44 protein-coding genes and 1 tRNA gene (1 of these 45 running past the window's edge) are annotated in these 57671 nt (G+C 60.0%); 26 read left to right on the top strand and 19 right to left on the bottom strand.

All coding sequences use genetic code 11. The features are described from left to right. Nucleotides 1–95 carry the final stretch of a TetR/AcrR family transcriptional regulator gene (locus C1949_RS12915; protein ID WP_104738946.1) on the top strand. 493 nt of this gene lie to the left of the window's left edge, so only the last 95 of its 588 coding nucleotides appear in the window; the start codon falls outside the window, past its left edge; it ends in the stop codon at nt 93–95. An 83-nt stretch (nt 96–178) separates the two neighbouring features. After that, nucleotides 179–1288, top strand: coding sequence for an NADH:flavin oxidoreductase (locus C1949_RS12910; RefSeq protein WP_104738886.1), 1110 nt, complete (start codon nt 179–181; stop codon nt 1286–1288). A 54-nt stretch (nt 1289–1342) separates the two neighbouring features. Here the strand turns inward: C1949_RS12910 and C1949_RS12905 are convergent, their stop codons facing one another. Further along, nucleotides 1343–2539: a glycosyltransferase family 4 protein gene (locus C1949_RS12905; RefSeq protein ID WP_104738885.1), complete on the bottom strand. Its 1197-nt coding sequence runs from the start codon at nt 2537–2539 to the stop codon at nt 1343–1345. A gap of 56 nt (nt 2540–2595) precedes the next feature. Beyond that, a complete protein-coding gene (gene cysZ, locus C1949_RS12900) occupies nt 2596–3336 on the bottom strand; it encodes a sulfate transporter CysZ (RefSeq protein ID WP_104738884.1) in 741 nt (246 codons plus the stop codon). A 152-nt stretch (nt 3337–3488) separates the two neighbouring features. Here cysZ and C1949_RS12895 point away from each other — a divergent pair, with 152 nt between their 5' ends. The 3 genes from C1949_RS12895 (at nt 3489) to C1949_RS12885 (ending at nt 5933) form a co-directional block, all read left to right on the top strand. Then, a complete protein-coding gene (locus C1949_RS12895) occupies nt 3489–4088 on the top strand; it encodes a peroxiredoxin (protein ID WP_104738883.1) in 600 nt (199 codons plus the stop codon). A 105-nt stretch (nt 4089–4193) separates the two neighbouring features. Beyond that, nucleotides 4194–5141 carry a thioredoxin-disulfide reductase gene (gene trxB / locus C1949_RS12890; RefSeq protein ID WP_104738882.1) on the top strand — a complete coding sequence of 316 codons (948 nt, stop codon included), beginning with the start codon at nt 4194–4196 and terminating at the stop codon, nt 5139–5141. A 75-nt stretch (nt 5142–5216) separates the two neighbouring features. After that, nucleotides 5217–5933, top strand: coding sequence for a ZIP family metal transporter (locus C1949_RS12885; RefSeq protein ID WP_211287146.1), 717 nt, complete (start codon nt 5217–5219; stop codon nt 5931–5933). 6 nt (nt 5934–5939) lie between these two features. Here the strand turns inward: C1949_RS12885 and C1949_RS12880 are convergent, their stop codons facing one another. The 3 genes from C1949_RS12880 to C1949_RS12870 form a co-directional block, all read right to left on the bottom strand. Continuing rightward, nucleotides 5940–7766: an Lnb N-terminal periplasmic domain-containing protein gene (locus tag C1949_RS12880; protein WP_170063070.1), complete on the bottom strand. Its 1827-nt coding sequence runs from the start codon at nt 7764–7766 to the stop codon at nt 5940–5942. A gap of 134 nt (nt 7767–7900) precedes the next feature. Then, nucleotides 7901–8401, bottom strand: coding sequence for a DUF3015 family protein (locus tag C1949_RS12875; RefSeq protein ID WP_104738880.1), 501 nt, complete (start codon nt 8399–8401; stop codon nt 7901–7903). A gap of 170 nt (nt 8402–8571) precedes the next feature. Further along, nucleotides 8572–8658: transfer RNA gene (locus C1949_RS12870), tRNA-Leu, on the bottom strand. Nucleotides 8659–8814: 156 nt separating this feature from the next. Between C1949_RS12870 and queA the strand changes: the two genes are divergently transcribed. From queA to secF, 5 genes are all read left to right on the top strand, one after another. Further along, nucleotides 8815–9864 carry a tRNA preQ1(34) S-adenosylmethionine ribosyltransferase-isomerase QueA gene (gene queA, locus C1949_RS12865; protein ID WP_104738879.1) on the top strand — a complete coding sequence of 350 codons (1050 nt, stop codon included), beginning with the start codon at nt 8815–8817 and terminating at the stop codon, nt 9862–9864. Between the two features lie 5 nt (nt 9865–9869). Beyond that, nucleotides 9870–10991 (top strand): tRNA guanosine(34) transglycosylase Tgt, encoded by a 1122-nt coding sequence (gene tgt, locus C1949_RS12860; RefSeq protein ID WP_170063074.1) that lies wholly within the window; start codon nt 9870–9872, stop codon nt 10989–10991. Between the two features lie 135 nt (nt 10992–11126). After that, a complete protein-coding gene (yajC, locus tag C1949_RS12855; protein WP_104738877.1) occupies nt 11127–11459 on the top strand; it encodes a preprotein translocase subunit YajC in 333 nt (110 codons plus the stop codon). A 61-nt stretch (nt 11460–11520) separates the two neighbouring features. Further along, nucleotides 11521–13389 (top strand): protein translocase subunit SecD, encoded by a 1869-nt coding sequence (secD, locus tag C1949_RS12850; protein ID WP_104738876.1) that lies wholly within the window; start codon nt 11521–11523, stop codon nt 13387–13389. Nucleotides 13390–13399: 10 nt separating this feature from the next. Beyond that, the gene (secF, locus tag C1949_RS12845) at nt 13400–14314 is read left to right on the top strand and encodes a protein translocase subunit SecF (RefSeq protein ID WP_170063069.1); all 915 of its coding nucleotides are present in this window, start codon (nt 13400–13402) and stop codon (nt 14312–14314) included. A gap of 249 nt (nt 14315–14563) precedes the next feature. Here the strand turns inward: secF and suhB are convergent, their stop codons facing one another. Then, the gene (suhB, locus tag C1949_RS12840; RefSeq protein WP_104738875.1) at nt 14564–15379 is read right to left on the bottom strand and encodes a type III secretion system regulator SuhB; all 816 of its coding nucleotides are present in this window, start codon (nt 15377–15379) and stop codon (nt 14564–14566) included. 135 nt (nt 15380–15514) lie between these two features. Between suhB and trmJ the strand changes: the two genes are divergently transcribed. From trmJ to der, 12 genes are all read left to right on the top strand, one after another. Next, the gene (trmJ, locus tag C1949_RS12835) at nt 15515–16294 is read left to right on the top strand and encodes a tRNA (cytosine(32)/uridine(32)-2'-O)-methyltransferase TrmJ (RefSeq protein WP_104738874.1); all 780 of its coding nucleotides are present in this window, start codon (nt 15515–15517) and stop codon (nt 16292–16294) included. 2 nt (nt 16295–16296) lie between these two features. Next, nucleotides 16297–17112 (top strand): serine O-acetyltransferase, encoded by an 816-nt coding sequence (gene cysE / locus C1949_RS12830; protein WP_104738873.1) that lies wholly within the window; start codon nt 16297–16299, stop codon nt 17110–17112. An 11-nt stretch (nt 17113–17123) separates the two neighbouring features. After that, complete coding sequence (locus C1949_RS12825) at nt 17124–18275, top strand: IscS subfamily cysteine desulfurase (protein WP_104738872.1); 1152 nt, start codon at nt 17124–17126, stop codon at nt 18273–18275. A 112-nt stretch (nt 18276–18387) separates the two neighbouring features. Continuing rightward, a complete protein-coding gene (ndk, locus tag C1949_RS12820; RefSeq protein ID WP_104738871.1) occupies nt 18388–18813 on the top strand; it encodes a nucleoside-diphosphate kinase in 426 nt (141 codons plus the stop codon). A 39-nt stretch (nt 18814–18852) separates the two neighbouring features. Beyond that, nucleotides 18853–20010, top strand: a complete 1158-nt coding sequence (gene rlmN / locus C1949_RS12815; RefSeq protein ID WP_104738870.1) for a dual-specificity RNA methyltransferase RlmN — start codon at nt 18853–18855, stop codon at nt 20008–20010. A 26-nt stretch (nt 20011–20036) separates the two neighbouring features. Then, nucleotides 20037–20792, top strand: a complete 756-nt coding sequence (pilW, locus tag C1949_RS12810; protein WP_104738869.1) for a type IV pilus biogenesis/stability protein PilW — start codon at nt 20037–20039, stop codon at nt 20790–20792. Then, on the top strand, nt 20789–21718 hold the full coding sequence (locus tag C1949_RS12805; RefSeq protein WP_104738868.1) for a RodZ domain-containing protein: 930 nt from the start codon (nt 20789–20791) through the stop codon (nt 21716–21718). The genes pilW and C1949_RS12805 overlap by 4 nt, the downstream gene beginning before the upstream one ends. Before the next feature lie 14 nt (nt 21719–21732). Next, nucleotides 21733–22845: a flavodoxin-dependent (E)-4-hydroxy-3-methylbut-2-enyl-diphosphate synthase gene (gene ispG / locus C1949_RS12800; protein ID WP_104738867.1), complete on the top strand. Its 1113-nt coding sequence runs from the start codon at nt 21733–21735 to the stop codon at nt 22843–22845. A 25-nt stretch (nt 22846–22870) separates the two neighbouring features. Further along, the gene (gene hisS, locus C1949_RS12795) at nt 22871–24148 is read left to right on the top strand and encodes a histidine--tRNA ligase (protein ID WP_268236203.1); all 1278 of its coding nucleotides are present in this window, start codon (nt 22871–22873) and stop codon (nt 24146–24148) included. Between the two features lie 39 nt (nt 24149–24187). Continuing rightward, nucleotides 24188–24832, top strand: a complete 645-nt coding sequence (locus tag C1949_RS12790) for a YfgM family protein (RefSeq protein WP_104738865.1) — start codon at nt 24188–24190, stop codon at nt 24830–24832. A gap of 8 nt (nt 24833–24840) precedes the next feature. Further along, complete coding sequence (bamB, locus tag C1949_RS12785; RefSeq protein ID WP_104738943.1) at nt 24841–25977, top strand: outer membrane protein assembly factor BamB; 1137 nt, start codon at nt 24841–24843, stop codon at nt 25975–25977. Nucleotides 25978–26068: 91 nt separating this feature from the next. Then, nucleotides 26069–27490, top strand: a complete 1422-nt coding sequence (der, locus tag C1949_RS12780; protein ID WP_104738864.1) for a ribosome biogenesis GTPase Der — start codon at nt 26069–26071, stop codon at nt 27488–27490. Nucleotides 27491–27542: 52 nt separating this feature from the next. Here der and C1949_RS12775 read toward each other — a convergent pair whose 3' ends face one another. Beyond that, on the bottom strand, nt 27543–28649 hold the full coding sequence (locus tag C1949_RS12775; protein WP_104738863.1) for an alkene reductase: 1107 nt from the start codon (nt 28647–28649) through the stop codon (nt 27543–27545). Between the two features lie 116 nt (nt 28650–28765). On the opposite strand from C1949_RS12775, the gene C1949_RS12770 reads away from it, so the two are divergent. Beyond that, nucleotides 28766–29146, top strand: coding sequence for a winged helix-turn-helix transcriptional regulator (locus C1949_RS12770; protein WP_104738942.1), 381 nt, complete (start codon nt 28766–28768; stop codon nt 29144–29146). Between the two features lie 27 nt (nt 29147–29173). On the opposite strand, the gene leuA is transcribed toward C1949_RS12770, so the two are convergent. The 3 genes from leuA to xseA form a co-directional block, all read right to left on the bottom strand. Continuing rightward, nucleotides 29174–30844 (bottom strand): 2-isopropylmalate synthase, encoded by a 1671-nt coding sequence (gene leuA, locus C1949_RS12765; RefSeq protein WP_104738862.1) that lies wholly within the window; start codon nt 30842–30844, stop codon nt 29174–29176. A 214-nt stretch (nt 30845–31058) separates the two neighbouring features. Beyond that, nucleotides 31059–31901, bottom strand: coding sequence for a peptidoglycan DD-metalloendopeptidase family protein (locus C1949_RS12760; protein ID WP_104738861.1), 843 nt, complete (start codon nt 31899–31901; stop codon nt 31059–31061). 3 nt (nt 31902–31904) lie between these two features. Then, nucleotides 31905–33281 carry an exodeoxyribonuclease VII large subunit gene (gene xseA, locus C1949_RS12755; protein WP_104738860.1) on the bottom strand — a complete coding sequence of 459 codons (1377 nt, stop codon included), beginning with the start codon at nt 33279–33281 and terminating at the stop codon, nt 31905–31907. A 281-nt stretch (nt 33282–33562) separates the two neighbouring features. Here xseA and guaB point away from each other — a divergent pair, with 281 nt between their 5' ends. Both guaB and guaA read left to right on the top strand, forming a co-directional pair. Then, a complete protein-coding gene (gene guaB, locus C1949_RS12750; protein ID WP_104738859.1) occupies nt 33563–35035 on the top strand; it encodes an IMP dehydrogenase in 1473 nt (490 codons plus the stop codon). A 112-nt stretch (nt 35036–35147) separates the two neighbouring features. After that, nucleotides 35148–36728 (top strand): glutamine-hydrolyzing GMP synthase, encoded by a 1581-nt coding sequence (gene guaA / locus C1949_RS12745; protein WP_104738858.1) that lies wholly within the window; start codon nt 35148–35150, stop codon nt 36726–36728. Nucleotides 36729–36781: 53 nt separating this feature from the next. On the opposite strand, the gene C1949_RS12740 is transcribed toward guaA, so the two are convergent. Further along, nucleotides 36782–37642, bottom strand: a complete 861-nt coding sequence (locus C1949_RS12740) for an AraC family transcriptional regulator (RefSeq protein WP_104738857.1) — start codon at nt 37640–37642, stop codon at nt 36782–36784. A 131-nt stretch (nt 37643–37773) separates the two neighbouring features. Between C1949_RS12740 and C1949_RS12735 the strand changes: the two genes are divergently transcribed. Further along, the gene (locus tag C1949_RS12735) at nt 37774–38205 is read left to right on the top strand and encodes a putative quinol monooxygenase (protein ID WP_211287144.1); all 432 of its coding nucleotides are present in this window, start codon (nt 37774–37776) and stop codon (nt 38203–38205) included. Nucleotides 38206–38363: 158 nt separating this feature from the next. Here the strand turns inward: C1949_RS12735 and C1949_RS12730 are convergent, their stop codons facing one another. From C1949_RS12730 to C1949_RS12695, 8 genes are all read right to left on the bottom strand, one after another. Continuing rightward, the gene (locus C1949_RS12730; RefSeq protein WP_104738856.1) at nt 38364–38765 is read right to left on the bottom strand and encodes a hypothetical protein; all 402 of its coding nucleotides are present in this window, start codon (nt 38763–38765) and stop codon (nt 38364–38366) included. Further along, nucleotides 38746–39198: a hypothetical protein gene (locus C1949_RS12725; RefSeq protein ID WP_104738855.1), complete on the bottom strand. Its 453-nt coding sequence runs from the start codon at nt 39196–39198 to the stop codon at nt 38746–38748. The genes C1949_RS12730 and C1949_RS12725 overlap by 20 nt, the downstream gene beginning before the upstream one ends. 73 nt (nt 39199–39271) lie before the next feature. Then, nucleotides 39272–41500, bottom strand: a complete 2229-nt coding sequence (locus tag C1949_RS12720; RefSeq protein WP_104738854.1) for a TonB-dependent siderophore receptor — start codon at nt 41498–41500, stop codon at nt 39272–39274. Between the two features lie 389 nt (nt 41501–41889). Then, on the bottom strand, nt 41890–42741 hold the full coding sequence (locus C1949_RS12715) for an AraC family transcriptional regulator (RefSeq protein WP_104738853.1): 852 nt from the start codon (nt 42739–42741) through the stop codon (nt 41890–41892). Nucleotides 42742–42963: 222 nt separating this feature from the next. Continuing rightward, nucleotides 42964–44244: an MgtC/SapB family protein gene (locus tag C1949_RS12710; RefSeq protein WP_211287142.1), complete on the bottom strand. Its 1281-nt coding sequence runs from the start codon at nt 44242–44244 to the stop codon at nt 42964–42966. A 239-nt stretch (nt 44245–44483) separates the two neighbouring features. Then, complete coding sequence (locus C1949_RS12705; RefSeq protein ID WP_104738851.1) at nt 44484–48584, bottom strand: beta strand repeat-containing protein; 4101 nt, start codon at nt 48582–48584, stop codon at nt 44484–44486. Nucleotides 48585–48647: 63 nt separating this feature from the next. Further along, nucleotides 48648–53474: an MBG domain-containing protein gene (locus C1949_RS12700; protein WP_104738850.1), complete on the bottom strand. Its 4827-nt coding sequence runs from the start codon at nt 53472–53474 to the stop codon at nt 48648–48650. Nucleotides 53475–53537: 63 nt separating this feature from the next. Continuing rightward, nucleotides 53538–57671 (bottom strand): beta strand repeat-containing protein (locus C1949_RS12695; protein ID WP_244908258.1); only part of this gene is annotated, 4134 nt, incomplete at its 5' end.

The following is a 57671-nucleotide window of genomic DNA, read 5'->3' as shown; positions in this document are numbered from 1 at the left end:
CCTGGGAAGGTGCTCTGTTGCGCATGAAGGCGGATCGTCAGATCGGTCCCTTGCGCGTGTTCATTCAGCAGCTGGAGCGTTTGCTGCAGCCTTGAAAACCATTCAATAACGACAAGACGACTGGTCAGCTTGCAGGTTGGCAGTCGTTCTGGTCAGTCCCCCGTTCAGGAGATTATGTATGTCCACAGCCGTAACCCCGCTGTTCAAGCCCTTCACGCTGGGCAACTTGGCACTGTCCAACCGCATCGTGATGGCGCCGATGACCCGTAACTTCTCGCCCAAGGGCGTGCCGAATCAGGCAGTGGTCGATTACTACCGTCGCCGCGCCGAATCCGGTGTGGGCCTGATCATTACCGAAGGCACCGTGGTTGATCACGTGGCGGCCAACGGCTATCCGAACGTGCCCCACTTCTATGGTGAAGACGCGCTGGCGGGCTGGAAGCAGGTTGTTGATGCAGTACACGCCGCCGGTGGCAAGATTGCACCGCAGCTGTGGCACGTCGGCAACGTCCGTCGCCTCGGCACCGAGCCGAACGGTGATGTGCCCGGCTACGGCCCGATGGAAAAGCAGAAAGATGGCAAGGTGCTGGTCAAGGGTATGACTCAGCAGGATATCGATGACGTGGTTGCGGCCTTTGCGAAGGCAGCCAAGGATGCCAAGGGCGTTGGCTTTGACGCCATTGAACTGCACGGTGCCCACGGTTATCTGATCGATCAGTTCTTCTGGGAAGGCACCAACCAGCGCGAAGATCAGTACGGCGGCAGCATGGAGAACCGTGGTCGCTTCGCTGTTGAGATCATCAAGGCCGTGCGTGCCGCTGTTGGTGCCGACTACCCGATCATCTTCCGCTTCTCCCAGTGGAAGCAGCAGGACTACACCGCACGTCTGGCGCCGACCCCTGAATTGCTGGAGCAGTTCCTGACACCGCTGTCTGACGCTGGCGTGGACATCTTCCATTGTTCGCAACGCCGCTTCTGGGAGCCGGAGTTCGAAAGCTCCGAGCTGAATCTGGCTGGCTGGACCCGCAAGATTACTGGCAAGCCCTGCATTACCGTTGGCAGCGTGGGTCTGGACGGCGAGTTCCTGCAATTCATGGTCAACACCGACAAGGTTGCTCAGACCGCCAACATCGACGGCCTGCTGGAGCGTCTGGATGCGGATGAGTTTGACTTGGTTGCTGTTGGTCGTGCGCTGCTGGTAGACCCGCAGTGGGCTGACAAGGTGCGCGAAGGTCGCTTTGAAGACATTGCCCCGTTCAGCCGCGACGCGCTCAAGACGCTGGTCTGAGTCGCATAGGGTCAGGTGTCGCACTCGAAGCGGCACCTGATCCCGGGCGCCCGGCTACTTGCTCGGGACCGCTTGTGCCAGCGCAGGCTGCCGTCCGGCGGCCTGCACTAGGTAACGCTCGAAACGCGCTACCACACTACTCCAGTCCAGCTGGCAGGCCCGATGACGGGCATGCAGACGAATGCTGCGGCGACCTTCCTGATCCGCCGTCAACCAGCGCAGGTTCTCGATAAACACCCGGTCGTGCGCGGGCGGCGCAAGGCTGCCGCTGTATCGGTCCTGAATATGCTGATGCGCCGCGGCAGTATCGAAGGCACATACCGCCAACCCCGATGCCATTGCCTCGGTGACGACATTGCCGAAGGTCTCGGTCAGGCTGGGGAAGACAAAAATATCGGCGCTGGCATAGGCGCGCGCCAGTGGGGCGCCAGTAAGTGGCCCGGTGAAAATGGCGTCGGGTAGCCGCTTGCGCAGGTCATCCTGGGCTGGGCCGTCACCGACAATGACCAGATGCAGCTGTGGTGAACCGCTGCTGGCCTTGAGCTGTTCCCAGGCCGCTACCAGCAGGTCCGGGTTCTTCTCAGGTGACAGTCGGCCAACGTGCAGCAGCACCAGATCATCCTTGCCCGCTCCCCATTCAGCGCGTAGCTCGCAGTCGCGGTGGGTTGGGTGAAAGCGCTCACAGTCCACCCCTCGACCGAGCAGGCCGAGGTTGTGCAAGCCAAGTCGGCTTAGCTCTCGCTGCTGGGTATTGCTGGCTACCAGCGTTGTCAGCGTCTGATTGTGAAACCAGCGCAGGTAGCGCATGGCGGGCTCGTGCAACAGGCCGAGATGAAAGTGGTCGCTGTACTGCTGAAAGTTGGTGTGGAAGCCGCTGATAACGGGAATGCCCATGCGCCGGGCAGTGCGCAGAGCAGACCAGCCGAGCGGGCCCTCCGTCGCCAGATAGACCGCGTCCGGGCGCTCCTTGCGCCACAGACGAGCCAGCGCCCGGCCTGCGGGGAGCCCCCACTGCAGATTGCTATAACCTGGAATCGGCAAGCCGCGAACCCGGCGTTCGTGCAGGTTGTCCTGGCGGTTGCTGCCGGGTTGCTCGTCCCCCATCGCCGGGCGGATCAGCTGCAGCTGGTGCTGGCGTGCCAACAGGCCTCGGCACAGTTGGCCCAGGGTGTTGGCGACGCCGTTGATCTGTGGCGGGTAGGTTTCGGTGACCAGCGCGAAGCGGCGGCCAGGGGAAGGAAGAGTGATCATGTTCCGAGTATGGGGCTCGGGCATGATCGGCGTGTTACATCGTTGTGACGCTTTTGTTAACTGCGCTGCTGGCGTTCGCGCACCCACAGCAGGGTTGAGCCGGCAACCGCCGCCGGCATCACCAGCAGATTCAGCAGCGGTATCAGCATGCCGACGTAGACCGGCAGGCCGAAGCCGAGCGACAGGCTGCGGCGGGTCTGCATCCAGCGCAGCATGTCGCGGAAGCCAACCTTGTCATTGTCGGCCTGGTAGTCGACATACTGGACGGCCATCATCCAGACGCCAAAGGCGAGCAGCAGCGGCGATGCAACCAGGTTGACCACCGGGATCAGTGACAGTAGCAGCAATGCGGCCATGCGCGGCAGGTAATAGGCGAGTTTGCGCAGCTCGCGGCCGACACTGTGCGGAACGACAGCGATGATGTCCTTCCAGCCGGTCGATGGACTGACTTCACCGCGCTCCTGCTCAGCGACTTTCTCTGCCAGAAAGCCGTAGAACGGGGAGGCGATGATATTGGCCAGAACGCTGAAGCCGAAAAACAGGATCAGCAGCACCACCAGAGCGAACATCGGCCACAGCAACCACTCGACGAAGGCAGCCCAGTCGGGCAGCTGCGGCATGAGTCTTGCCATCAACAGGCTGAACTGCTGGATACCCCAGCCAATCAGCGCGGCGAACAGCAGCAGGTTGGCGATCAGCGGAATGACCACAAAGCGCCGCAGCCCTGGCCGCTTGATTGCCTGCCAGCCCTCCTTGAGGTAGTCGGGGCCGCGCAGTACATCCGTTACTTGCTTCATTGTTGCTGGTCCTGATGGAGGAGTTTCTTGCAGAAATGTGCAGTGCTTCGGCGGGTACTATAGAGGTAAACTATTTGGCTGATACAGTCTTTGCAATTTCCACTTGTTTCAGGTCGCTATAAGCTGCGGCCTGTATTGCTCTGGAGGGTTGGATGAGCGTTCTGGTCAATCGTTCCGCGCCGGATTTCGTTGCCCCGGCGGTATTGGCTGATGGCAGCATTGTTGATCACTTTGATTTCTCAACGCTGCGCGGCAAATACGTAGTGGTGTTTTTCTGGCCGCTGGATTTCACCTTCGTCTGCCCCTCGGAGATCATTGCCCATAATAATCGCATGGACAAGTTCCGGGCGCTGGGCGTCGAGGTTGTCGGCGTTTCGGTGGATTCGCAGTATACCCACTACGCTTGGCGCAACACGCCGGTTGAGAAGGGCGGGATTGGTCCCGTCGAGTTCACCATGGTGGCAGACGTCAAACACGAGATTACCCGGGCCTACGGCGTCGAGCACGATGAGGGTGTCGCACTGCGCTCCTCCTTCCTGATTGATCGCGATGGCGTTGTCCAGCATCAGGTGGTGAACAACCTGGCGCTAGGCCGCGAAGTTGATGAAATGATTCGTTTGATCGAAGCGCTGCAGTTCACCGAAGAGCACGGTGAAGTCTGCCCGGCGGGTTGGCGCAAGGGCCAGAAAGGCATGCAGGAAAGCGCCGAAGGTGTTGCCCGTTACCTGGCCGAGCACGCCGCCGAGCTTTGATCCGCTGACTGGTTTTGGGGCAGTCGCCGTTTTTCAGGGTTCCCCTTACCCTCGGCTGCCCGTTTTATTCTTGCCGCCAGCTTGCTGGCGAAACTGGAGGTTTACATGTCTGAAGTGCGTCACATTCGCCTGATCATCCTGGGCTCCGGCCCTGCGGGCTACAGCGCTGCCGTTTACGCTGCGCGCGCCAACCTCAACCCGGTGCTGATTACCGGTATGCAGATGGGCGGGCAACTGACCACCACGACAGAAGTGGACAACTGGCCGGGCGACGTTGCCGGGGTTCAGGGGCCGGAGCTGATGGAGCGTATGCGTCAGCATGCCGAGCGCTTTGAAACTGAGGTCGTGTTCGACCACATCAACAAGGTCGATCTAAGCCAGCGCCCGTTCACCCTCTGGGGCGACAGCGGCGAGTACAAGTGTGACGCGCTGATCATCGCCACTGGTGCCTCTGCCCGCTACATTGGTCTGCCTTCGGAAGAGGCCTTCATGGGCAAGGGCGTCTCCGCCTGTGCAACTTGTGACGGTTTCTTTTATCGTAATCAGGAAGTCGCCGTCATCGGTGGTGGCAATACCGCCGTTGAAGAAGCGCTGTATCTGGCTAACATCGCCAGCAAGGTGACCCTGGTACATCGCCGCGATACCTTCCGCGCCGAGAAAATCCTGATCGACAAGCTGATGGCCCGCGTTGCCGAGGGCAAGATCGAACTGAAGCTCAATGCCACGCTGGATGAGGTGTTGGGTGACGACAGCGGTGTGACCGGCATGCGCATCGCGCTGAACGCGGGCGGCACTGAAGATATCGCTCTGGCTGGTGTGTTTGTTGCTATCGGCCATACCCCGAACACCGGGCTGTTCGAAGGGCAGCTGGACATGAAAGATGGCTATCTGAAGATCAAGAGCGGCACCGAGGGTAATGCCACTCAAACCAACATTCCGGGCGTCTTTGCGGCGGGTGATGTGGCTGACCACATTTATCGTCAGGCCATCACCTCAGCCGGCGCAGGCTGTATGGCGGCGCTGGACGCAGAGCGCTTCCTCGACGAAATGTAACGACTCCGGCACTATGGAAACCCCGCTTCGGCGGGGTTTTTTATTGAGTGTCAGGTATTCGGCAGGGAGGCACGTTTGACAGATTGGCTGATGGTAATCGGGTTGACCTTGCTGGCTGGTATGGCAATGCCTGCAGGGGCGTTGCTGGCGGGGTTGGAGCGGGTGCGGCCCAACTGGCTGGATCGGGAGCTGCGTCACGGCATTATTGCCTTTGGTGGTGGCGCGCTGCTATCGGCAGTAGCGCTGGTGCTGGTGCCGGAGGGGATCGCGAAGGTGAATACCCTGGTCTCGGCCAGCTGTTTTGTCGCCGGCGGGCTCGCCTTTATGTGGTTGGATATCACCCTTTATCGCAACAAGACGCCAGCCAGCCAGATGGCAGCGATGCTCTCCGACTTTGTGCCTGAGTCCATTGCCTTGGGCGCGGCCTTTGCCGCTGGCGGTAATGGTGGGGTGCTGCTGGCCTGCCTGATGGCGCTGCAGAATCTGCCCGAAGGCTTCAATGCCAGCCGGGAGCTGCAGGCTAGTACTGACTACCGTACCCTGCGCATTGCCAAGGGCTTCGCTCTGGTGGCGTTGCTGGGGCCGTTATGTGGCCTGCTCGGTTTTGGCTGGCTGTCGGCTTATCCTGAAGCCGTGGCAGTGGTGATGCTGTTTGCCGCTGGAGGGATATGCTATTCGGTGTTTCAGGATATCGCCCCGCAGGCGAAGCTGGAACGCCGTTGGGGGCCGCCGATGGGCGCGGTGCTTGGGTTTGTATTGGGCATGATCGGGCACCAACTGACGATGGGTTAAGACCGACTACCAGTACCAGCCAAGGCCAATGCTCAGTTCCTCGCCGCGATTACGTGCGTAGCTTACGCGCACATCCTGGGTTGCTGACAGTCGATTCCTCAGCTCCAGCCGTCCGGTGGTGTAATCTCCACTGCCGTTCACGAGGTATCGCTGTTCCAGTCGCAGCAGCGCCGAAAAGCTGGCGCGGTGGTAGGTCAGTCTGCCAGCCAACCTGGCGAACGCGGGGCCTTCCCCTTGCACGCTTTCCTGCAGTGCGCCCCCTGCGTAAAAGGTGGCGGCGGTGTTATTGCCAAGCGGGAAGTTCAGGCCACGGTCGGCCTGCAGCCGTGTCGTCAGGCAGCTATTGCAGTCCAGTCGATTCTGTTCCCAGCCGAATTTCAGGTTCCACGCGACCCCCTTGTCTCCGGGTAAACCGGTGAGTCCGGGGCTGATGCTCTCAATGCTGATGGCGTCCAATTGTTGCAGCCGCACCTGTCCATTGCTTGCTGTGAGCTGCAAGTCGAACATGCTCAGTCCGCCACCGCGCACGTGGCCCGCTTCGTTATCCAGTGGGTCGTAGTAAGCGGGACGAACGCGGATGCCTGCTTGGGCGTCCTGCCGGGTGCTGTGCTGCAGGCTCAACTGGAACCAGCCCGGTGGACGGCCTAGGTGGGGTGGGGTGTGGTCGGAGGGTTTGAACTCTGCGTTCCCGGGCGGCAATTGGTAGCGCATCGCCAGAGCCCGGCGATGCGCCGCGTTCGCCGGGTCTTCGGCGCCAGCTTCCGCATCACGAATGTACTGATAGTAGTCAAGGAGTGTGTCGAGGACGCGATGCTGGACATCAATCGGTTGGCCGGTAAACCGCGGGTCCTCAAGTGACACAGTCTCGACGGCGATGCCCTCGAACAGCTGCTGCTCGCTCGGGCTGAGCTGCTGATAGCGATCATACAAACGAGACTGCCGGGACGGCAGGTATCTGACGTCGGTGAGTACCGGCTGGCCATCGATTTCAGCCGTTGACAATGATTGCACCAGACTTTGCGGGATTGTCCAGGGACGCCACTGCTGCAGCAGCGGCGTGTCGCTGGATATGTCGACCAGCTCCGCCATCCTGAATGCGCAGTTTCGTCTGAAGAAGTAGTAGGTATAACGTTTTCCAAGCACTTCCCAGGCGTGCTCAACCACCATTTGGGTGGCATCCTCGGACAACGTCAGTTGGTACTCCCAGAGATCGCGAAGTTCGTTTTCGCCATAATTGTGGTTGTGGAAGTAGAAGTTGATGTGGCTGAAGCCACCATCGTAGCCGCCAAAGATGCCTTTGAATATGTAACTGACGGGATCGTCCCCGTCGCCGACGATGGCGCCGTAGTTGACGCTTTCATCCATCAGATCGCTGTGGGCTTCACTGTCCTTGAAGTTGAACTTGAGTAGCGTGTGGCCGTAGTAGGAGGCCGGGTTGGCCAGGTAACCGGTGGCGTAGATGATACTTACCGACTCGACGGTATTATCGCGCGTCCATTGTTCCAGTGCCGGGCACTGTACCCCGGACGGTACGGTCAAGGCCGACCCAAGGCGCTGTTGTAGCCACCGAGTACGGGCTGGAAATCGACAGCTGGCATGTGTGTCAGGGCCCTTCGGCTGCATCTGCAGGGCGGTAACGGTGGCAGTCAGTTCGGCCAGTGGCGAGTCGTGGCCACTGGGCGACAGAAAAAACTCAGGGCTTTTTATTGCGCTGCGTGCGCTTGCTCCCGGCAGGTTGCCCGTTTCATAGTGAAGCAGCTTCAACCATTGGGGGTCGTTGGCCAGGCTCTGTAGCGAGGCGTTCCGGTCTTCGGTGCCGGCAAGAAGTTGCACACACCATCCAAGGCTCATGGCGATGAGCGCTAGCCGCACTGATATCACGCGGACCTCGTTGAGGAAGCAGATTTCGGGGAGGGGGAAACAGGGTGCTGCCGTTCCTTTGGGGTTACGGCAGCAGGTGACTCGTGTTAGGCCGAGCAGCTCATGCTGACCGCGGAGTCCATTGCTTCGTAGAAGCCGGCGGCCTTCTCGGTGTGGCTGAGGGACTCGAAGCCCTCGGTGGCGACCTGGCCTGCCATGTTTGCACGGGTGCGTTGGATGGCGGCGGCCTGACGGCTGGAGTCGCACTCCATGATGCCCATCAGGGCTGTCAGGTGCTCACCTGAGCCCTTGGCGGTTTCTTCTGCCAGGGTTTCATAGGTGTCATTGATGAACAGCGCAGCTTTCATGTTCTTGCCTGAACAGGTTTCCGGGCTCATCGTTGCTGAGGTTACTGCTGTGGTACCAATATCCCAGATCACGTTGGAGGTGACGGCGGCCCAATGGGTTTCGGGGAATAGTGCAGCGCCAATGCCGCAGTCGACGAAGGGATTAGGGCCAGAACCCGGGGCTTTGTTTTGGGCCATGGACGGAGTGGTGGCGCCGCAGAGAGCGAGCAGGGCGATTGCAGCCAGAGCTTTTCTTTTCATTATCAAATCATCCTGATTTCAATTTTTATAGCGCGTGCGTATAAGCAGGCTGAATGAATATATTGAAATCACCTTGGCGGCGTAAAGCACTTTGATATCAGATCGCTAATATTTTGCTTTTGTCTAACAGGAGGGGAGGGGTCAGCCTGGCAGTGGGCTGAAGAAAAAGATGGTGCCCCGAGGGAGAATCGAACTCCCACTCTGTCACCAGAAACGGATTTTGAATCCGCCGCGTCTACCAATTCCGCCATCGGGGCAATGCAGGTGCGTACGAGCGTACGCTGGCTGGCGCGGAGTATACGGAGCACAGGTGGTCGAGGTCAATCCTGCAGACGGTTGTTGTGGATCGCGGCAGCGGCGGATTTCGGCTACTATAGCGGCCTTTCCCCTGCAACTCCGGACTTCCTTCCTGCATGCGTCTCAGTGATTTTCATTTTGAGCTGCCTGACGAGCTGATTGCGCGCCATCCGCTGGCGGAGCGTCGTGGCAGTCGTCTGCTTTGTCTTGATGGGCCGACCGGCCAACTGGCTCATCGCCAGTTCGTCGATCTGCTCGAGTACTTGCGCCCCGGCGATCTGATGGTATTCAACAATACCCGGGTTATTCCGGCGCGCCTGTTTGGCCGCAAGCAAACCGGCGGGGTGCTGGAGGTGCTGGTTGAGCGGGTGCTGGACGAGTATCGCGTGCTGGCACATATCCGCGCCAGCAAGTCGCCCAAGGCCGGCAGCCGGATTTTGATTGATGGCGGTGCCGAAGCCGAAATGGTCGCTCGCCATGATGCACTGTTCGAATTGCGCTTTGCCGAGCCTGTTTTGCCACTGTTGCAGCGGGTCGGCCATATGCCGCTGCCGCCTTATATTGACCGGCCGGACGATGAGGCCGACCGCGAGCGCTATCAGACCGTTTATGCCAAGCGCGAGGGGGCCGTTGCCGCACCGACCGCAGGGTTGCATTTTGATCGCGCGCTGCTGGATGCCATCGCTAAACTGGGTGTCGACACGGCGGAAGTTACCCTGCACGTTGGTGCCGGCACCTTCCAGCCAGTGCGGGTCGAGAAGATCGAAGAGCATGTCATGCATCAGGAGTGGCTGGAGGTCACACCCGAGGTGGTGGCTGCCGTAGAGGCGTGCAAGGCGCGTGGTGGGCGGGTAATTGCGGTGGGCACTACCAGCGTGCGCTCGCTCGAATCGGCCGCTCGTGATGGTGTGCTCAAGCCGTTCAGCGGTGATACCGATATCTTTCTCTACCCGGGCAAGCCTTTCCACGTAGTCGACGCGTTGATCACCAACTTCCACCTGCCCGAATCAACCCTGCTGATGCTGGTATCGGCCTTTGCCGGCTACCCGGAAACCATGGCGGCCTATCACACCGCCGTGGCCGAAAAGTACCGTTTTTTCAGTTACGGTGATGCCATGTTCATCACCCGCAATCCGGCCCCAACCGGCCCTGAGGTATCGTCATGAGTCATATGTTCTTTGAACTGCTTGCCACCGACGGCAAGGCGCGTCGCGGGCGCCTGACTTTCCCGCGTGGGGTGGTCGAGACGCCTGCCTTTATGCCGGTCGGAACCTACGGCACGGTGAAGGGCATGTTGCCGCGTGATATCGAAGCCATCGGTGCCCAGATTATTCTCGGTAACACCTTCCACCTGTGGCTGCGTCCCGGGACCGAGGTCATTAGCAAGCACGGTGATCTGCACGACTTCATGCAATGGCAGGGGCCAATCCTGACCGACTCCGGCGGCTTCCAGGTGTTCAGTCTGGGCGCCATGCGCAAGATCAAGGAGGAGGGGGTCTACTTCTCTTCACCGGTCGATGGCGCCAAGGTGTTCATGGGGCCGGAAGAGTCCATGCAGGTGCAGCGCGCGCTGGGGTCGGATATCGTCATGATCTTTGACGAGTGCACGCCCTATCCGGCGGATCTGGATACCGCTCGCCGCTCGATGGAATTGTCGCTGCGTTGGGCCAAGCGCTCAAAACAGGCGCATGGCGACAACCCGGCGGCGCTGTTCGGGATTATTCAGGGCGGCATGCACGAGGAGCTGCGCCTACGCTCATTGGAAGGGCTCAGTGAAATCGGCTTCGATGGTCTGGCCATCGGCGGCCTGTCGGTCGGTGAGCCGAAAGAGGAGATGATCCGTGTGCTGGACTTTCTGCCGGGTCACATGCCGCCGGAAAAACCCCGTTACCTGATGGGTGTAGGCAAGCCGGAAGATCTGGTGGAAGGTGTTCGCCGCGGCGTGGACATGTTCGATTGTGTGATGCCCAGCCGCAATGCGCGCAACGGCCATCTGTTTACCGAGACGGGCGTTATCAAGATCCGCAACGCGGTGCATCGTCACGACGAGTCACCGCTGGATCCGGCCTGTGACTGTTACACCTGTCAGCACTTTTCCCGCGCCTACCTGCATCATCTGGACAAGTGCGGCGAAATGCTTGGCAGTATGCTCAATACCATCCATAACCTGCGGCATTATCAGCGGCTTATGGCAGGTTTGCGCGGTGCCATCCAACAGGGTACATTGACCGCCTTTGTGGAAAACTTCTACGCCAAACTGGACCGGCCGGTACCGCCGCTAGAGGCCAGCTGACCGGTTTATTGATCGCTCTCGCTGGCTGTACAAGCAGAGGGCATGAAGTACTGATCGGCATGCCCCTTCAGTCTTGAACGATGGCCGAAGCGCCCCCATAACCGATTTTTCGCAGTTCAATAACAGGAGCGTCACATGAGCTTTTTCATTCCCGCCGCCATGGCACAGTCTGCAGGCGGAGCCGCACCGGCGGGTACCGGTTTTGAGTGGATCTTTCTGGTCGGGTTCGTGGTCATCTTCTATCTGATGATCTGGCGTCCACAGGCCAAACGTGCCAAAGAGCACAAGAATCTGCTGGCGGGTCTGTCTACCGGTGATGAAGTGGTTACCGGCGGCGGCATTCTGGGCAAGGTCAAGAAAGTGACTGACGAGTTCGTTGTTCTGGAAGTTGGCGATAGCCAGGAGCTGAAATTCCAGAAAGGCTCTATCGTCGCAGTGCTGCCCAAGGGCACACTGAAAGCCATCTAAACTCCTCGCAGACCCCGTTCCGGGCGCCCATCAGGCGCCCGGACTGCTATCAGGCCCTGATATGCTCAATCGTTACCCCCTCTGGAAATACCTGCTGATCGTGACCGTGCTTGCACTGGGCCTGATCTATGCAATGCCTAACCTATACCCGGATGATCCTGCTATTCAGATCTCCGGCGCCAGTTCCACCCTGGTTATCGAACAGTCTGACCTTGATCGCATTGAACAGGCGCTGGCTGCGGCCAATCTGCCGACCAAGGGCACTGAGTTGGGCGCCAATGGTCGCTCTGGTCTGGTGCGTCTGGTTAATCGCAGCGATCAACTGAAGGCGCAGGATGTCGTCCGTGATGCGCTAGGTACGCGCTACGTTGTCGCGCAGAACCTGGCGCAGACCACGCCGGACTGGTTGTCGGCTATCGGTGCTGGCCCCATGACGTTGGGTCTGGATCTGTCGGGCGGCGTGCACTTTCTGCTGCAGGTCGACATGGACAAGGCGATCGAGTCGCGCGTCAATGTCTACCAGAGTGAGCTTCGTGGCCTGATGCGCAGTGAGGGGATTCGTTATCGCAGTTTGCCGACGCAGGGCAATATGCTGCAGTTCGGCTTTGCTGACGAGGAGCAGCGCAGCGAAGCCCGTCGCCTGATCGTCGGCAAGTATAACCAGTTTGTGACTACCAACGCTGAGCTCAAGGATCAGGCCGTACTGCAACTGACACTGTCTGATGCCGAGATTGCGGCGATCCGTGACTATGCGGTACAGCAGAACCTGACTACGGTGCGTAACCGGGTCAATGAGCTGGGTGTTGCCGAGCCGCTGGTCCAGCGCCAGGGTGCCAATCGCATTGTGGTTGAGCTGCCGGGTGTGCAGGATACCGCAGAGGCCAAGCGGGTTTTGGGCAAGACTGCCAACCTTGAGTTTCGTCTGGCGGCAGAACCGGACGCCCCGCGTGCGACCACTGAGACGTTCGCCTTCCGCAGTGCCGAAGGGCGCACCGCCGACGTCGAGCGCAGCATCATCATTACCGGTGACCAAGTCACCGACGCCCGTTCCAACTATGACGAGAACGGCCGCCCGCAGGTCAATATCAATCTCGACAGCCATGGCGGCGAGCTGATGAACCGTGCGACCCGCAGCAACATCGGTCGCGGTATGGCAGTGCTCTTTATCGAGCAGCGGCAGGTCAACCGCAAGGTTATGCAGGAAGTCGACGGGGTGATGCAGGAAGTCGAGATTCCGGCCTTTGTCGAAGAAAAGTCGATCATCAGCCTGGCTACCATCCAGAGTGCACTGGGCAACCAGTTCCGCATCACCGGTCTGGACTCGCCGGCTGAGGCTTCCGAGCTGGCGCTGCTGCTGCGCGCCGGTGGTCTGGCCGCGCCGATGCACTTCGTTGAAGAGCGCACCATCGGTCCGAGCCTGGGGGCAGAAAATATCGCCAAGGGTGTGACCGCGACTCAGGTCGGCTTTGCCCTGGTGCTGGTGTTTATGGTGCTGGTCTACCGTGCCTTTGGTGTCTTTGCCGGTATTGCTCTCAGCTTCAACCTGGTGCTGTTGCTGGCGCTGATGTCATTGCTGGGTGCGACGCTGACCCTGCCCGGCATCGCCGGTATTGTACTGACGCTCGGTATGGCGGTGGACGCCAACGTGCTGATTTTCTCCCGCATCAAGGAAGAGGTCGCCAATGGCATATCGCCCCAGCGCGCGGTGCACGAAGGTTTTGATAAGGCCTTCTCGGCGATCGTTGACGGTAACCTGACAACCTTGCTGGTGGGTGTGATTCTGTTTGCCATGGGTTCAGGCCCGATCAAGGGCTTCGCTGTCACGCTGTCGCTGGGGATTCTGACCTCCATGTTCAGTGCGATCATGGTGACTCGCGCAATGGTCAATTTGGCCGTTGGCGGTCGCGACATCAAAAAGCTGTGGCTGTGAGGAATCACCGATGAATATTCGTAAAACCATTAATTTCCTCCGCCTGCGCAAAATGTTCTTTGTTGTTGCTGTTGCGCTGATGCTGGCGTCGATCGGCAGTCTCGCGGTCAAGCAGTTGAACCTTGGTCTCGATTTCACCGGTGGTGCACTGGTGGAGCTGAACTACAGCGAGGCAGCTGATCTGGAGGCCATTCGCGCCACGCTGCGCGAGAACGGCTGGGGTGATGCGGTGGTGCAGAACTTCGGCGCCTCGACCGACGTGCTGATTCGCTTGCCCAGCGATGATCCGAACCTGGGTAACCAGGTTGCGCAGATGATCAAGACGGCCGATGGCAGCGATGTCTCGGTCAAGCGGGTTGAGTTTATCGGCCCGCAGGTCGGCGAAGAACTGCGCGATCAGGGCGGCCTGGGCATGCTGGTCGCCATTGGCGGCATCCTGCTCTACGTTTCGCTGCGGTTCCAGATGAAGTTTGCGGTGGCGGCGATCCTGGCGCTGGTGCACGACGTTATCTTTACGCTCGGGGTCTTCTCGTTCTTCAAGATTTCCTTCGATCTGACGGTGCTGGCGGCCGTGTTGGCGGTCATTGGCTACTCGTTGAACGACACAATCGTCGTGTTCGACCGGATTCGGGAGAACATGCGGCTGATGCGGCAGACTGAGCTGACCGACATCATCAACATTTCTACCACTCAGACGCTGGGCCGGACCCTCGCTACTTCGTTCTCGACCATTCTGGTGCTGCTGGCGCTGTTCTGGTTTGGGGGGGAGAACATTCACGGCTTTGCCACGGCGCTGCTGATCGGCGTCGGCGTGGGCACCTACTCTTCGATCTATATCGCGGGTGGTCTGCTGGTGACCATGAAGCTCACTCGGGATGACCTGATCCCGCCGCAGGTGGAAGAAGCGGTCGACGATCGGCCCTAGGCGTCGGCTTCGCCGGCGCAGCGGCAAGCCTCAAGAGGTAAGCTTCAAGCCGCAAGCTACAAGCTGCAAGAAAACCCGCGTCGGAACTGAATCCGGCGCGGGTTTTTTGGTTTTGGGTTGGCTTGAAGCTTATGGCTTGGAGCTTGAAACGTAAAAAAAGAGGCCCACACCGGTCAGGATGTGGGCCTCTTTGGTTTGCCCTACACGGCCAGCTTGCCGCTTGAGGCTTACAGCCTTGTCGCTTGCTGCTTACATCTTCATTGCGGGTGTCAAATGCGGCTGAATGGCAGTCAGTACAGCCTTGAAGCATTTCGGGTTGCCCGCGACGATATGGCCCTTATCGAGGAAGTGGTGGCCGCCGCTGAAGTCGCTGACCAGGCCGCCGGCTTCCTGAATCAGTAGGGCACCTGCCGCCATGTCCCATTCGGCCAGGCCGAACTCCCAGAAGGCATCGAAGCGGCCTGCGGCAACATAAGCCAGATCCAGGCTGGCTGCGCCGGCGCGGCGGATGCCTGCGGTCTGGCCGACCAGGCTGCGGAACATGCCCAGATAGTTGTCCAGTGAGTCGATCTGATTTGCCCGGAATGGGAAGCCGGTACCGAGCAGGGCGCCATCCAGCGACTTGCGGGTGCTGACGCGCAGGCGGCGGCCGTTCAGGGCTGCGCCACGGCCGCGGCTGGCGGTGAATTCTTCCTGGCGAATCGGGTCGAGGACGACGGCGTGCTCGATGCGTCCCTTGACGCGGCAGGCGATGCTGACTGCAAAGTGCGGCACACCACGAACGAAGTTGGTGGTGCCGTCCAGCGGGTCAATGATCCAGACAGTGTCGGCTCCGTCGCCGTGGCCCGGCTGGAAGCCGCTTTCTTCGGCCTGGATGCTGTGATCGGGATAGGCCTTGCGCAGTTGGCTGATGATCGCCTGCTCGGCGGCGCGGTCGACTTCCGAAACATAATCGCGCGCGTCCTTTTCGTCCACGGCGAGCACATCGAGGCGTTCCATGGAACGGTAAATGAGCTCTCCTGCGCTGCGCGCGGCACGCAGGGCAATGTTCAGCATAGGCTGCATATGGGGTATGTCTCTGTCGGAAGATGAAAAGCCGGACATTGTAGCAGAGTTAAAAATGAACAGAAATGCATCATGGCTATCGCGTCTTAGCTTTTGTAAGATGCAGGGTCCCATTTTTGGCTTGAAGGTGTCGCTGTGTTGAAGAACGTGCGTGTGGTGTTGGTCAACACCAGTCATCCTGGCAACATCGGCGGCGCGGCGCGGGCCATGAAAAACATGGGGCTGACCCAGTTAGTGTTGGTCGACCCCGAGCGCTTCCCCGACCCGGATGCCGTCTCGCGCGCATCCGGTGCTGATGATGTGCTGACCGGCGCTCGAATTGTCGCGACCCTGGAAGAGGCTATCGCTGACTGCTCGCTGGTGCTCGGCACCAGCGCCCGGGATCGCCGTATTCCCTGGCCGGTGCTGGATCCGCGCGAGTCCGCTGACAAGGTGCTGGATCAACTGGCACAGCTGCCGGACGCGCAGGTCGCGCTGGTGTTCGGGCGCGAGGACTCGGGTCTGACCACCGACGAGCTGCAGCGCTGCCAGTATCACGTACACATCCCTTCTATGCCGGACTTCAGCTCGCTGAACCTGGCTGCTGCGGTGCAGGTGCTGGCCTATGAGCTGCGTATGCAGAGTCTGCAGCGCGAAGGTGCGCCGACCAAAATGCACAAGGTCGAAACCACGGCAGTGTTTAACGAGATTCCGGCGACGGCGGGGGAGCTGGAGCAGTTTTATCAGCATCTGGAGCAGGTGCTGGTTGAAATTGGCTTCCATGACCCTCAGAAACCACGGCAGTTGATGCCGCGTTTGCGTCGCCTTTACGGGCGGGTGCACCTCAACCGGATGGAAATGAACATCCTGCGCGGGATCCTGACCGAAACCCAGAAGGCCGTCGGCGTCAAAGCAGCCGGCGAGCGGAGAACCTAACCATGTTTGATCGCATGAAAGAAGATATCGCCAGTGTATTCCACCGTGATCCTGCCGCGCGCAACACGCTGGAAGTGCTGACCTGTTATCCCGGCTTGCATGCGGTCTGGTTGCATCGCGCTTCGCATGCGTTGTGGGTTCGGCGGGCTTTTCTGCTGGCCCGTATGTTGTCGCATTTTGCGCGCTGGCTGACGGGGATCGAGATTCACCCAGGTGCGAAGATTGGGCGTCGGTTCTTTATTGATCACGGTTTCGGTGTGGTGATTGGTGAAACCACCGAGATTGGCAACGACGTGACGCTGTATCAGGGCGTGACGCTGGGTGGTACCAGTTGGGATCAGGGTAAGCGCCATCCGACGCTGGAAGACGGCGTTGTGGTCGGTGCCGGCGCCAAGGTGCTGGGGCCGTTTACTGTGGGCGCCGGAGCAAAAATCGGCTCCAATGCTGTGGTGACCAAGGCAGTGCCTGCCGGCGCCACTGCGGTCGGTATTCCGGGGCGAATCATTCCGAAGGATCCGGAGCCGTCGGCTGAAAGCGAGCAGCAGGCTAACCGTCAGGCCATGGCGGAAAAACTCGGCTTTGATGCCTATGGTGTCAGCCGCGATATGCCGGACCCGGTGGCGCGTGCGATTGGGCAGATGCTGGACCACATGCACGCCGTGGATAGTCGTCTTGAGGGTATGTGCAAGGCGTTGAGCGAGTTGGGTAGTGACTATTGCGCCAAAGAGCTGCCCGCGCTCGGTGGTGAGGATTTTGAATTGCTCAAGGATGATGAAACTGACGCGGTGGCTACTGATGCTGCAGCTGAAAAGCCTTGATGGAGTTGTTGATGAATCAGCCGATTTACCTGGATTACGCCGCTACCACGCCGGTTGATCCGCAGGTCGCCGAAAAGATGGTTGCCTGTTTGACCATGGACGGCAACTTCGCCAACCCTGCTTCGCGCTCTCATGTTTACGGCTGGAAGGCGGAGGAGGCGGTTGAGCATGGCCGGCGTCAGGTGGCGGACCTAGTCGGTGCCGACCCGCGTGAGATTGTCTGGACTTCCGGCGCCACAGAATCGAACAACCTAGCGATCAAGGGAATGGCGCACGCCCTGCAAGATAAGGGGCGGCATCTGGTCACCTGCAAGATCGAGCACAAGGCGGTTATTGACTGCTTCAAGCAGCTCGAGCAAGAAGGGTTCGAGGTGACCTGGCTGGAGCCAGGTCCGGGCGGATTCATCGCGCCCGAGCAGTTGCAGGCGGCTTTGCGTGAAGACACCGTGCTGGTGTCGCTGATGCACGTCAATAACGAAATTGGCACGGTCAATGATATTCAGGCCCTGGGTGAGATTGCCCACGCGGGCGGGGCGGTATTCCACGTTGACGCGGCGCAGTCGACAGGCAAGCTGGCAATTGACCTGAGGGTATTGCCGGTCGATCTGATGTCATTCAGCGCACACAAGACCTACGGCCCCAAGGGTGTTGGTGCACTGTTTGTGCGACGTACCCTGATGCCGAAGCCGCAGGCGCAGATGCATGGTGGTGGGCACGAGCGCGGCCTGCGTTCCGGCACCCTGGCGACTCACCAGATCGTTGGTATGGGTGAAGCCTTTGAGTTGGCTGGCAAGCTGATGAAAGGTGAGAATGCGCGGGTTTCCGCGTTGCGTGACGCGCTACTCAACGGCCTGGCCGGTCTGGACGGCGTCAGTCTCAATGGCAGTGCCGATCAGCGGGTACCGCACAACCTCAATCTGGCGTTCGCCGGTGTTGACGGCGAGCTGCTGTTGCTCGCGCTCAAGGATCTGGCGTTGTCGACGGGCTCCGCCTGTACCTCTGCCGCGGTCGAGCCCTCTTATGTGCTGCGCGGGATTGGCTTGAGCGACGAACTGGCACACAGCTCCATCCGTCTGTCGCTTGGCCGTTTTACCTCTGAACAGGATGTCCAGCGGGCGGCTGAGATCATCTGTCAGGTGGTAACCCGCCTGCGTGCTAGCTGACGGTATACCGTCAGCTACGCTGCTGTTATCTATTTGTCTTTAACCTGCGTATAATCCGCAGGTTAACCATCTTTTGTAATTTTATTCTGTAACTACCTCTCTGGAGAGTTTTATGGCCGTTGAACGTACCCTGTCCATCATCAAGCCCGATGCCGTTGCCAAAAATGTCATTGGTCAGATCCTGACCCGCTTCGAGCAGGCTGGTCTGCGCGTTGTTGCAGCCAAGATGGTTCAGCTGTCCCAGGCCGATGCCGAAGGTTTCTACGCCGAGCACAAAGAGCGTCCTTTCTTCAAGGATCTGGTTGGCTTCATGACCTCCGGCCCGGTTGTTGTTCAGGTTCTGGAAGGTGAAGGTGCGGTTCTGAAAAACCGTGAGCTGATGGGCGCTACCAACCCGAAAGAAGCCGATGCCGGTACTATCCGCGCAGACTTCGCCGAGTCCATCGATGCCAACGCTGTTCACGGCTCCGACTCCACCACTTCCGCTGCACGCGAAGTGGCTTACTTCTTCGCCGAAACCGAACTCTGCCCGCGCTAAGGCCGGGTCGGGTTTGCTCAACCTAGTGATGTGATCGCCATGACCGATACCACCAGCAAGACCAATCTGCTGGGTCTGACACAGCAGAAACTGGAAGCTTTCTTCGAAGGATTGGGAGAGAAGCGTTTTCGTGCCGGCCAGGTCATGAAATGGATGCATCACTATGGCGTGGACAACTTCGATGACATGACCAATATCGGCAAGGCCCTGCGCGAGAAGCTCAAGGCCACCGCCGAGATTCGTGGTCCCGAAGTAGTCAGCGAGGATATTTCCCGTGACGGCACACGCAAGTGGGTCGTCCGGGTTGCCTCGGGCAGTTGCGTTGAGACAGTGTACATTCCGCAGAACGGGCGCGGCACCCTGTGTGTCTCCTCTCAGGCGGGTTGTGCGCTGGACTGCAGCTTCTGTTCGACCGGCAAGCAGGGCTTCAACAGCGACCTGACCGTGGCCGAAATCATTGGCCAGGTGTGGATCGCCAGCAAGTCCTTTGGTTCTGTTCCTGCGACCGCCGATCGTGCCGTCACCAACGTGGTGATGATGGGCATGGGTGAGCCGCTGCTTAATTACGACAACGTTGTGGATGCCATGACGTTGATGATGGACGATCTGGGCTACGGCATTTCCAAACGCAAGGTGACCCTGTCCACCTCTGGCGTCGTGCCGATGATCAACAAGCTGGCCGAGCAGATGGATGTTGCACTGGCACTATCGCTGCACGCGCCGAACAACGCGCTGCGCAATCAGTTGGTACCGCTGAATAAGAAGTACCCGCTGGAGGTGCTGTTGCCGGCCTGCAAGAACTACATCGCCGGCCTCGGCGAGAAACGCTCGCTGACGGTCGAGTACACCTTGCTCAAGGGCGTGAACGACCAGCCCGAGCATGCTGCCGAGATGATTGAGCTGCTGCGCGATATCCCGTGCAAAATCAACCTGATTCCGTTCAACCCGTTCCCGCACTCCGGTTACGAGCGGCCAAGCAATAACGCGATTCGTCGTTTTCAGGACATGTTGCATCAGGCAGGCTATAACGTCACGGTGCGAACGACACGCGGTGAAGATATTGACGCCGCCTGCGGGCAACTGGTCGGGCAGGTGATGGATCGCACCCGCCGCAGTGAACGCTATATCGCCGTACGCCAGCTCGCCGCTGACGCAACGGAAGCCGCTCCAGTATCAACGCGGCACAACGCAGGTTAACCACTCAGGCCGGAAAGGATGTTGACATGAGCAAGCCAAGCGCCGCGATTTTGATTCTTTGTCTGCTGCTGGCGGGCTGTGTCAGTACTGGCCAGACCGGCCGTAAAGTCGACCCCGAAGCCGCGCGCGACGCCTATGTTCAGTTGGCTATCGGCTACCTGCAAAAAGGTGAGACAGAGCGGGCCAAGCATCCGCTGAGTGAAGCACTGAAGCTGGATCCGCGCTCGGCGTCGGCGCATATGGTGCTGGCCCTGGTATTCCAGCAGGAAGGCGAGTTCTCCGCCGCCGAACAGCACTTCCGCTCGGCGCTGTCCAGTGACCCGAACAACGCCAGGCTCCTTAACAACTACGGCGCTTTCCTGCTTGATCGTGAGCGTTATCAGGAGGCGCTGGAGTATTTCAACAAGGCTGCGGCCGATACGCTTTATAGCGAACGTTCTCGGGTGTTTGAAAACATGGGGATCGCGTATTTGCGGATGGGTAACACGGACGCCGCCCGCGAAAACCTGGAGCGGTCGCTGCGCCTGAACAACCGTCAGCCACGCGCCCTGCTTGAGCTGGCTCAGCTCGAGTTCAACAGTGGCGACTTCGTTCCAGCCTGGAATCACTTCCGCCGTTTTGATCAACTGTCAGAGCAGAATGCAACCAGTCTGTGGCTTGGTGTGCGGCTGGCACGCCGATTCGAAGATCACAGCAAGGCTGCCAGCTACGCGCTGCAGCTCAAACGTCTTTATCCCAACAGTCCTGAAGCCAAAGCGCTTATGGAGTCCGAAAAGTCATGAGTTCCGAGCGTCATGATGCTGCTGCAGACATGGCAGAACCCCGTGCCCTGCGTAATCCTGGTGAGTCCCTGCGTGAGGCGCGTGAAGCCCGCCAGCTGAGCACGGCTGAGGTGGGGTTGGAACTGAAGATATCGCGTCAAGCGGTAGAGCACATTGAGTCGGGCCAGTTTGACCGGCTGCCCGGTGACACCTTTACGCGCGGCTATATCCGGAGCTATGCGCGGCTGATGGGGCTCGACGCTAACCGGCTGGCGCTTGAGTTTGATCGCTATCGTGGTATCGAGGCGCGGGAGCGTCCGGTCAGTTCAATTGCGCGGGTGAATCTGCCGAGCGGGTCCGGCCGCTCCGTCATGCGCTGGTCCACGTTGCTGATGGTGGTAGCGTTGGTTGCTTCAGCGCTCTGGTGGTACGAGTCCAGCCGCCCGGAGTCTGAGCCGTTGACGCCGATGGAGGGCCTGGAGTCCGAACTGCTGCTTGATGACGTCGAGGTGGATGCCATGACGCTGCCAGAGGCCATTGCCGACCAGACTGACGGCATTCCGGCAGACCTGATGCCGCCGCAAGAGCAGGCGGACGCGGGCCCCGACGCAGACGCAGGTGAAGCCGACGCCGCAGCCGCTGCCGCTGAGCCGCCGGCCGCAACGCAGGCCGCTTCTGTTGTTGCTGAGCCCACTGCTTCTGTCGGTGGCGGCCTGCAGTTGAGCGTTGCTGCGGACTGCTGGGTGCAGGTCAGTGCTGCTGACGGTGGGGTGCTGCATAGCGGGCTACTGCGTGCAGGTCAGTCACTGGATATTCCCCATGAAGGCGCGTTGAGCCTGGTGATTGGCGACCGCAGCGCGGTGACGTCCATCCGATTTAAAGGCAATCCCGTAACACTGCCGCCGCAGAGCCAGTCCGGTGTCGTCCGACTGCGCCTGGGCGAGTAAGAGGTCAGACAGTTATGCAGCATGAGTCGCCGGTAAAACGTCGTGTCTCCCGGCAGATCAAGGTTGGTTCGGTACTGGTGGGTGGTGATGCCCCCATATCGGTACAGAGCATGACCAATACCGAAACCTGTGATGTTGCCGCTACCGTCGAGCAGATCCGTCGGCTGGAAGCGGTCGGTGCCGATATCGTGCGGGTCTCTGTGCCGAGCATGGAGGCTGCCGAGGCCTTCGGTGAAATCCGCAAGCAGGTTGGTATTGCACTGGTCGCCGATATTCACTTCGACTACAAGATTGCCCTGCGGGTTGCTGATCTTGGGGTCGATTGCCTGCGCATCAACCCCGGCAATATTGGTCGTGAAGATCGTGTTAAAGCGGTGGTCGATGCAGCCCGCCACAACGGCATCCCGATTCGCATCGGGGTCAACGCCGGTTCGCTGGAAAAGGATCTGCAGAAGAAATACGGCGAGCCAACCCCGGCGGCGCTGGTCGAGTCGGCGCTGCGTCACGTTGAGCATCTTGACCGGCTCGACTTTCAGGATTTCAAGGTCAGCGTGAAGGCGTCCGACGTCTTCATGGCGGTTGACGCCTACCGGCTGCTGGCCAAGCAGATCGAGCAGCCGTTGCATCTGGGTATCACCGAGGCGGGCGGCCTGCGCTCGGGCACCGTCAAGTCGGCGGTAGGGCTTGGCATGTTGCTGGCCGAGGGCATTGGCGACACCATCCGTATCTCGCTGGCGGCTGACCCGGTCGAGGAGATTCGTGTCGGGTTCGATATTCTGAAGTCGCTGCGCCTGCGTTCGCGCGGCATCAACTTCATTGCCTGTCCGAGCTGCTCGCGCCAGAACTTCGATGTGGTCAAGACCATGAACGAGCTGGAGGCGCGCCTCGACGACGTGCTGACGCCGATGGATGTTGCGGTCATTGGCTGTGTCGTTAATGGGCCGGGCGAAGCCAAGGAGGCCGATATCGGCCTGACGGGTGGTACGCCGAACAACCTGATCTATCAGGACGGCAAGCCGGATCAGAAAGTAGATAATGCCGAGCTGGTCGACCGACTGGAAAAAATGATTCGAGATAAAGTGGCTGCCAAACAAGCGCTGGATGCCAACACCATCGCCCGCGGTTGAGCGGCCAGGTAATAGGAAAGAGACTTTGAAGACCCTGCAAGCCGTTCGCGGCATGAACGACGTTCTGCCTGAAGACAGCGCCCTGTGGCAATACTTTGAACGCACCGTATCAGACCTGCTGACCAGCTACGGTTATCAGCAGGTGCGTATGCCGATTGTCGAACCGACCGAGCTGTTCAAACGCTCCATCGGTGAAGTGACCGACATCGTCGAAAAGGAAATGTACACCTTCGAGGATCGCAATGGTGACTCGCTTACCCTGCGTCCGGAAGGCACCGCAGGCTGCGTGCGCGCGATGCTGCAGCATGGCCTGCTCGGCGGCGGTGTTGCCCAAAAGGTCTGGTACAACGGCCCGATGTTCCGTCACGAGCGCCCGCAGAAGGGCCGCTACCGCCAATTTCATCAGATCGGCGTGGAAACCTTCAATCTTGCTGGCCCGGATATCGACGCTGAACTGATCGTACTGTCCTGGCGCCTCTGGCAGCGCCTGGGTATCAGCGATGCGGTCAAACTGGAGCTGAACAGCCTTGGCAGCTCGGAAGACCGTGCCCGCTATCGCGATGACCTAGTTGCCTATCTGCAGGCGCGCTTTGATCAGCTTGATGAAGACAGCCAGCGTCGCCTGGCCAGTAATCCGCTGCGTATCCTCGACAGTAAGGTGCCGGAGACGCAGGCGCTGCTGACGGACGCGCCGAAGCTGGCCGACTATCTGAACGACGAAGCGCGCGCTCACTTTGACGGGTTGCGTGCCTTGCTGGACGAAGTCGGCATTCCCTATGTAATCAATCCAAAGCTGGTGCGCGGGCTGGACTACTACGGCCTGACGGTGTTCGAATGGGTCACCGATCAGTTGGGTGCCCAGGGTACGGTCTGTGCCGGTGGCCGGTACGATGGGCTGGTTACCCAGCTTGGTGGTAAGCCTGCCCCGGCGGTTGGCTTTGCCATGGGCATTGAACGGCTATTGTTGCTGATCGAAACGCTCGAGCGCGTGCCCGCTGAACTGGCTCGTCAGGTGGATGTCTATCTGGTCACACTGGGGGAGACGGCGGTAAAAGCCGGCTTGCGCTTGGCCGAACAGCTGCGTGACGCGCTACCGTCGCTGCGGTTGGTCGTGCACGCCGGGGGTGGCAGCTTCAAGAGTCAGTTCAAGAAAGCTGACAAATCTGGTGCTCTTTACGCGCTGGTGCTGGGAGAAGACGAAGTGGCTGCGCAGCAGATTGGCTTCAAGCCGCTGCGCAGTGGCGAGGAACAGGAAACCTTGAGCTGGCAGGATGTGCCGGCTCGACTGGCAGAGATTATCTGAGCGGCACTGGCCGTTTCTGGTTTGGCTAAGGAGTGAAGGGTGGCTTACGAGACAGAAGAAGAACAGGTAGAGAAGCTGAAGGAACTCTGGCAGCGCCACGGTGTGCCGCTGCTGACCGGGGTGGCCATCGCTCTGGCAGGGGTATTCGGCTGGCAAGCCTGGCAGAACTACCAGCAGGGGCAGGCGCAGGGCGCCTCCACGCTCTATCAGACCATGCTGGAGTCGGTACTCGGTAGCGACTCCGAGGCTTCACGCGCACGCGCTGCGGAACTCGCAGCGCAGCTGCGCGAGGATTACCCCAGTTCCCGTTACGCCGACTATGCGGCGCTGATGCAGGCGCGGTTGGCCGTAGAGGCCCGGGATTATCCGGTTGCCGAAAAGAGTCTGCGAGAATTGGTTGATACCACCAAGGATGCGGCTCTGCAGGAAGTGGCGCGTCAGCGTCTGGCTCGCGTGTTGGCTCAGCAGGAGCGCGCCGAGGAAGGCTTGGCACTGTTTGCTGCGCCGGTTGAAGGTTCCGAGCTGAAGGCGAGCCGCGAAGAAGTGCGTGGTGATCTGTTACTTGGTCTGGGTCGCAAGTCCGAAGCCCGTGCTGCCTACCAGGCGGCGATCGAGGCGCTGGAGGATGCATCCTCACGCCCGCAGTTGCAATTGAAGTTGGACGATCTGGCGGAGGAAGCCTAGTGAAAGTGATGTCACGTTATCTGGTACTGGGGCTTACAGCCGCTCTGATGGTTGGTTGTGGCAGCTCCGGCAAGAAGGAACTGCCACCGGCCGAGCTGGAAAAATTCGACGCTGAAGTTCAACTGGACCGCGTCTGGAAGCGCAACATCGGTGTTGGTCAGGGCGAATTGTTCAACAACCTGACGCCCGCCCTTGATGGTCTTACGCTCTACGCGGCTGACGCCAAGGGGCGCGTTGTTGCGCTGAACCGCGAAGACGGCGACGAAAAGTGGGAAGTCAAACTGAAGGCGCCGCTTTCCGGTGCTGTTGGTGCTGGCGGTGGTCTGGTCATCGTCGGTACGCTCGACGGCCAGGTAATTGCGCTGGATGAGACCGACGGTAGCGAGAAGTGGCGTGCGCAGGCGTCCAGCGAAGTGCTGGCCCCGCCGCAGACCAATGGTGACGTCGTCGTCGTGCAGACGCAGGACGACAAGCTGGTTGCGCTGGACATCAGCAGCGGCGAACGCCGCTGGATTTACGAGTCGTCATTGCCGGTGTTGACCGTGCGTGGCCACAGCACTCCGATTGTCGATGTGCGTCAGGTGTTTGCTGGCTTGGCCAGCGGCAAGGTCGTTGCGCTGGCAGCCGATACCGGTATCCCGCTGTGGGAGCAGCGTATTGCTCAACCCAAGGGCCGCTCCGAACTTGAGCGTATGGTGGATATTGACGGTCAACTGGTGCTGGATGATGAGCGTCTTTACGTCGTCTCCTACCAAGGTAATGTCGCCGCACTGGACGCCCAGTCCGGTCGCCCGCTGTGGCAGCACCCGGCGTCCAGCTATGTTGGTCCGGGCGTTGGTTTCGGTAGCGTCTACGTCAGCGAGGCGGATGGCACCGTGCAGGCGCTGGACGCTGGCAGTGCCCGTGAGCTCTGGAGCAATGAGTCGCTGGCCCGCCGTCAACTGACGGCGCCGGTAGCGTTCAGCAACTACGTTGCCGTCGGTGACTTCGCAGGTTACCTGCACCTGCTGGCTCAGACCGATGGCCGTATGGCCGGTCGCGTCAAGGTTGATGGCGACGGCTTGCGTGCCAGCCCGCTGGTGATTGGTGATCTGCTGTTCGTCTACGGTAACAGCGGCGATCTGGCAGCCTACAAGCTGAAGTAAGCCGAAAAGCGGTTATACTTTCCCGGCCGTTACACAGTCAGGTGTAACGGCCGTTTTGTTTTTTTGCACAGCATCTGTGCGCGGAGTAATCATGGTTCCTGTCATCGCTCTGGTGGGGCGGCCGAACGTCGGCAAATCCACCCTGTTCAATCGTCTGACCAAGAGTCGTGACGCCATCGTGGCCGATGTCTCCGGCCTGACCCGTGACCGTCAGTACGGTGAGGCGGTCTGGCAGGGAAAGCCTTATATTGTGGTCGATACCGGTGGTATCACCGGCGACGAGCAGGGTCTTGATCTGATGATGGCCGGTCAGTCATTGCAGGCCATCGAAGAGGCCGACGCCGTGCTGTTTCTGGTTGATGCGCGCGCTGGCCGCACCGCCGGTGATGAACAGATTGCCGAGCACCTGCGCAAGCGCAACAAGCACACCTACCTGATCGCCAACAAAATCGACGGCGCTGACCCGGATGCGATCCTTGGCGAGTTTGCCACCTTGGGTCTCGGTCAGCCGCTGGGGATTGCCGCCGCGCACGGTCGTAATATCAACCCGATGCTGGATGCGGTGCTCAATGACGAGAGCCTGCAAGTCAGCGGCGAAGAGGGGCGTGTCGTTGAGCCAATCGGTACCAAGATTGCGATCATCGGTCGGCCGAACGTCGGTAAGTCCACGCTGGTCAACCGTATGCTCGGTGAAGACCGGGTGGTGGTATTTGATCAGGCCGGTACCACCCGCGACAGCATCTACATCCCCTACGAGCGTTTCGAGAAGCCCTACACGCTGATTGATACCGCTGGGGTGCGTCGCCGCGGCAAGGTTTTCGAGGCCATCGAGAAGTTCTCGGTGATCAAGACCCTGCAGGCAATCCAGGACGCTAACGTGGTGATCTTTGTCGTCGATGCCCGCGAGGGGATTGTCGAGCAGGATCTACACCTTTTGGGCTTCGTGCTGGAAGCCGGCCGTGCGCTGGTCATTGCTGTCAACAAGTGGGACGGCATGGCGCAGGAAGAGAAGGAGTATGTGAAAACGGAACTGGAGCGCCGGTTGATTTTCGCCCAGTTTGCCGATATTCACTTTATTTCTGCGCTGCATGGCAGTGGCGTCGGTCTGCTCTACAAGTCAGTGGATCAGGCCTATCAGGCGGCGATGACGAAAATTCCGACCCGTCGGATGACCGAGATTCTGGAAGACGCGGTGAGCGAACACCAGCCGCCTATGGTTAATGGTCGCCGTATCAAGCTGCGCTATGCCCACCTCGGTGGGTCCAACCCGCCGATTATCGTGGTCCACGGCAATCAGGTCGATTCGGTGCCGCGCTCCTATACCCGTTATCTGGAGAACACCTTCCGCAAGGTGCTACGCCTGACCGGCACGCCGATCCGTGTTGAGTACAAGGGCAGTGATAACCCCTATGCTGATCGCAAGAACACGCTGACCGAGCGTCAGGTGAACAAGAAGCGTCGCCTGATGAGTCACAACAAGAAGATGAAGAAAAAGAGCAAGGACAAACGCTGATCCTGCTCAAACAAAAAAGCCGGCATCACGCCGGCTTTTTTGTGTCCGCTGCTCAGGCTTCTAATGCCGGGTAGTCGGTGTAGCCCTCGGCGCCGCCGCCGTACAGCGTGCGCGGGTTGACCTGATTGAGCGGCGCACCAGCCTGCAGCCGTGCGACCAGATCCGGGTTGGCGATATAGGGACGGCCGAATGCAGCAAACTGCGCCAGACCGCTCTCGAGCGCGCTGGAAGCGCTTTCGCCATCCAAACCGCCAGCGAGGATGAAGTCGCCTTTGTAGACTTTGCGCAGCGCGGCCAGCAGTTCGTCGAAGCCTTCGTAGCTGCCACCTGCCCAGTCCGGCTTGTTGACGTGAACATAGGCCAAACCACGGCTGTTCAGTTGCTCCAGCAGGTAGCTGAAGGTTTCCAGCGGGTTGGCGTCCTCAACACCGTTGAAGGTGCCGAGCGGAGAAATGCGGATGCCAACGATGCCGGCGTCGCCTGCCGCGGCGACCACTGCATCGACGACTTCGAGTACCAGGCGGGCGCGGTTTTCGACGCTGCCGCCATACGCATCGGTGCGCTGGTTGCTGTTGGAGCAGAGGAACTGGTCGAGCAGGTAGCCGTTGGCAGCGTGAATCTCGACGCCGTCAAAGCCGGCCTGCAGTGCGTTGCGGGTTGCCTGTGCGTAGGTTCCCACCACCTGAGGCAGCTCGGCGGTTTCCAGCGCGCGGGGGGTAGAGGCGGCTGCCTTGTGATGGCTGCCATCGGGTTCCTGCACGTAGACGTCCGCTTTGGCGGCAATGGCAGAGGGGGCGACCGGTGCCTGACCGTTGGGCTGAATCAGGGTGTGGGAGATGCGGCCGACGTGCCACAGCTGCAGGAAGATGCGGCCACCGGCGTTGTGCACGGACTCGGTGACAGCCTTCCAGCCTTCAATCTGTTCGGGGCTGTGAATGCCGGGCGTCCAGGCGTAGCCCTGTGCTTCGGGGCTGATTTGCACTCCTTCGCTGATGATCAGACCGGCGTTGGCGCGTTGGGTGTAGTACTCGACGTTCAGAGCGTGGGGTAGATTGCCGGGCTGAGCAGCGCGCTGGCGGGTCAGTGGGGCCATTACCACGCGGTTTGGCAGATCAAGGCTGCCGAGGCGAGCAGGTTGGAACAGGGTATTGCTGGGCATAGGGGCTCCCGGAGTCAGTCGTCGGTGAATGTCCAATGCCGGTCATTATGGGGGTGGCATTCTTTTTCGCAAGTACGTACGATTTTGGCAGTCACTTACCAAAAGGTAATCATCAGATGACCGAAGAGCAGTTACGCATCGCCGAGAGCAAGCGATTGGTGCGCGGCGACAAGACCTACTCGACGCCCATCGAAGTCACGCTGGATGTGATCGGCGGCAAGTGGAAGGCTGTGTTGGCTTATCACATCATTCAGGGGCCGCAGCGGTTTTCGGAGCTAAAGCGTTTGGTGCCGGGTATTACCGAGAAGATGCTGACCCAGCAGTTGCGTGAGCTGGAGCGCGACGGAGTGGTGAGTCGCACGGTGTTTGCCGAGGTGCCGCCGCGGGTCGAGTACCGTATTACCGAGCACGGTGCGAGTTTGCAGCCGGTGCTGGCGGCGATGTGCAGTTGGGGCAGGGAGCACTGGCAGCAGAGCGCTGCCAGTACAAATGACTAATCTGCGGGGCGGGCGCCCCGCAGGTCCTCAGGCGGCTTGCGCCTCCGCCTGACGCAGTGCGCGGTTGAGGGCGCTGAACAGGGCGCGGAAGCTGGCGGTAGTCAGGTTCTCGTCGATACCCAGACCGTGTACCGGGCGACCGCCGTCCAGGCGGACTTCAACGTAGGCTGCGGCCTTGGCATTGGTGCCGGAGCCGATGGCGTGCTCGTGGTAGTCCATGATTTCCAGACCCACTGGCAGGCCGGCTACCAAGGCTTCCAGCGGGCCTTTGCCCAGTCCGCGCCAATGCAGGGTGTTGCCCTGATTGAGCACTTCCACATCGACGGCGCTGGTGCCGTTCTCTTCCTGCAGGCGATGACGGATCAGCGCATACGGGCTGGTCGCCTGGAGGTATTCCTTCTCCAGCAAGCCGTGAATCTGTGCAGCGGTCAGTTCCAGGCCGAGGCGATCGGTTTCACCCTGAACCACTTGGCTGAACTCGATCTGCATGCGACGCGGCAGGCTGATGCCGTACTCCTGCTCCAGCAAATACGTAATGCCGCCCTTGCCTGACTGGCTGTTGACGCGGATGACTGCCTCGTAGCTACGGCCAATGTCCGCCGGGTCGATCGGCAGGTAGGGGACTTCCCAGATGCCGTTCGGATCTTGCTGGCTGAAACCCTTGCGGATTGCGTCCTGATGCGAACCGGAGAAGGCGGTATGGACCAGGTCGCCGACGTACGGGTGACGCGGATGCACCGGTAACTGGTTGCATTCTTCTACGACCTTGCGCACGGCGTCGATGTCGGAGAAGTCCAGCCCTGGATGCAGACCCTGGGTGTACATATTCAGCGCCACGTTGACCAAGTCGACGTTACCAGTGCGCTCACCGTTGCCGAACAAGCAGCCTTCGACGCGGTCTGCACCGGCCATCAGGCCCAGCTCGGTTGCCGCAACGCCGGTGCCACGGTCGTTGTGAGTGTGCAGGCTGACCAGCACGCTGTCGCGGCGGCTGATATGGCGGCAGAACCACTCGATCTGGTCGGCATAAATGTTCGGGGTGGATACCTCTACGGTCGCCGGCAGATTGAGGATTACCTTGTTTTCAGGCGTCGGTTCCCAGACATCCAGCACCGCATCACAGACTTGCACCGCGAAGTCCAGCTCGGTGGAGGTGAAGATTTCCGGCGAGTACTGGAAGGTCCACTCGGTCTCGGGCTGCTTGGCAGCCAGCTCCTTGATCAGCTTGGCGGCGTTGACGGCAATGTCGGTCACGCCCTGCTTGTCTTGCTTGAAGACAATGCGACGGAAGCTCGGCGCGGTGGCGTTGTAGACGTGAATGATGGCCTTTTTGGCGCCTCGGACAGATTCGAAGGTGCGTTCGATCAGGTCGGCACGGGCCTGGGTCAGCACCTGAATGGTGACGTCATCCGGGATATGGCCATCCTCGATCAGCGTGCGCACGAAATCGAAATCAGTCTGGGAGGCAGAGGGGAAGGCCACCTCAATCTGCTTCAGGCCCACGGCGACCAGTGTCTTGAAGAAGCGCAGCTTGCGCGCCGGGTCCATTGGCTCGATCAGTGACTGGTTACCGTCGCGCAGATCAGAGCTGCACCAGACCGGTACTTCGGTGATGGTGCGGCTGGGCCACTGGCGATCAGGAATGTCGATCGGCTGGAATGCGCGGTACTTGCTTGACGGGTCTTTGAGCATGCTCATGGTGTTGATTTCCCTGGGCTGGCCGGCCTCTCGTGAAGGCCTGAGGCAGTAACAGATAAGAGTTCGTTGCAGTAAACGGTAATGGCTGCGATGTTGGGTTGCAACAAGTTGATAAAAAATGGCAGGAATCACCGTTTGGGTGATAAATGTTGGTTTTTATTGCCTCTGCTGGGCGATTTCTGCCGAATGTTTGCGCACTGGTTTCAGAGCGACATCAAGGTTGATAAGTGCCGATGAAAATCGCCGGGTCGACCCGGCTGCCATTCAGACTGACGTTCCAGTGCAGGTGAGGCCCAGTGGCGCGACCGGTCGACCCGACCTTGCCGAGCACGCCACCGCGAGGGATTTCCTGCCCCAAGTCGACATCAATGGCAGAGAGGTGGCAGAACATGCTGATCAGCCCCTGGCCGTGGTCAACAAAAACGGTCTTGCCGTTGAAGAAGTAGTCGCCTACCAGAATCACTTCGCCAGCGGCTGGGGCCTTGATCGGCGTGCCGGTGCTGGCGGCAAAATCGAGTCCGGAGTGCGGGTTGCGTTCCTCGCCATTAAAGAACCGTCGCAGGCCGAAGGCACTGGACTGGCGACCGGGCACCGGGCGATCAAACAGCAGGTTGCTGGGCTGACGCGGGCTGAATCGGGCGTAGGCATCGGTTTGTTCTTGCAGTTCACGCTGGATACGCGCCAGCTGCGCCGGATCCGGATTGACCTGGCTGCGGTTCTTCAGCGTGATGTGCTGCTGTGCGTACACACGTGGGCCGACGGTGAAACCCAGTTGGCGTCCGTCTGCCAGTTCGATGTGCTGTTGGCCGGTTGGTACGTCCAGGCCAAGCCCGACGATGGCGATCCAGCGCTGACCGTCTTCGCGAATGGTCAGCAGCGGCTTGCCCTGAAAGGTTGCGCGCGGTGCGTCGGCTTGTTCTGGCAGGGCGACCACGGCAACGCCACCGGGCACGGGTTTATTGAGCAGGCGAGTGATAAAACCGTCGGCCAGCGCCGGCAGGCTGAGTCCGGCCAGCAGCAACGCTACCAGCGGGCGGCGTAGTTGATTCAGGAACATGGATCAATCCAGTAATGACAAGGTGTGGGGTTCGTCTTTCACTACTTCTACCGCCAGCGTGCCGTCGTGCAGTCGGGCGTTCAGGCGCTGGCCCGGGCGGGTATCGCCAGCACTGCGTACCGCCTTGCCCTGCTGGTCGAGCAGGATGCTGTAGCCGCGGCCAAGGGTGGCCAGCGGACTGACCAGATGCAGTGCCTGCACCTGCTGCTGCAGGCGCGTGTGCGCGTGCTTAAGTTGTTGCTGCATGGCCCGCGGCAAGCGCTGGTCCAGCTGTTGCCATTGTTCGTGCAGGCGCTGCAATCGGCGGCCCGGGTGCTGAGTGTTGAGCCGCGTTTGCAGGTACTGCAGGCGATCGGCACGCTGACGAAGACGGTTGTCGACCGCGCGCCGCAGGCGCATTTCCAGTTCGTCCAGCCGCCGTGCCTGCTGGGCCAGACGTTCGCCCGGATGCCGCAGGCGTCGACGCAGCCCGTCCAGCTGCAGGCGTGCTCGGCTCAGGCGCTCGTTCAGCCGTTGTTGCAGGCGACGCTGCAGCTGCTCGATCTGGCGCAGCAGGGCCAGTCGATCCGGGCTGAGCAGTTCCGCCGCAGCAGACGGGGTGGGTGCGCGCACATCGGCAACAAAGTCGCTGATGGAAAAGTCGGTTTCGTGGCCGACCGCACTGATGGTTGGCGTCTGGCAGGCGGCGAGGGCGCGGGCGACGCTTTCCTCGTTGAACGGCCAGAGGTCTTCCAGCGACCCGCCGCCGCGGCTGAGGATGATGGCATCAAACCCCGCCCGGTCGGCGCGTTCCAGCGCTTTGACCAGTTGCGGTGCGGCTTCGCGTCCTTGTACCGCAGCCGGGACGATCACCAGTTCGATAAAGGGTGCTCGGCGGCCGAACACGCTGATGATGTCGCGCACTGCGGCACCGCTCGGCGAGGTGATGACGCCAATGCGGGTGGGGTGGCCCGGCAGTGGGCGCTTGCGCTCGCTGTCGAACAGGCCCTCGGCCTGCAGCTTGGCTTTCAGCGCGTCGAATGCCTGACGCAGTGCGCCGTCACCAGCGGCCTCGACACTGTCGACGATCAACTGATAGTCGCCGCGGCCCTCGTACAGGCTGACCCGGCCACGGGCACGGACCTGCTGGCCGTCACGCATCGCCAATCGCACCCGGGCGGCGTTCTGACGGAACAGGGCACAGCGAATCTGTGCCCGGTCGTCCTTCAGGGTGAAGTACATGTGGCCGGAACTGGGGCGCGACAGATTGGACAGCTCGCCCTCGACCCAGATGCGTGGGAAAACGTCTTCCAACAGTTGCCGGGCGCGGGCATTGAGTTGGCTGACGCTGAGCACATCCGGCTCGGCGGTGAGCTTCTGAAACAGGTGATCATCGTTCATGGGGGCATTCTAGCAGGCTGTTGAACATCTAACTGCATTGCCGTTGCTACCCTAAACGCAGTATCAGAATGCGCATTTACTTGATGGAGATTTTGCTTCTTCGCCTGCTTTTGCCTTGCACGGGCTGCTTCGCCTATGGTTTCCAGGCGTCTGCCAAGCCATCTGCCGGGCAGCGCGCCGCAGCTGATGTGTGCGGTGATTTAGCATGCTGAATCCAATTGAGTGTGACCGGGGGGATAGGTATAATGGCGCGCTTCCATTTTCCCGCTCGGGAGCCTGCTATGCTGCGTATTCGCCAAGAAGCACTTACCTTTGATGACGTTCTCCTGGTGCCCGGATACTCCGAGGTCCTGCCCAAGGACGTGAGTCTCAAGACCCGTCTGACCCGTCGTATCGAACTGAACATCCCGCTGCTGTCCGCCGCGATGGACACCGTCACCGAAGCCCGTCTGGCGATTGCCATGGCGCAGGAAGGTGGCATGGGCATCATTCACAAAAACATGACCGTCGAGCAGCAGGCCGCCGAAGTCCGCAAGGTCAAGAAGTTCGAGTCCGGCGTTGTCCGTGACCCGATCACCATCGATGCCAGCGCAACCGTTGCCGAGCTGATCGAACTGACCCGTCAGAACAACATCTCCGGGGTGCCGGTGCTGTCCAATGGCGACCTCGTTGGTATCGTCACCGCCCGTGATATTCGCTTTGAAACCCGCATGAACGCGCTGGTCAGCGATGTGATGACGCCGAAGGAAAAGCTGGTAACTGTCAAGGAAGGCGTTGCTGCTACAGAAGTACGTCAGCTGCTGCATACTCACCGTATCGAGAAAGTGCTGATCGTGGATGACGCATTCCGTCTGCAGGGCATGATGACCGTGAAGGACATCGAAAAGGCCCGGGCCTATCCGAACGCCGCCAAGGACGATCAGGGTCGTCTGCTGGTTGGCGCAGCTGTTGGCACCGGCCCCGAAACCCCGGCGCGGGTTGAGGCGCTCGCCGCTGCTGGCGTTGACGTGATCATTGTGGATACTGCACACGGCCACTCCAAGGGCGTGATTGATCGCGTGAGCTGGGTCAAACAGAACTTCCCGGATATTCAGGTGATCGGCGGTAACATCGCCACCGGCACAGCCGCCAAGGCACTGGCCGACGCGGGTGCGGATGCGGTCAAGGTTGGCATTGGCCCGGGGTCGATCTGCACTACCCGGATTGTTGCCGGTGTCGGTGTACCGCAAATGTCTGCGATTGCCGACGTAGCTGCCGCGCTGGAAGGCACCGGTGTACCGCTGATCGCGGACGGTGGTATCCGCTTCTCCGGCGACCTGGCCAAGGCCATTGCCGCTGGCGCATCGGTTGTGATGATGGGCTCGATGTTTGCCGGTACCGAAGAAGCGCCGGGCGAAGTCGAACTGTTCCAGGGCCGCTCCTACAAGGCCTACCGCGGCATGGGCTCGCTGGGTGCGATGGCCAACGCCGGTGGTGGTTCCGCCGACCGTTACTTCCAGGACTCCGCTGCGGGCGCCGAGAAGCTGGTGCCGGAAGGCATCGAAGGCCGCGTACCGTACAAGGGCGCGTTGTCAGCCATCATCCATCAATTGATGGGCGGCCTGCGAGCCTCGATGGGGTATACCGGTTCCAGCTCCATCGACGAGATGCGTACCCAGCCCGAGTTTGTTCGTATTACCGGTGCCGGCATGAGTGAATCGCACGTACACGATGTGCAGATCACCAAGGAAGCGCCGAACTATCGAGTGGGTTGAGCGTAGCTCAACCCATCAGCGGCAAGCTGAAAGCGTCAAGCTGCAAGCAGCACGGTGTGCGCTTGTCGCTTGCAGCTTCGGGTTTGCCGCTTACTTTCTCTGAGGAAATTCCATGTCCCTGCAAGATATCCATGCGCACCGCATCCTGATTCTGGACTTCGGTTCCCAGTACACCCAGCTCATCGCCCGTCGGGTACGTGAGATCGGTGTTTACTGCGAGATCCACCCCTGGGACATGAGTGCCGAGGACATCAACGCCTTTGCGCCGCGCGGTATCATCCTTGCCGGTGGTCCGGAGTCGGTACACGCAGCTGACAGCCCGCGTGCGCCGCAGGCCGTATTCGACCTGAATGTCCCGCTGTTTGGCATCTGCTACGGCATGCAGACCATGTCCGAGCAGTTGGGCGGCAAGGTCGAAGGGTCGAATGTTCGCGAATTCGGTTATGCCCGTGTCGATGTGGTCGGCAAGGGTCGCCTGCTCGATGGTATTGAAGACCACGTCGACGCCGACGGTGTGTTTGGTCTGGATGTCTGGATGAGCCACGGCGACAAGGTCACCACGATTCCTGAAGGCTTCCACGTACTGGCCAGCACCCCGAGCTGCCCGATCGCTGCAATGGCCGACGACGAGCGCGGCTACTACGGTGTGCAGTTCCACCCGGAAGTGACCCACACCAAGCAGGGCGGCCGCATTCTGTCGCGCTTCGTGCTCGAGATCTGCGGCTGTGAAGCGCTGTGGACGCCGGCCAACATCGTTGAAGATGCCATCGCCACCGTGCGTGCACAGGTTGGCGACTCCAAGGTGCTACTGGGCCTGTCTGGCGGCGTTGATTCCTCAGTGGTTGCAGCACTGCTGCACAAGGCGATTGGTGATCAGCTGACCTGTGTCTTTGTCGACAACGGTCTGCTGCGCCATCAGGAAGGCGATCAAGTCATGGCCATGTTTGCCGAAAACATGGGCGTCAAGGTCATCCGTGTTGATGCCGAAGACCTGTTCCTCGGCCGTCTGGCCGGTGTCGCCGATCCGGAAGAGAAGCGTAAGATCATCGGCCGCACCTTTATCGAGGTTTTCGACACCGAAGCGACCAAGCTGCAGGATGTGAAGTTCCTCGCCCAGGGCACCATCTACCCGGACGTGATCGAGTCGGCTGGCGCCAAGACCGGCAAGGCCCACGTGATCAAGTCGCACCACAACGTCGGCGGCCTGCCGGACGACATGGCTTTTGAACTGGTCGAGCCGTTGCGCGAACTGTTCAAGGACGAGGTCCGCAAGATCGGTCTGGAACTGGGTCTGCCCTACGACATGGTCTACCGTCACCCGTTCCCGGGTCCGGGGCTGGGTGTGCGCATCCTCGGTGAAGTGAAGAAGGAGTACGCTGACCTGCTGCGTCTGGCGGATCACATCTTTATTCAGGAGCTGCACAACTTCGACTGGTACCACAAGACCAGCCAGGCCTTCGTCGTGTTCCAGCCGGTCAAGTCGGTTGGTGTGGTCGGTGATGGCCGTCGTTACGCCTGGGTGGTTGCCCTGCGTGCGGTAGAAACCATCGACTTCATGACCGCGCGTTGGGCGCACCTGCCCTATGAGCTGTTGGAGAAGGTCTCCAACCGCATCATCAACGAAATCGAAGGCATCTCCCGCGTCACCTACGACGTCTCAAGCAAGCCGCCGGCGACCATCGAGTGGGAGTGATTCCACCTCGCTCGTTGTCAGAAGAAGGCGCCCAATCGGGCGCCTTTTTTGTTTCAGCCGTCTGTTGATGCCCGCTTGTCCTGCGCCGGGGACAGTCCGAACAGGCGGCGATACTCGCGGCTGAACTGTGAGACGCTTTCGTAGCCGACGGCGAAGGCCGCGGCGCTGACGCTTTTGCCTCGGCTGAATATCTGATTGCGTGCATCAATCAGCCGGAGCTGCTTCTGGAACTGCAGCGGCGTCAGTGATGTGTGTGCACGAAAGTGCAGGTGAAAGGCCGAGCGGCTCATTCCCGCCTTGGCTGCCAATACGTCAATAGTTAGCGCCCTGCGATAGTCGCGTCGCAGCAGGCTTACCGCTCGTGCGATGCGGCTCGCGTGGCCATCTACCTGCGCCAGTTCTCGGAGCTGTTCGCCCTCGGGGCCGAGCAGCAACCAATGGTGGATTTCCCTCAGCAGCCCAGCGTGAAGAGCTGCCAAGGACGCTGGCTGATCAAGCACGGCGATGAGACGGCGTACGGCGTCGAATAGTGCCGGCCGAACGTTCTGCCGTTGCTCAGGAAGGCCGTTGTGCAGGTTTATCAACTCGCGCAGCAAGCCTGCATCCAGATCCAGCGCGATGGACAGATACGGCTTAGCCGCACTGGCCTCGCCTATGCGTGTCCTGGTGGGGACGTTGCGGCTGACCAGCATTACTTCACCTGCATTGAAGCGCTCGCACCGGTCGCCGATATCGACCTCCTTGCTACCCTCCAGCACCAAGCACAGAAGGGGCTGGATTATTGCGTGATCCACTTCCGCAGGCGTTACTCTCCGCAGCAGGACCAGGCCGGGTACCGGGGTTTTAATAGGGGAGCCTTCTGCAGCGTGCTTTTGGCAGTAGCTGCGTGCGGTCTCAATCAGCGCTTTGTGCATGTTGGCATTCTGCGCCTGAGAATGGGCGAGGGTAAAGCTGGCGGGATTTTTAGGCAGGTTTCTTGGTGCTTTGCGCATCTGATGATTTAGCCGCACCGCTAGAGTGGAGGCTCCAAATCAGGAGATTTTCCATGAACGACAAGCAGATTCCCATTGGCTCAGTACCGGGCCCGGTGGCGCCGCCAGAAGCCCCCCAGACCCCGCATGTTGGCGTGCTACAGATCGGTGAGCAGGGCGCGGAAGGGCGCAAGGCGTTTTATATTCATCTCGAAGCCAAGCCCGGGCGCGAAGACGAGGTGGTGCAGATGTTGCGCGACATTCGCCTCTGCGTGGAGCAGGAACCGGGAACCGGACCCTGGTTTGCGGTGCGTTTCTCCGAGCGAGTTTTCGGCATCTTTGAGGCCTTCTTCGATCTGGCTGGGAGGCAGGCGCACGTTGAAGGCGGTGGGGGCGATATCTTTCGAGATCGGGAGAGGATGAACGCCATTCTGGTCGATGCTGCTCGGGTGCACCGTCTGGACGTGCTGATGAGCAAGGATTACTTCTCGCATCTACAGCAGTGATGTCGCGAAGCAGGTCTCCTCGGGTAAGCTGGTTCTCTGCGGCTGTCCTGCCACTTTGCGGGCCCGCCGGTGAAAAGCGGGTCAGTGCTAAAGAAGCGTCTGTTCGGGCAGGTCTCACGCGCTGGACAAGCCGCGTGAGAAGGTCCGTTTGTGAGCGGTCATGGGGATGGCGTTGCATTACGTGAAAGCAGCTCTTTGGCCATCTCTATTGCCTGCTCATGTGACCTTGCAAGAATAAGCGGGTAGCCCCAGAACTTGGCAAATACGGTAGCAAAGGCCTTGAAACCAAGACGTTTTGCCGAGCTGGGTTCGACTAGAATCATGGCCAGAACCAGCCTTCGTAATTCAGCCTTGTGCTTTTTCATCCAGAGTGCGGTGCGCTTCTTGTCTTCCGGTGAGTGCTCGTGGTCTTCAGCGGGTGCGGTGTCGCTCAAGATGACGAAGGGCTCGCCGCGCCGCAAATTCGCCTCGAACTCTTCGAAGTCCTTCTGGTGATCATGTCCGGGTTCCTGCGTTAGATTCATCCAGACCAATGGGAAGTCAGAGCTGTTCATCGTCATGGTTGTTTCCTGTTTCTTTGATGTGACGCCAGGTGGCGGCAATGGCGAACACGCCCGGCAATGTAATGAAGAATACGGCCGAAAAGGCAACGTACCAGCCGTCACGCATTCCGTCGGAGATTCCCCCGAGGGTATTCAGGGCCACAAGCAGGCTGCCGAGAATGAGCGTCACCCAGTGAGACTTTTGGGTTCCGATCAGTGCGAGCAGCATAGTGACGATCCAGCACCCGTAGAACGCGGGGAAAACCCACAGTACTCCGGGTTCAAACGTAATCGCCGGTGTTGCGCCTTGTGCTCTCACATAATCGTTTATGTAAAAGAACAACTGGAAGGTGACAAACAGCACGGCACCTACGGCTGTCGTTAGCCAGAACAAGGCGACCTTGCTTGAGGTGTTCGTGGCCAGGTTTGGTGCTGGGGGCTGAAGGGGCATAAGCGCTTTCTCCATGGTTGATGGTTGTATGGCAGAGGTTTTCCCTGTGCTGAAATGTTCGCCTGAGAGCAAATCAATACCTGTAGTTCAGCGTCACCATCACATTGCGTGGAGCGCCGTAACCCACGGTGTCGTAATCGCCCTTCTGCAGTGCGTACTCCTTGTCGAAAACGTTGTTGACGTTGACCGCCACGTTGGTCTGATCGGTGATCGCGTAACGCCCCATTAGTGATGCTATGGCATAAGAATCCTGTTCTCCGCCCAAGGTGCTAGTGCCTGTATTGGCGGCCTTGTAGAAGCGGCTTTGCCATTGGACGCCTGCGCCCAGCGTCAACTTGCTCCACTGTCCGGGCAACTGATAGGTGTTGAAAAGCTGAGCGGTGGTGCGCGGTAGCTGCGTGTTCAGACGGGCGCCGTCGCCATCTTGTGCCGTGAAATGGGCGATACCGGCGTAGATGTTCCAGCCGCGCGCCAGCTCACCCTGAACATCAAGCTCAATGCCGCGCGATTTCGTCCCATCGGTGCCCTGGTAAGCCTGTGCACCGGCTGGTGTATAGGTTCCTGCAACCATCTGTGCTGCGTTGTCCAGTTCGGTCTCGAATAAGGCAACCGACGCATTCAGAAGCCCCTCCATATAGGCCCCTTTGAGGCCAATTTCCGTGGTCTTTCCTTTGCTCGGTGTGAGCACGTTACCGCTGCTGTCGCGATAGTCGGTTTGCGGATTGAATATCCCCGTGTAGCTCACGTAAGCCGAATAGGACTTGTCGATGTCGTAGATCAAGCCGGCATACGGGGTGAATTCACTACTCTTCTTGTAATGCAACGACGAGTTGCCGCTGACGTCGTCGATCTCATAGTTGCTGAAGCGGCCACCGACAATGAGTTTCAGAGGCTCAGCCAGCGAGAATCGGGCTGCGCTGTAGACACCGTTCTGCTTGATCCGGGTGCGGGTCGGTATTCGCGCCATGGCATCGAAATCAGGACGGGGAAAGGCGGGACTCAGATCATAGACATTGACCGGCACCAAGCCTGCGTAGAACGGGGCGATATCCGCCTGGCTGGCCTTGCGGCGCGAACTTGTCGCCCCCACCACCAGTTCGTGCTGTCGACCCAGTAGCTCGAAGGGGCCGCTGGCCATCACGTCGAAGGTGTTTTGGCGGCTATGGCCCTCAGACGCCAGGGCGACCGGGTAGGCCCCGTTGGGATAGGTGCCCAGTCCCGTAGCGCGATCGGGACGACCGACCAGACCGAGCAGTTCGGCATCGTATTCGGTACGGTACTGATTAGCCACGGCCCGAAGCGCCCAGCCATTGGCGAAGCGGTGCTCGATCTCGGCAAACGCTGTCTTGAGGGTGTTGTCCCAATAGCTCCAGTCCTGTGCATAGTTCTTGGAGCGTGAATACTCCGCCTGTGTACCGTCGCTGAACCAGAGCGGCAAACCGCCCCAGGTGGAGCCCTTCGGAGTGATGTCCTGGTACTCGTAGCCGAGGCTCACCGTTGTATCTGAGGTTAGGTCTGCTTCGATGATGCCGTAGAACGACTGCCTCTTGGGTTTGTAGCCGTCGAGATACGAGTGTCCGTCCTGGTACGTGCCCACCAACCGCGCACGGATGCGGCCGTCATCGGTCAATGGCGTCGAGATGTCGCCCATGCTCCGGTAGTTGTCCCAACTCCCAGCACCAAGCGAAGCCGCTGCCGAGAAGTCACGGGTCGGCCGCTTGCGCACCAGATTGATAGCGGCGGAGGGATTACCGGTACCCGTCAGCAGGCCAGAGCCGCCGCGTACTACTTCGACACGGTCATAGAACGCCGTATCGAGAGAGCCGATTCCGCTCCCGTTGACGATGTTGCCGACCACGGTGGGGATGCCGTCGTACTGAATGTTGTTGATCAGGAAACCACGGGAATAGAAACTCGTTCGCTCGCTGTCGGACTGGTAGGACTCGACACCCGTGGTGTTCTCCAGCACTTCCTGCACCGAATTCAACTGCTGATCATCCATACGCTGGCGGGTGATCACCGTTACCGCCTGCGGGGTTTCCCGCAGGGACAGCGGCAGATGCGTCGCAGCGGCCGTCTCGCCCGTGGTGTAGGAACCGGTATCTTCGGTGGTTGCTCTATCACTCTGGCCGGTTACGGCAATAGCCGGCAAGGCTATTTCTCCCTGAGCTGCCCCGGTCTTGGTTTGGATCTGCGTTGGCTCAGCGGCGTTTGCGCCCTGCGCGCCAATGAAAACTGCTGCCGCAATAGCTGAGCCGAGCAGGGTGCGGGGCACGCTCTTGGTGGTTGTTGGTTTTGGCATCAATAATACTCATTTGCATTTGAATGCCGTATTTAACAATGAAGGCAGAGAGGCGTGATGGCGAAATCAGGCCAGATTGTTATTCATTTAGGCCAATCGCAACGCTGTTCGCCGACGTGGCTGTAGTGAATAGGATGCTTGTAGAGTCTTGCTCAGCGGCTTTTTCTCAGCGTGAGCACACGCCGCCTAATGGTGGTTTGCTGCGCTTTGGCCAAGCGCTCCGTTAATGTTGGCAGTTGCAGGCTGCCGAGGCGGGCTTTGTTCCCGACGCGAAGTTGGCCTTTACCATCAACAGAGCTGTGCGACATGCCGGCGATATCGCCAGCCTAAGGAAAGATGATTAACGCCAGAGGGGGACTGCGTTTTCGAGCCAGCACTGCAAAGTGCGATCAGGGCGAGACGTTATCGGGGAGCATGATGCCAGGCACCGAAGCAAGCTCCGCGCCGCCCAAGCGATCCGAGAGATAGCGTGCCGGAGGCTTGCCCACCGCCTTGCGGAACATGGTGACGAACCCGCTGGCATTTTCGTATCCCAGTTCCAAAGCTACCGTTTGCACGCTTTCACCCTTGGTCAAACGTTGAAGCGCAAGAATCACATGCAGCTGCCGACGCCAGCGGCCGAAGCTCATGCCAATCTCATGCAGCAGAAGCCGGCTCATGCTTCGCTCGCTCATGCCAATGCGGATAGCCCAATCGGCCTTGGCGGTCTTGTCCGAGGGATCGGCCAGCATCATTTCTACGAGGTTGCGCAGTCGTGGGTCGCGCGGCATGGGCAGATGCAGGTCTTCCACCGGCGCTGCCGCCAACTCATCGAGCAACGTGGCAATCAGTCGGTCTTCCCGTCCGCCCGGTGCGTAAAGCTCAGGAAAGCCGGCCACCTTCACCAGCAACTCACGTAGCAGTGGCGATACCGAAATGGTGCAACAGGTTTTCGGAAGGTCCGGTGCGGCGTCTGGCTCGACGAACAGGCAATAGCATTCCGTTTCACCTGCCCCCCGCGCCGCATGCGGCAAGTCTCCCGGTATCCATATGGCGCATTGCGGCGGCACGATCCAGACGCCGTCTTCAATTTCGCAGTTGAGGATGCCGCGTAGGGAGTAGATCAACTGCGCCTTGCGGTGTTGGTGCTTTGCATTTTCCCAGTCATTTGCTACCGATGTGGCACTCAGGGCCACCACCGGTCGCGAGACGCTGTCGATGTCCCTTGGCACCGTCAGATCGGTGATTGCAATGCTCGACATGGTGTCTCGTAGCGCCTCGGACGAAAGATGGGATTTTGGCCTAAATGGAAAATAGTATGATCAACCTGTTCAATACCGTCTAGCCATACTGCCGTTGAGGTCGCTTGATCATGCTGGTCATTTCTGCACTCGACGCTAGGGGTTTTCTTTTGCACGCGCATAACGCCGTATCCAGCACGTTGAGTGGATCTTGCCCGCCAGGACTGCTGTCAGTTCGCCGCCTCAGCTCATGACTGCCTGCAGCCACGCGGCCAGTACCCCTGCGCCGACGGCGATGACCATCGGAATGGCCACCCTGAGCCCCAGGCTGCGGGTGCCGAATATCAGTGCCATCGCTGCCTTGATCAGGCTGTTACTGAGGGTCGCCAGCAGTATGGCGATGACCGCGGTTTCCTGATCCAATGAACCCAGAGACAAACGGGCGATGGCCAGGGTGATCGCGTCTACATCTACAAGGCCGGATACCACCGACAACATCAGTACCCCCTTGTCCCCCAGCCATTGCGTGAGCAGCTCGGCCAGCAGCAGAATCGCCGCCAGCAGCGCGCCAAATATCAGTGCCGAACTGAGATCCAACGGGTTCTTGTTGAGTGTGGGCTGCTCTGTGGTGAGTGTGTCTCTATGCTGATACCAGATCAGCAGGGCAGGGACATAAATAAACAGTACGGTGATCAGTACCGGTCCCAGCAGCACGGGCAGCAGTGCCTGATTCAGCAGTGTGCAATACACCAGAATGCGCGGGAACATGGTGCCACAGGCAATGAGAATACCCGCAGCCAGCTGTGGGCTCAGCTCATCGGCCGAACGCGACGCCTTGGCATAGTGCAATGTCAGTGCGGTGGACGAGCTGAGCCCGGCAAACAGGCTGGTGAATAGGATGCCTTTGGCAGTGCCCACAACACGGACGGCAAAGTAGCCTATGAACGAGATCATGGCGATCAGCACCACCATGATCCAGATGTTGTACGGATTCAGCGCTTCGCCAGGCCCGAAGCCTCTGTTGGGCAGCAGTGGCAACATAACCACGGTAATCAGCAGCAGTTTCAGGCCGGCATCCAGCTCTTTTTCCTGCAGACGGTTGAGCAGGCCGTGAATTTCCTCGCGATTGTCGAGAATGATGGCAGTGATGACAGCAGCGGCCGCCGCCAGTGCGGGCGAAACGGCAATCGTTACCGCGCCGTAACTGAAGGTCAGCAGCAGACAGATCAGGTTGGTGATGCTGAAGGTGTTTTGCTGACGCGCCTGATGACTGAACGCGACCAAGGTAATGGCAGTCAGTGACAGTATCGCTGCCGGCAGCACCCAGATGGTTATCTCCTCTGCCAGCAAGGCGCTGATGCCCCCAAACAGTCCCACCAGGGCAAAGGTCCGAACGCCGGCAATGCGCTCGCCCGCCTTTCTGTTCCGGGCCTGCCAGCCCCGCTGAATGCCTATCACGGCACCAAGCAGCAGGGCGATCCCCAAGTGCAGAGCCTGCTGATTACTCAGCAGAAAATCGTTCACGATTCCGTTCATCTCATCCCGTTGTCATGGCTAGCTGTCTAGCGACAGACTAATCCTTTCGGCAGCACGCAACTACCCGGTCGCTGCAGCTATTGCCCGGTTGTTGAGTGCGGCCGGCCCCGCTGAAAATGATTGGTGTCGAGGTACAACCGATACTGAAAAAGTAACAGGGGCGAAATGGGTTGCGCTGCATCGGACGCTGCGGGTATCGGCCCTCTGCGGGCCGATACCTTTGTCGTTTACTGTCCAGAGGCTGTCAGGCGCAGGGCGTTATCATCAATGTTGAGCAGGTAGCCGGTGTCATCCGGTGCACTCAACTGGCGTGATTCAGGCGGCTGACTCACATTGGCCGATTGGTAGTCTTCGCTCTGAACAAAGCCCTGCATGTTGGCGGGTACCGAGTTCGGGGCAACCAGTTGGTAGTTGCCTGCGTCAGCACCGGTCAGTGAGGCATCCACCAGAACGCGGTTCTCGCCCGGCTTGAGGCTGGCGAACACACCGCTGAGCTGCAGCGCAACGTCATCACCGCTGATGGTGCCGTTGAGCACGCCTTCGAGGGTCGCCGCGAGCGAGCCGTCGAACAGCTTGTCCAGGGCGTGGATGTCGGCAGTGATGGTCTTGCGGTCGATGTTGGCCGTGGTGCTGCTGTTGGTGGTGAGCACATAGTTGCCCGCATCATCGCCACCGAGTGAGCCGCTGACGGTCACCTGCTTGCCGGTGCCGACGTGCTTGTCAGCGAAGGCGCCGGTGGTGTTGAACTGCAGATCATCGCCGCTGATTACGCCGTCCAGGGTGCCGTGGGTGTTGGCGTAGGTGCTGCCGTCGTAGGTCTTGCCGTCGGCGCTGATGCTGCCGGTGATGGCCTTGCGTTCGATGGTCAGGGTGCCGTTGACAAAGGTCAGCTCGTAGTTGCCGTCGCTGCCGCTGGCGGTCAATACGTAGCTACCGGCATTGGTGCCTTTACCGCCGCTGGTGGTCACGCCAGTCAGTACGCTTTGGTCTTCGCCGTTAACCAAACCATCGACAGTAAAGCCGCTGACGCTCTGCTCGGTGCCGTTGTAAGTGGTGGTACCGCTGTTGGCAGTTACGGTGGCCTGGGCCTTGTTGATGGTGAGGGTGCCATCTACGAAGGTCAGCTCGTAGTTGCCGTCGGTGCCACTGGCGGTCAGCGTGTAGCTGCCAGCGTTGGTGCCCTTGCCGCCGCTGGTGGTCACGCTGCTGAGTACGCTTTGGTCTTCGCCGTTAACCAGGCCATCGACAGTAAAGCCGCTGACGCTTTGCTCTGTGCCGTTATAGGTGGTACTGCCGCTGTTGGCGGTGACGGTGGCCTGGGCCTTGCTGATGGTCAGGGTGCCGTTGGTGGTGATCAGGTCGTAGCCCTGTTGATCGGAGTACAGACCGCTAATATCTACGGCGTAGCTGCCTGCGTTGCGTCCACCGCCGCTGGCTTGGCCAAAGATGTGATCAGCATCGTACTCGCCGGCGGCGCTCCAGGCGCCGGACTGGTCAGTGCCGTTGTAGGTGGTGAAGCTGTCGCCGGTGACTTCAAGGGCGGTCAAAAAGTGACGCAACAACGGGGCGGTATGACCCTCGTAGATACGCCAGACCGTGCCCGCTCCGCCTTGCGTATCCATATCCCAGCCTGTGAAGCTGTCGGCTTGCAGCATTTGTGCATTGGTCAAGCCGGTGATACCAGCGCTACCTCCGGAGCTATAGCCTACTGCGCTGGTTTGGCCGCTTGTTTCGGTGTTCCAGTAGCTTTTGGTGGCTCTAGTTACGTCTAGAAGGTATCCAATCAGCCCGCCGACTCTTCCACTGCCCTCAACGCTGCCGGTGGCATAGGCGTTGCTTATGGTTCCGAAGTTGGATCCGGCCAGCCCGCCGACGTCGTTAAGGCCCGAGACGCTGCCGGTAGCATAGGCGTTGTTGATAGTGCCAATATTGTGTTCTCCGGCCAGCCCGCCGACTTTTTCCTCGCCTTCAACGCTGCCGGTGGCATAGGCGTTGCTTATGGTTCCGAAGTTGGATCCGACCAGCCCGCCGACGTAGTCACCGCCCGAGACACTGCCGGTGGCATAGGCGTTATTGATGTTTCCCGAGCTGCTGGTGGACCCGACTAGCCCGCCGACGGAGTAAATACCCTCAACGCTGCCGGTAGCATAGACGTTGCTGATGGTTTCGTGGTTGGATCCGATCAGCCCGCCGACGTAGCCATCACCGCCCTTAACGCTGCCGGTGGCATAGGCGTTGCTGATGGTTCCCGAGTTGTTATATCCGACTAGCCCGCCTACAAAGTTATCACTGCCCTCAACGCTGCCGGTGGCATAGACGTTGCTGAGGGTTCCCGATCTATGCTCTCCGACTAGCCCGCCGACGACTTTACGGCCCGAGACGCTGCCGGTGGCATAGGCGTTATTGATGGTTCCCGAGCTGCTGGCCCCGACTAGCCCGCCGACGAATTCACCACTGCCCTCAACGTCGCCGGTGGCATAGGCGTTGTTGATGGTTCCCTGGTTATATCCAACCAGCCCGCCGATGTAGTTATCACTGCCCTTAACGCTGCCGGTGGCGTAGGCGTTGATGATGGTTCCCGATTGGTTAAAGCCGACCAGCCCGCCGACTCTTCCAGTGCCCTCAATGCTGCCCGTTGCATAGGCGTTGCTGATGATGCCTGAGCTTACGCCGACCAGCCCGCCGACATGATTACGGCCGGAGACGTTACCCCCCACAAGCCCAATATCGCGGATCACGCTGCCGCTGGCGGTAGCGCCGAACAAGCCAACAAAATCCGTACCACTGCGGTTGATGGTGATGTTGCTGAGGGTGTGGCCCAGGCCGTTGAACGTGCCGGTGAATCGATCACTCCCACCCACTGGCTGCCAATTGCTGATACTGCCCAGGTCAATATTACTGCCCACAGCATAGTTGGCGTTCAAGTCGCTGTTCATGGCTTGCAGCGCCGCAGCATCGTTGACCACGGTGTAGCTGATCACACTGCCGGTCGAGCCTTTTTGGGTGCTGAAGTTGTTGCCGTTTTGCAGATTGATGGGGGCGTTGATGTGGTAGTCCGCCGCGCCGCCATCAGGAGTGGCTTGGCCGTATTGCAAGGCGACTTTGCCGTTTGCACCTTGGGCGGTGACGGCGGCATTGATGTTGATGTCATTATGAGCGCTCAGCGTCAGCGTGGTGTCGGCACTCCAGGTAACGGCGGCCTGGACGTTGATGTCGCCCGCTTCGCTACCGCTGGCGACTGTTTGCAGAGTGATGCTGTTGTTAGCCAGGTTGGCCGATAGCGTATCGGCGCCGATGCCGCTGTCTGTTCTGGTCGCATTGCCCGCGTTGACGGTGAAATCGGTCGGGTCGATCAGCCATTCGCCAGTGGTGCCGTTGTTGGCTTTGGTAGTGACCTGGGTGCCGCCAGCGATTTTGACGTGGGCGCCGGAGGTGTCGATAAAACCGCCGTCGCCGCTGTTTGGCGCTGAGGCGTCCAGTGTGCCGGCCACATTCACCGTGCCGCCGTTAAAGCCACCCTTGAGCACGATGGTGCCGCTCTGGTTGTCCAGGGTGTGTGCTTCAATTACCCCGGTGTTGTTGACTACGGTTTGCAGCAGGGCGTTGGTGGCGTTGGCGGTCATCACCACCTGGCCGCCGTTGGCGCGAACCAGTTGGTGGTTTTCCACCAGCGCATTCAGGGTGCCTTCATCCACGGTCACGTTGAGCAGGCCGTCACCGGCAAAGTCCAGGGTGATCTTGTCGCCAGCGGCCAGCGCTACTGTGCCCTGATTGGCCTGAATAATGCCGTGGTTGCTGACCTGCCCACCGAGCAGGGCGACCGCGCCCTGGTCGGCATTGAGGGTGCCGCGGTTGATGACGGCGGCGTTGTTACCATCACCCTGAAACTGATAGTCGCCGTTATTGAAGTCTTCATCACTGAGGCTGAGGGTCGAGGCCACCAGTGCACCGACGTTGACCGCCGCACCCTGCCCAAACAGCACGCCGTTGGGGTTGACCAGAAAGACCTTGCCGTTGGCGTTGAGGTTGCCGTAGATCGCCGAGGCGTCTTCGCCGATCACCCGGTTCAACGCCACCGAGTTGCTGCCCGGCTGGTAGAAGTTGACCGTATGGCCCGCGCCAATGTCGAAGCTGTCCCAGTTGGTGATCAGCTTGTCGCTGTTCTGCTGCACGTTCAGGCTGTTGCCAGCCTGGCTGATGCTGCCGGAACCGCCGACGATATTGCCGCCGGTGGGCAGGTCTGCAGCATGCAGGTTGGCTGCACTCAGGCTGATGGCGATGGCCAGGGCGGTGGGGGCGAAGTTGGGGTGTCTGGCTGTGCGGTTCATATACGGTCCCTTAATTACTCAGTACGCCGCTGCGAAGGGCAGCGGCGTTTCTATCAAGCCATCTCAGCGGCTGGCCATGGGCAGATGCAGGGCATCCTCGTCGACGTCGAGCTGATAGCCCGTGTCACCCGGTGCACTCAACTGGCGTGATTCAGGCGGCTGACTCACATTGGCCGATTGGTAGTCTTCGTTCTGCACAAAGCCCAGCAGGCTGGCCGTTACCGAATCCGGGGCGACCAGTTGGTAGTTGCCTGCGTCAGCACCGGTCAGTGAGGCATCGATCAGCACGCGGTTCTCGCCCGGCTTGAGGCTGGCGAACAAACCGCTGAGCTGCAGCGCAACGTCGTCACCGCTGATGGTGCCGTTCAACACACCTTCGAGGGTTGCCGCGAGCGAGCCGTCGAACAGCTTGTCTAGGGCGCGGATGTCGGCGGTGATGGTCTTGCGGTCGATGGTCAGGGCACCGTCGACAAAGGTCAGCTCGTAGTTGCCGTCGCTGCCGCTGGCGGTCAATACGTAGGTGCCAGCGTTGGTGCCCGTGCCGCCGCTGGTGGTGACGCCGGTGAGCACACTGGCATCCTCGCCGTTAACCAACCCATCGACGGTAAAGCCGCTGACGCTCTGCTCGGTGCCGTTGTAGGTAGTGGTGCCGCTGTTGGCCGTCACGGTGGCCTGGGCCTTGTTGATGGTCAGTGCACCGTCGACAAAGCTCAGCTCGTAGTTACCGTCGCTGCCACTGGCGGTCAGTACGTAGCTGCCGGCGTTAGTGCCCTTGCCGCCGCTGGTGGTCACGCCAGTCAGTACGCTTTGATCTTCGCCGTTAACCAGCCCGTCGACAGTAAAGCCGCTAACACTCTGCTCGGTACCGTTGTAGGTGGTGGTACCGCTGTTGGCGGTGACGGTGGCCTGGGCCTTGTTGATGGTCAGGGTGCCGTTGACGAAGCTAAGCTCGTAGTTGCCGTCGGTGCCGCTGGCGGTCAATACGTAGGTGCCGGCGTTGCGTCCGCCACCGCTGACGATGACGTCAGACAGCACGCTTTGGTCTTCGCCGTTAACCAGCCCGTTGACAGTAAAGCCAGTGCCGTTTTGCTCGGTGCCGCTATAGGTAGTGGTGCTGCTGTTGGCCGTCACGGTGGCCTGGGCCTTGTTGATGGTCAGTGCACCGTCGACAAAGCTCAGCTCGTAGTTACCGTCGCTGCCACTGGCGGTCAGTACGTAGCTGCCGGCGTTAGTGCCCTTGCCGCCGCTGGTGGTGACGCCGGTAAGCACACTGGCATCCTCGCCGTTGACCAGCCCGTCGACGGTAAAGCCGCTGACGCTTTGCTCGGTGCCGTTGTAGGTGGTGGTGCCGCTGTTGGCAGTGACGGTGGCCTGGGCCTTGTTGATGGTCAGGGTGCCGTTGACAAAGCTCAGCTCGTAGTTGTCGGCGCTGCCGCCGCCGACCGTAAGCACATAGCTACCGGCGTTGGTGCCCTTGCCACCGCTGGTGGTCACGCCGGTGACCACGCTTTCATCTTCACCGTTGACCAGGCCGTTAACAGTAAAGCCACTGACGCTCTGCTCGGTACCGTTGTAGGTGGTGGTACCGCTGTTGGCGGTGACGGTGGCCTGGGCCTTGTTGATGGTCAGGGTGCCGTCGACAAAGCTCAGCTCGTAGTTATCGGCGCTGCCGCCGCTGACCGTAAGCACATAGCTACCGGCGTTGGTGCCCTTGCCACCGCTGGTGGTGACGCCGGCGACCACGCTTTCATCTTCACCGTTGACGAGGCCGTCAACAGTAAAGCCACTGACGCTTTGCTCGGTGCCGTTATAGGTGGTGGTGCCGCTGTTAGCGGTGACAATGGCTTTGGCCTTGTTGATGGTGAGGGCGCCGTTGACAAAGCTCAGCTCGTAGTTATCGGCGCTGCCGCCGCTGACCGTAAGCACATAACTACCGGCGTTGGTGCCCTTGCCGCCGCTGGTGGTGACGCCGGTGACCACGCTTTCATCTTCACCGTTAACCAGCCCATCAACAGTAAAGCCACTGATGCTCTGCTCGGTGCCGTTATAGGTGGTGGTACCGCTGTTGGCGGTGACGGTGGCCTTAGCCTTGTTGATGGTCAGAGTGCCATTGCTGACAACCAGGTCATAGCCCTGCTGGCTGGAGTAAAGCCCCCCTAGATCCAGCTCATAGCTACCGACATTTTTCTTGCCAACGATCTCATTGCCCAGAAGCAAATTGGCGTCGTACTCGGCGCTGGCCGTCCACTGTCCTGTCTGCACCAACCCGTTGTAGGTGACCGTGGTATTGCCGCCGTCAATGGTAAGCGGCGTCAGGAAGCTGCGCAGCAGTGGGGTAGTGGAGCCATCGTAGATGCGCCAGACGCTGCCGGTCCCGCCATCGGCGTCGATCGCTGAGCCCCAGGCGGTGCTGAAGCTGTCGAGATCCATCATTTGGGCAGTCGTCAGACTGGTCGTGCCGTCACTGGAGCCCAATCCGACGGCAGCCAATAGCGGGTTTTTGTCTTGATTGAAAAAGGATACGGTGATGGCCGCATCACTCTTGCCCACCAGAGCACCGACGTCGCTGGTGTTGGCCTGGACGGTGCCGGTGGCGTAGGCCGACTCGATAGTGAGGTAACTGTTGCCTTGGCGAGCACTGTGTTGACCGACCAGGCCGCCAACATAATTTCTGCCAATTACGTTGCCCGTTGCGTAGGCGTTACTAACTTTCAATGAGTTCCAGCCGATCAGACCGCCAACCGAGTCGCCTGAACCAATGACATCACCGGTGGCGTAGGAGTTGGCGAGGTCGTAATCGCCGGGACTGCCCCCAGCGAAACTGCCGAGTAGGCCGCCTACTTCGCTCCATCCTGTAACTTTGCCGGAGGCATAGTTTCCGTAGTACTTGCTGATTGCATTACCAACCAGACCGCCGACCATGTCATGGCCTGTCACGTCACCCAAGGCGAAGGAGTTGGCAACTACGCCTCCACTCGTTCTTCCTGCAAGCCCCCCTACTTGGCTGCCAGTGGCGCTGACGGTGACGTCGGTCCATGAGTTGAGGATGTTGGGCGCATATGCTGTGCTGCCAATCAGACCTCCCACTCTATCGCCACGGCCCGTGACCGTGCCGGTCGCATAGGTCTGGGAAATGTTGGCGGCGTTGTACCCAGCAAGAGCGCCAACATAAGATCCACCGACAATGTTTACATTCTCCAGCCCAACGTTACTGATGCTCGATCCTGGGTCTGCTCTGCCGAATAACCCCACGTTGGTCCAGGTTGGCCGAAAAATATACAGGTCGCGAATGACGTGACCCTGGCCAGAAAAGTTTCCGGTGAAGTAGTTGTAATTATCACTAATCGGGACAAAACCGGCCCCGCCAGCCCAGTTAATAGTTCCGCTGGCATCAATGTCATTGGCCAGGACAAAACTCTTGGTGAGTAGGTTGTGAGTCGCGATGCCCTGCACACCATAAATATCGGTCAACTGATAAGGATCGGTAGTCGCGCCACTTCCACCTAAAGCGCGAATAAAGGTGGAGTTTGCTGTTGAAATGTAAAAGATGCCGGTATCAAAATCAGGTAGTTCGGGCCCGAGCTGCTTCCAAGTGCCGCGCAAGAGAGCGAAGCTGGCGGTATCAATCGCGCCGTCGGCGGTGACCTCACTGGTTGCATTCAAGCGCAGATGGCCGTTAACGGCAGTAATTGCTTTATTGATATGCAGATTGCGATGGGCTCTCAGCTCGAGAATGGTTGCTGCATCCCAGCTGAGCTCACCGTTGACGTACATATCGCCGGGCTCGGTGCCGTCGTCGACGGTGGCCAGGGTAACGTTGTTGTTTTCCAGATTGGCGCTTAGGGTCGCAGCGCCGATGCCGCTGGCGGTTTGCGGGTCGTTGCTGTCGGTAATGTAAAAATCAGTCGGGTCGATCAGCCATTCGCCAGTGGTGCCATTGTTGGCTTTGGTGGTGACCTGGGTGCCGCCAGCGATTTTGACGTGAGCGCCGGAAGTGTCGATAAAACCGCCGTCGCCGCTGTTTGGCGCTGAGGCGTCTAGCGTGCCGGCCACATTGACCGTGCCGCCGTTAAAGCCACCCTTGAGCACGATGGTGCCGCTCTGGTTGTCCAGGGTGTGTGCTTCAATTACCCCGGTGTTGTTGACTACGGTTTGCAGCAGGGCGTTGGTCGCGTTGGCAGTCATCACCACCTGGCCGCCGTTGGCGCGAACCAGTTGGTGGTTCTCCGCCAGTGCATTCAGGGTGCCTTCATCCACGGTCACGTTGAGCAGGCCGTCACCGGCAAAGTCCAGGGTGATCTTGTCGCCGGCCGCTAGTGCCACCGTGCCCTGATTGGCCTGAATAATGCCGTGGTTGCTGACCTGCCCACCGAGCAGGGCGACCGCGCCCTGGTCGGCATTTAGGGTGCCGCGGTTGATGACGGCGGCGTTGTTACCATCACCCTGAAACTGATAGTCGCCGTCGTTAAAGTCTTCATCACTGAGGCTGAGGGTCGAGGCCACCAGCGACCCCACGTTGACCGCTGCCCCCTGACCAAACAACACGCCGTTGGGGTTGACCAGAAACACCTTGCCGTTGGCATTGAGGTTGCCGTAGATCGCCGAGGCGTCTTCACCGATCACCCGGTTCAACGCCACCGAGTCGCTGCCCGGCTGGTGGAAATTGACGGTGTTGCCCGCACCAATGTCGAAGCTGTCCCAGTTGGTGATCAGCTTGTCGCTGTTCTGTTGCACGTTCAGGCTGTTGCCATCCTGACTGATGCTGCCGGAGCCACCGACGATATTGCCGCCGGTGGGCAGGTCGGCGGCGTGCAGGCTGACCGAGATCAGGCTGATGGCGACCGCGAGGGCGGTGGGGGCGACGTTGGGGTGTCTGGCTGTGCGGTTCATATACGGTCCCTTAATTACTCAGTACGCCGCTGCGAAGGGCAGCGGCGTTTCAATCAAGCCATCTCAGCGGCTGGCCATGGGCAGATGCAGGGCATCGTCGTCGACGTCGAGCTGATAGCCCGCGTCGCCCGGTGCACTCAACCGGCGTGATTCAGGCGGCTGACTCACATTGGCCGATTGGTAGTCTTCGTTCTGCACAACGCCCAGCAGGCTGGCCGTTACCGAATCCGGGGCGACCAGTTGGTAGTTGCCCGCGTCAGCACCGGTCAGTGAGGCATCGACCAGCACACGGTTCTCGCCCGGCGTGAGGCTGGCGAACAAACCGCTGAGCTGCAGCGCAACGTCGTCACCGCTGATGGTGCCGTTGAGCACGCCTTCGAGGGTTGCCGCGAGCGAGCCGTCAAACAGCTTGTCCAGGGCGCGGATGTCGGCGGTGATGGTTTTGCGGTCGATGTTGGCGGTGGTGCTGCTGTTGGTGGTGAGCACATAGTTGCCCGCATCACCGCCACCGAGTGAGCCGCTGACGGTGACCTGCTTGCCGGTGCCGACGTGCTTGTCAGCGAAGGCGCCAGAGGTGTTGAACTGCAGATCATCGCCGCTGATTACGCCGTCCAGGGTGCCGTGGGTGTTGGCGTAGGTGCTGCCATCGTAGGTTTTGCCATCGGCAGTGATGTTGCCGGTGATGGCCTTGCGTTCGATGGTCAGGGTGCCGTTGACAAAGCTCAGCTCGTAGTTGCCGTCGGTGCCGCTGGCGGTGAGTGTGTAGCTGCCGGCGTTAGTGCCTTTACCGCCGCTGGTGGTGACGCCGGTGAGCACACTGACATCCTCGCCGTTAACCAGCCCCTCTACGGTAAAGCCATCAACGCTCTGTTCTGTGCCGTTGTAGGTAGTGGTGCCGCTGTTGGCGGTGACGGTGGCCTGGGCCTTGTTGATGGTGAGGGTGCCGTCGACAAAGCTCAGCTCGTAGTTGCCGTCGGTGCCGCTGGCGGTCAGTGTGTAGCTGCCGGCGTTAGTGCCTTTACCGCCGCTGGTGGTGACACCGCTGAGCACGCTGGCATCTTCGCCGTTAACCAGGCCGTCGACAGTAAAGCCATCAACGCTTTGTTCGGTACCGTTGTAGGTGGTGGTGCCGCTGTTGGCGGTGACGGTGGCTTTGGCCTTGTTGATGGTCAGTGCGCCGTTGACAAAGCTCAGCTCGTAGTTGCCGTCGGTGCCGCTGGCGGTGAGTGTGTAGCTGCCGGCGTTAGTGCCTTTACCGCCGCTGGTGGTGACGCCGGTGAGCACACTGACATCCTCGCCGTTAACCAGCCCCTCTACGGTAAAGCCATCAACACTCTGCTCGGTACCGTTGTAGGTGGTGGTACCGCTGTGAGCGGTGACGGTAGCTTTGGCCTTGTTGATGGTCAGTGCACCATCGACAAAGTTCAGCTCGTAGTTGCCGTCGGTGCCGCTGGCGGTCAGGGTGTAGCTACCCGCATTGGTGCCCTTACCGCCGCTGGTGGTGACACCGCTGAGCACACTAGCATCCTCGCCGTTAACCAGCCCATCAACAGTAAAGCCGCTAACACTCTGCTCAGTGCCATTATAGGTAGTTGTACCGCTGTTGGCGGTGACGGTGGCTTGGGCCTTGTTGATGGTCAGGGTGCCGCCATCTGTGATGATCAGGTCGTAGCCTTGCTGATCGGAGTACAAACCGTTCATGTCGAGCGCATAGGTGCCGGAGTTGCGTCCGCCGCCTACCTGGCCAAAGATACGGTCAGAATCGTACTCGCCGGCGGCGCTCCAGGTGCCGGACTGGTTAGTGCCGTTGTAGGTCGTTGTTATGGTGTCGCCGGTGACTTCAAGGGCGGTCAAAAAGTGACGCAGTAGCGGGGCGGTATAACCTTCGTAGATACGCCAGACCGTACCCGTGCCGCCTTGGGCATCAATATCCCAGCCAGTGAAGCTGTCGGCTTGCAGCATTTGTGCGGTGGTGAGGCCAGTGGCGCCTGTGCTGCTGCCGAAACCCACCCCGTTGGCCTGGCCGCTGCTGTCGACATTCCAGTAGCTGTCGGTGACGCCGTTGCCAATCTGATAGCCAACGAAGCCGCCGACACTATCGCCGGTGACCCGTCCGCTGGCGTAGCTCTGGTTGATAACACCGAAATTCGCGCCCACCAGCCCGCCAACTGATACCTCAACGCCGCTGACATCGCCGGTGGCATAGCTTTGCGTAATGTCCCCATAGGAGGCGCCGACTAGCCCGCCCACACCCGCCTCGCCAGAGACGTCGGCTGTCGCATAGCTCTGTTCAATTGAGCCTTCGGATTGACCGACCAAGCCACCCACCGCGATGTTGCCGGTGATGGTTCCCGCCACCGAGCTGTGAATGATCCGGCCCCTGGTGCCCCCCTGACTCTGATCGAAAAGTTCCCCCACAAGACCGCCGACATTTTCTCGCCCCGTGATCGATGCATTGTGCAGGTGGGTATTGCGGATCTGACCTCCGGTCATCACCGCAAACAGACCGACGTCATTTTTTTCAGGACGATTGATGGTGAGGCCATCGATGATATGACCCAGACCATCGAAATGGCCGGTATAAGGCGGGGCAATTGGATCAAATCCCGCGCCGCCATTCCAGCTAACGGTAGCGGTGGCGTCGATATGATTGCCAAGAAGGTAGTTGGCCGTGACGTCGTCGCGCATGGCCTGTAGCTGCTCGACGTTCTGGATCACGGTATAGAGCGCCGGGCGGTTGATGGCGTCGATGGTGCCGGTGGGCAGGTCGTTTTTGTTGAACACCCGGTTGCCGACCAGCGCGCGCAGGTAGGGGGTGGTTTGATCGTCTGCGTTGGCCCAGGTGCCGGCAAAGTCGAAGCCGCTGAAGTTGGCGGCGTCGAACATCTGCGCGGTGGTGAGGCCGGTGATGCCGGTGGAGCTTCCTGCACCCACTGGGCTGGCCTGGCCGCTGGCCTCGGTGTTCCAGTAGCTGTTGGTGATGATGGTGCCACTCTCCCGGGTGCCGATGAGTGCACCGGCGTATTGGAAGCCGCTGACTCGCCCAGTGACATAACTTTGGTTGATCGTACCGAAATTCATGCCAACCAGCCCACCAGTGGCATAGGCGCCGCTAACTGAACCGGTGGCATAGCTCTGATTGATCGTGCCTGTGCTGTCATTCCTCCCAACCAGGCCGCCGATGTACGTAGCACCGCTTACGTTGCCACCGGCATGGCTGGCGGTGATGGTGCCATTCATCACACCGACGAGGCCGCCAACGTCTCGCGACCCGGCTGCCACAGTGGCGGTGGAGTAGCTATCGCTGATTTGTCCAGTCATGCTGCCAACCAGGCCGCCTGTTCTTTCGACATAGCCAACCACGCTACCGCCGCTGTGGCTATGTTCGATGGTGCCGTTGAAGGCTCCAGCCAGCGCGCCAACATCAAAAGCCCCCTCCAGGTCGCCCATCACCGAGCTGTGGCTGATGCGGCTGTTATTAGTCCCGCTACCAACTAGCCCGCCAACTACGGTTTGTCCGGTGATGGTGGCGTTAGTTAGCCCGATATTGCTGATCTGGCTAGCGGAGATCACCCCAAACAGGCCCACGTTATCGGTATTGGGGCGGTTGATGGTCAGGCCATTGATAATGTGACCCTGGCCATCAAAGCTGCCGGTGTAGTGATTGGTATCGTCCCCAATAGGCAAAAAACCCGCCCCGCCATTCCAGTTGGCGGTGCCGCTGGCGTCGATATCGTTGCTCAGCGCGAAGTGGCTGCTTAACAGGTTGCGCGAGGCGATGCCCTGCAGGCCGTAGAGATCAACAATCTGGTAGGCGTTGCCGTCGCTGCCGTCACCGCCGTTGGCGCGCAGGAAGCTGGCATTGGTGGTGTTGAGCTGGAAGTCCCGGGCAGAAAAGTCTGCCAGCGTAGCGCCCAACTGGCTCCAGGCGCCGCTTTGCAGATTAAAGGTGCCGACGTTCACCGCGCCGTCTGCGCTGATCGCGCCGCCGGCATTCAGGGTCAGGCCGCCGTTGGTCGCGGTGATGGCTTCATTGATGTGAATGTCGTTGTGGGCGTTTAGGCTGAGGGTGTGGTCGGCGCTCCAGCTCACTGCACCGTTGACGTACATATCGCCGGGCTCGGTGCCGTCGTCGACGGTGGCCAGAGTAACGTTGTTGTTTTCCAGATTGGCGCTCAGGGTCGCAGCGCCGATGCC

The organism is Halopseudomonas oceani (assembly GCF_002903165.1).
Lineage (GTDB): Bacteria > Pseudomonadota > Gammaproteobacteria > Pseudomonadales > Pseudomonadaceae > Halopseudomonas > Halopseudomonas oceani.
This window is presented reverse-complemented; position numbering and strand designations above follow the sequence as displayed.

Excerpts from the sequence above, each read along its gene's own strand:
- C1949_RS12910 (WP_104738886.1), top strand. The coding sequence starts at position 179 with ATGTCCACAGCCGTAACCCCGCTGTTCAAGCCCTTCACGCTGGGCAAC.
- suhB (WP_104738875.1), bottom strand. The coding sequence starts at position 15,379 with ATGCAGCCTATGCTGAACATTGCCCTGCGTGCCGCGCGCAGCGCAGGA.
- C1949_RS12825 (WP_104738872.1), top strand. The coding sequence starts at position 17,124 with ATGAATCAGCCGATTTACCTGGATTACGCCGCTACCACGCCGGTTGAT.
- C1949_RS12905 (WP_104738885.1), bottom strand. The coding sequence starts at position 2,539 with ATGATCACTCTTCCTTCCCCTGGCCGCCGCTTCGCGCTGGTCACCGAA.
- yajC (WP_104738877.1), top strand. The coding sequence starts at position 11,127 with ATGAGCTTTTTCATTCCCGCCGCCATGGCACAGTCTGCAGGCGGAGCC.
- leuA (WP_104738862.1), bottom strand. The coding sequence starts at position 30,844 with ATGAGCATGCTCAAAGACCCGTCAAGCAAGTACCGCGCATTCCAGCCG.
- cysZ (WP_104738884.1), bottom strand. The coding sequence starts at position 3,336 with ATGAAGCAAGTAACGGATGTACTGCGCGGCCCCGACTACCTCAAGGAG.
- C1949_RS12715 (WP_104738853.1), bottom strand. The coding sequence starts at position 42,741 with ATGTCGAGCATTGCAATCACCGATCTGACGGTGCCAAGGGACATCGAC.
- ispG (WP_104738867.1), top strand. The coding sequence starts at position 21,733 with ATGCAGCATGAGTCGCCGGTAAAACGTCGTGTCTCCCGGCAGATCAAG.
- rlmN (WP_104738870.1), top strand. The coding sequence starts at position 18,853 with ATGACCGATACCACCAGCAAGACCAATCTGCTGGGTCTGACACAGCAG.
- C1949_RS12805 (WP_104738868.1), top strand. The coding sequence starts at position 20,789 with ATGAGTTCCGAGCGTCATGATGCTGCTGCAGACATGGCAGAACCCCGT.
- C1949_RS12705 (WP_104738851.1), bottom strand. The coding sequence starts at position 48,584 with ATGAACCGCACAGCCAGACACCCCAACTTCGCCCCCACCGCCCTGGCC.
- bamB (WP_104738943.1), top strand. The coding sequence starts at position 24,841 with ATGTCACGTTATCTGGTACTGGGGCTTACAGCCGCTCTGATGGTTGGT.
- C1949_RS12895 (WP_104738883.1), top strand. The coding sequence starts at position 3,489 with ATGAGCGTTCTGGTCAATCGTTCCGCGCCGGATTTCGTTGCCCCGGCG.
- secD (WP_104738876.1), top strand. The coding sequence starts at position 11,521 with ATGCTCAATCGTTACCCCCTCTGGAAATACCTGCTGATCGTGACCGTG.
- xseA (WP_104738860.1), bottom strand. The coding sequence starts at position 33,281 with ATGAACGATGATCACCTGTTTCAGAAGCTCACCGCCGAGCCGGATGTG.
- secF (WP_170063069.1), top strand. The coding sequence starts at position 13,400 with ATGAATATTCGTAAAACCATTAATTTCCTCCGCCTGCGCAAAATGTTC.
- cysE (WP_104738873.1), top strand. The coding sequence starts at position 16,297 with ATGTTTGATCGCATGAAAGAAGATATCGCCAGTGTATTCCACCGTGAT.
- queA (WP_104738879.1), top strand. The coding sequence starts at position 8,815 with ATGCGTCTCAGTGATTTTCATTTTGAGCTGCCTGACGAGCTGATTGCG.
- C1949_RS12740 (WP_104738857.1), bottom strand. The coding sequence starts at position 37,642 with ATGCACAAAGCGCTGATTGAGACCGCACGCAGCTACTGCCAAAAGCAC.
- C1949_RS12725 (WP_104738855.1), bottom strand. The coding sequence starts at position 39,198 with ATGCCCCTTCAGCCCCCAGCACCAAACCTGGCCACGAACACCTCAAGC.
- pilW (WP_104738869.1), top strand. The coding sequence starts at position 20,037 with ATGAGCAAGCCAAGCGCCGCGATTTTGATTCTTTGTCTGCTGCTGGCG.
- ndk (WP_104738871.1), top strand. The coding sequence starts at position 18,388 with ATGGCCGTTGAACGTACCCTGTCCATCATCAAGCCCGATGCCGTTGCC.
- tgt (WP_170063074.1), top strand. The coding sequence starts at position 9,870 with ATGTTCTTTGAACTGCTTGCCACCGACGGCAAGGCGCGTCGCGGGCGC.
- der (WP_104738864.1), top strand. The coding sequence starts at position 26,069 with ATGGTTCCTGTCATCGCTCTGGTGGGGCGGCCGAACGTCGGCAAATCC.
- C1949_RS12775 (WP_104738863.1), bottom strand. The coding sequence starts at position 28,649 with ATGCCCAGCAATACCCTGTTCCAACCTGCTCGCCTCGGCAGCCTTGAT.
- C1949_RS12730 (WP_104738856.1), bottom strand. The coding sequence starts at position 38,765 with ATGACGATGAACAGCTCTGACTTCCCATTGGTCTGGATGAATCTAACG.
- C1949_RS12720 (WP_104738854.1), bottom strand. The coding sequence starts at position 41,500 with ATGCCAAAACCAACAACCACCAAGAGCGTGCCCCGCACCCTGCTCGGC.
- guaA (WP_104738858.1), top strand. The coding sequence starts at position 35,148 with ATGTCCCTGCAAGATATCCATGCGCACCGCATCCTGATTCTGGACTTC.
- trxB (WP_104738882.1), top strand. The coding sequence starts at position 4,194 with ATGTCTGAAGTGCGTCACATTCGCCTGATCATCCTGGGCTCCGGCCCT.
- C1949_RS12770 (WP_104738942.1), top strand. The coding sequence starts at position 28,766 with ATGACCGAAGAGCAGTTACGCATCGCCGAGAGCAAGCGATTGGTGCGC.
- C1949_RS12735 (WP_211287144.1), top strand. The coding sequence starts at position 37,774 with ATGAACGACAAGCAGATTCCCATTGGCTCAGTACCGGGCCCGGTGGCG.
- C1949_RS12760 (WP_104738861.1), bottom strand. The coding sequence starts at position 31,901 with ATGTTCCTGAATCAACTACGCCGCCCGCTGGTAGCGTTGCTGCTGGCC.
- guaB (WP_104738859.1), top strand. The coding sequence starts at position 33,563 with ATGCTGCGTATTCGCCAAGAAGCACTTACCTTTGATGACGTTCTCCTG.
- C1949_RS12700 (WP_104738850.1), bottom strand. The coding sequence starts at position 53,474 with ATGAACCGCACAGCCAGACACCCCAACGTCGCCCCCACCGCCCTCGCG.
- C1949_RS12875 (WP_104738880.1), bottom strand. The coding sequence starts at position 8,401 with ATGAAAAGAAAAGCTCTGGCTGCAATCGCCCTGCTCGCTCTCTGCGGC.